Source organism: Kitasatospora sp. NEAU-CNBT7 (genome assembly GCF_057220535.1).
The window spans coordinates 57,672-115,342 of the sequence record NZ_JBXQQB010000007.1; the positions used below are offsets into that span (position 1 = coordinate 57,672).

Annotated in this window: 43 protein-coding genes (2 of these 43 cut by a window edge); 25 read left to right on the forward strand and 18 right to left on the reverse strand. The window is 73.2% G+C overall.

The annotated features are described in order from the left end of the window. The 3 genes in view from glgX to AC2TEW_RS11940 are tightly spaced (at most 43 nt apart) and all read left to right on the forward strand, a layout consistent with a single transcriptional unit that may run on beyond the window. On the forward strand, positions 1–1,524 hold the 3' portion of the coding sequence (gene glgX, locus AC2TEW_RS11930; RefSeq protein ID WP_484623344.1) for a glycogen debranching protein GlgX. Its footprint begins 768 nt before the window's first position; the window shows 1,524 of its 2,292 coding nt (coding positions 769–2,292); the start codon falls outside the window, past its left edge; the stop codon is at positions 1,522–1,524. Positions 1,525–1,567: 43 nt separating this feature from the next. Next, the gene (locus AC2TEW_RS11935; RefSeq protein WP_484623345.1) at positions 1,568–3,415 is read left to right on the forward strand and encodes an ABC transporter ATP-binding protein; all 1,848 of its coding nucleotides are present in this window, start codon (positions 1,568–1,570) and stop codon (positions 3,413–3,415) included. Beyond that, the gene (locus tag AC2TEW_RS11940; protein WP_484623346.1) at positions 3,412–5,241 is read left to right on the forward strand and encodes an ABC transporter ATP-binding protein; all 1,830 of its coding nucleotides are present in this window, start codon (positions 3,412–3,414) and stop codon (positions 5,239–5,241) included. The genes AC2TEW_RS11935 and AC2TEW_RS11940 overlap by 4 nt, the downstream gene beginning before the upstream one ends. 478 nt (positions 5,242–5,719) lie before the next feature. On the opposite strand, the gene AC2TEW_RS11945 is transcribed toward AC2TEW_RS11940, so the two are convergent. The 3 genes from AC2TEW_RS11945 to glgP form a co-directional block, all read right to left on the reverse strand. Next, positions 5,720–6,811 carry an AAA family ATPase gene (locus AC2TEW_RS11945; RefSeq protein WP_484623347.1) on the reverse strand — a complete coding sequence of 364 codons (1,092 nt, stop codon included), beginning with the start codon at positions 6,809–6,811 and terminating at the stop codon, positions 5,720–5,722. Then, positions 6,808–7,479, reverse strand: coding sequence for a nicotinamide riboside transporter PnuC (gene pnuC / locus AC2TEW_RS11950; RefSeq protein ID WP_484623348.1), 672 nt, complete (start codon positions 7,477–7,479; stop codon positions 6,808–6,810). Before pnuC ends, AC2TEW_RS11945 begins: the two co-directional genes overlap by 4 nt. Before the next feature lie 75 nt (positions 7,480–7,554). Continuing rightward, positions 7,555–10,281, reverse strand: coding sequence for an alpha-glucan family phosphorylase (gene glgP, locus AC2TEW_RS11955; RefSeq protein WP_484623349.1), 2,727 nt, complete (start codon positions 10,279–10,281; stop codon positions 7,555–7,557). A gap of 1,011 nt (positions 10,282–11,292) precedes the next feature. Here glgP and AC2TEW_RS11960 point away from each other — a divergent pair. The 7 genes from AC2TEW_RS11960 to pyk all read left to right on the forward strand — a co-directional run bounded on the left by AC2TEW_RS11960 (position 11,293) and on the right by pyk (position 24,172). Beyond that, positions 11,293–13,248, forward strand: coding sequence for an alpha-1,4-glucan--maltose-1-phosphate maltosyltransferase (locus AC2TEW_RS11960; protein ID WP_484623509.1), 1,956 nt, complete (start codon positions 11,293–11,295; stop codon positions 13,246–13,248). Then, on the forward strand, positions 13,245–14,948 hold the full coding sequence (gene treS / locus AC2TEW_RS11965; protein ID WP_033821721.1) for a maltose alpha-D-glucosyltransferase: 1,704 nt from the start codon (positions 13,245–13,247) through the stop codon (positions 14,946–14,948). The genes AC2TEW_RS11960 and treS overlap by 4 nt, the downstream gene beginning before the upstream one ends. Before the next feature lie 253 nt (positions 14,949–15,201). Further along, entirely contained in the window at positions 15,202–16,692 is a 1,491-nt protein-coding gene (locus AC2TEW_RS11970) for a maltokinase N-terminal cap-like domain-containing protein (protein WP_484623350.1), read from the forward strand. A 36-nt stretch (positions 16,693–16,728) separates the two neighbouring features. Then, complete coding sequence (gene glgB / locus AC2TEW_RS11975) at positions 16,729–19,125, forward strand: 1,4-alpha-glucan branching protein GlgB (protein WP_484623351.1); 2,397 nt, start codon at positions 16,729–16,731, stop codon at positions 19,123–19,125. Between the two features lie 158 nt (positions 19,126–19,283). Next, positions 19,284–21,416 carry a phosphate acetyltransferase gene (pta, locus tag AC2TEW_RS11980; protein ID WP_484623510.1) on the forward strand — a complete coding sequence of 711 codons (2,133 nt, stop codon included), beginning with the start codon at positions 19,284–19,286 and terminating at the stop codon, positions 21,414–21,416. Further along, on the forward strand, positions 21,413–22,624 hold the full coding sequence (locus AC2TEW_RS11985; protein WP_484623352.1) for an acetate kinase: 1,212 nt from the start codon (positions 21,413–21,415) through the stop codon (positions 22,622–22,624). The genes pta and AC2TEW_RS11985 overlap by 4 nt, the downstream gene beginning before the upstream one ends. Before the next feature lie 117 nt (positions 22,625–22,741). Further along, positions 22,742–24,172 (forward strand): pyruvate kinase, encoded by a 1,431-nt coding sequence (gene pyk / locus AC2TEW_RS11990; protein WP_033821714.1) that lies wholly within the window; start codon positions 22,742–22,744, stop codon positions 24,170–24,172. Positions 24,173–24,252: 80 nt separating this feature from the next. Here the strand turns inward: pyk and AC2TEW_RS11995 are convergent, their stop codons facing one another. The 4 genes from AC2TEW_RS11995 to trxA form a co-directional block, all read right to left on the reverse strand. Then, a complete protein-coding gene (locus AC2TEW_RS11995) occupies positions 24,253–25,515 on the reverse strand; it encodes a hypothetical protein (protein WP_484623353.1) in 1,263 nt (420 codons plus the stop codon). Beyond that, positions 25,512–26,099 carry a DUF6114 domain-containing protein gene (locus tag AC2TEW_RS12000; protein WP_484623354.1) on the reverse strand — a complete coding sequence of 196 codons (588 nt, stop codon included), beginning with the start codon at positions 26,097–26,099 and terminating at the stop codon, positions 25,512–25,514. The genes AC2TEW_RS11995 and AC2TEW_RS12000 overlap by 4 nt, the downstream gene beginning before the upstream one ends. 125 nt (positions 26,100–26,224) lie before the next feature. Continuing rightward, positions 26,225–26,872 carry a DUF6230 family protein gene (locus AC2TEW_RS12005; RefSeq protein WP_484623355.1) on the reverse strand — a complete coding sequence of 216 codons (648 nt, stop codon included), beginning with the start codon at positions 26,870–26,872 and terminating at the stop codon, positions 26,225–26,227. Between the two features lie 582 nt (positions 26,873–27,454). Then, entirely contained in the window at positions 27,455–28,462 is a 1,008-nt protein-coding gene (trxA, locus tag AC2TEW_RS12010; RefSeq protein ID WP_484623356.1) for a thioredoxin, read from the reverse strand. 526 nt (positions 28,463–28,988) lie between these two features. On the opposite strand from trxA, the gene AC2TEW_RS12015 reads away from it, so the two are divergent. Continuing rightward, positions 28,989–29,564: a TetR/AcrR family transcriptional regulator gene (locus AC2TEW_RS12015; RefSeq protein ID WP_484623511.1), complete on the forward strand. Its 576-nt coding sequence runs from the start codon at positions 28,989–28,991 to the stop codon at positions 29,562–29,564. 382 nt (positions 29,565–29,946) lie between these two features. On the opposite strand, the gene icmA is transcribed toward AC2TEW_RS12015, so the two are convergent. The 3 genes from icmA to AC2TEW_RS12030 form a co-directional block, all read right to left on the reverse strand. Then, a complete protein-coding gene (gene icmA, locus AC2TEW_RS12020) occupies positions 29,947–31,632 on the reverse strand; it encodes a coenzyme B12-dependent isobutyryl-CoA mutase large subunit (RefSeq protein ID WP_484623357.1) in 1,686 nt (561 codons plus the stop codon). A 252-nt stretch (positions 31,633–31,884) separates the two neighbouring features. After that, positions 31,885–32,217 (reverse strand): DUF3817 domain-containing protein, encoded by a 333-nt coding sequence (locus AC2TEW_RS12025; protein WP_484623358.1) that lies wholly within the window; start codon positions 32,215–32,217, stop codon positions 31,885–31,887. 96 nt (positions 32,218–32,313) lie between these two features. After that, positions 32,314–32,835 (reverse strand): MarR family winged helix-turn-helix transcriptional regulator, encoded by a 522-nt coding sequence (locus AC2TEW_RS12030; protein ID WP_484623359.1) that lies wholly within the window; start codon positions 32,833–32,835, stop codon positions 32,314–32,316. Positions 32,836–33,338: 503 nt separating this feature from the next. Here AC2TEW_RS12030 and AC2TEW_RS12035 point away from each other — a divergent pair. Both AC2TEW_RS12035 and AC2TEW_RS12040 read left to right on the forward strand, forming a co-directional pair. Beyond that, positions 33,339–34,979 carry a M4 family metallopeptidase gene (locus AC2TEW_RS12035; RefSeq protein WP_484623360.1) on the forward strand — a complete coding sequence of 547 codons (1,641 nt, stop codon included), beginning with the start codon at positions 33,339–33,341 and terminating at the stop codon, positions 34,977–34,979. Between the two features lie 342 nt (positions 34,980–35,321). Then, complete coding sequence (locus AC2TEW_RS12040) at positions 35,322–36,938, forward strand: M4 family metallopeptidase (protein ID WP_484623361.1); 1,617 nt, start codon at positions 35,322–35,324, stop codon at positions 36,936–36,938. Between the two features lie 82 nt (positions 36,939–37,020). Here the strand turns inward: AC2TEW_RS12040 and AC2TEW_RS12045 are convergent, their stop codons facing one another. Next, on the reverse strand, positions 37,021–37,350 hold the full coding sequence (locus AC2TEW_RS12045) for a DUF3817 domain-containing protein (protein ID WP_484623362.1): 330 nt from the start codon (positions 37,348–37,350) through the stop codon (positions 37,021–37,023). Positions 37,351–37,603: 253 nt separating this feature from the next. Between AC2TEW_RS12045 and AC2TEW_RS12050 the strand changes: the two genes are divergently transcribed. From AC2TEW_RS12050 to AC2TEW_RS12070, 5 genes are all read left to right on the forward strand, one after another. After that, on the forward strand, positions 37,604–38,380 hold the full coding sequence (locus AC2TEW_RS12050; RefSeq protein WP_484623363.1) for a DUF2127 domain-containing protein: 777 nt from the start codon (positions 37,604–37,606) through the stop codon (positions 38,378–38,380). Positions 38,381–38,484: 104 nt separating this feature from the next. After that, positions 38,485–39,123, forward strand: coding sequence for an AIM24 family protein (locus tag AC2TEW_RS12055; RefSeq protein WP_033824096.1), 639 nt, complete (start codon positions 38,485–38,487; stop codon positions 39,121–39,123). Next, complete coding sequence (locus AC2TEW_RS12060) at positions 39,123–39,773, forward strand: AIM24 family protein (RefSeq protein WP_033824095.1); 651 nt, start codon at positions 39,123–39,125, stop codon at positions 39,771–39,773. The genes AC2TEW_RS12055 and AC2TEW_RS12060 overlap by 1 nt, the downstream gene beginning before the upstream one ends. A gap of 155 nt (positions 39,774–39,928) precedes the next feature. Next, on the forward strand, positions 39,929–40,825 hold the full coding sequence (locus AC2TEW_RS12065; protein WP_484623512.1) for an AIM24 family protein: 897 nt from the start codon (positions 39,929–39,931) through the stop codon (positions 40,823–40,825). 63 nt (positions 40,826–40,888) lie between these two features. Then, a complete protein-coding gene (locus AC2TEW_RS12070; RefSeq protein WP_051813932.1) occupies positions 40,889–41,404 on the forward strand; it encodes a MarR family winged helix-turn-helix transcriptional regulator in 516 nt (171 codons plus the stop codon). A 79-nt stretch (positions 41,405–41,483) separates the two neighbouring features. On the opposite strand, the gene AC2TEW_RS12075 is transcribed toward AC2TEW_RS12070, so the two are convergent. From AC2TEW_RS12075 to AC2TEW_RS12085, 3 genes are all read right to left on the reverse strand, one after another. Continuing rightward, positions 41,484–42,242 carry a hypothetical protein gene (locus tag AC2TEW_RS12075; RefSeq protein WP_484623364.1) on the reverse strand — a complete coding sequence of 253 codons (759 nt, stop codon included), beginning with the start codon at positions 42,240–42,242 and terminating at the stop codon, positions 41,484–41,486. Between the two features lie 70 nt (positions 42,243–42,312). Next, entirely contained in the window at positions 42,313–43,272 is a 960-nt protein-coding gene (gene meaB, locus AC2TEW_RS12080; RefSeq protein ID WP_484623365.1) for a methylmalonyl Co-A mutase-associated GTPase MeaB, read from the reverse strand. 87 nt (positions 43,273–43,359) lie between these two features. Further along, positions 43,360–44,547: an acetyl-CoA C-acetyltransferase gene (locus tag AC2TEW_RS12085; RefSeq protein ID WP_484623366.1), complete on the reverse strand. Its 1,188-nt coding sequence runs from the start codon at positions 44,545–44,547 to the stop codon at positions 43,360–43,362. Positions 44,548–44,794: 247 nt separating this feature from the next. Here AC2TEW_RS12085 and mce point away from each other — a divergent pair, with 247 nt between their 5' ends. The 3 genes from mce (at position 44,795) to AC2TEW_RS12100 (ending at position 51,127) form a co-directional block, all read left to right on the forward strand. Further along, positions 44,795–45,229: a methylmalonyl-CoA epimerase gene (gene mce / locus AC2TEW_RS12090; protein WP_484623367.1), complete on the forward strand. Its 435-nt coding sequence runs from the start codon at positions 44,795–44,797 to the stop codon at positions 45,227–45,229. A 429-nt stretch (positions 45,230–45,658) separates the two neighbouring features. Next, a complete protein-coding gene (locus AC2TEW_RS12095) occupies positions 45,659–50,089 on the forward strand; it encodes a polarized growth protein Scy-related protein (protein ID WP_484623368.1) in 4,431 nt (1,476 codons plus the stop codon). 108 nt (positions 50,090–50,197) lie between these two features. Next, positions 50,198–51,127 (forward strand): coiled-coil domain-containing protein, encoded by a 930-nt coding sequence (locus AC2TEW_RS12100; protein ID WP_033824091.1) that lies wholly within the window; start codon positions 50,198–50,200, stop codon positions 51,125–51,127. A gap of 84 nt (positions 51,128–51,211) precedes the next feature. Here AC2TEW_RS12100 and AC2TEW_RS12105 read toward each other — a convergent pair whose 3' ends face one another. Beyond that, positions 51,212–52,006: an alpha/beta fold hydrolase gene (locus AC2TEW_RS12105; RefSeq protein WP_484623369.1), complete on the reverse strand. Its 795-nt coding sequence runs from the start codon at positions 52,004–52,006 to the stop codon at positions 51,212–51,214. A gap of 91 nt (positions 52,007–52,097) precedes the next feature. Here AC2TEW_RS12105 and AC2TEW_RS12110 point away from each other — a divergent pair, with 91 nt between their 5' ends. Both AC2TEW_RS12110 and AC2TEW_RS12115 read left to right on the forward strand, forming a co-directional pair. Further along, the gene (locus AC2TEW_RS12110; RefSeq protein WP_484623370.1) at positions 52,098–53,147 is read left to right on the forward strand and encodes an ABC transporter ATP-binding protein; all 1,050 of its coding nucleotides are present in this window, start codon (positions 52,098–52,100) and stop codon (positions 53,145–53,147) included. Between the two features lies 1 nt (position 53,148). Next, entirely contained in the window at positions 53,149–53,910 is a 762-nt protein-coding gene (locus AC2TEW_RS12115; protein ID WP_484623371.1) for an ABC transporter permease, read from the forward strand. Positions 53,911–53,939: 29 nt separating this feature from the next. Here AC2TEW_RS12115 and AC2TEW_RS12120 read toward each other — a convergent pair whose 3' ends face one another. Further along, the gene (locus AC2TEW_RS12120) at positions 53,940–54,260 is read right to left on the reverse strand and encodes an Rv1322 family protein (protein WP_484623372.1); all 321 of its coding nucleotides are present in this window, start codon (positions 54,258–54,260) and stop codon (positions 53,940–53,942) included. Positions 54,261–54,592: 332 nt separating this feature from the next. Here AC2TEW_RS12120 and AC2TEW_RS12125 point away from each other — a divergent pair, with 332 nt between their 5' ends. Continuing rightward, positions 54,593–55,783, forward strand: a complete 1,191-nt coding sequence (locus AC2TEW_RS12125) for an LLM class flavin-dependent oxidoreductase (RefSeq protein ID WP_484623513.1) — start codon at positions 54,593–54,595, stop codon at positions 55,781–55,783. An 88-nt stretch (positions 55,784–55,871) separates the two neighbouring features. Here AC2TEW_RS12125 and AC2TEW_RS12130 read toward each other — a convergent pair whose 3' ends face one another. Next, on the reverse strand, positions 55,872–56,264 hold the full coding sequence (locus tag AC2TEW_RS12130; protein ID WP_484623373.1) for an SCO5389 family protein: 393 nt from the start codon (positions 56,262–56,264) through the stop codon (positions 55,872–55,874). 578 nt (positions 56,265–56,842) lie between these two features. On the opposite strand from AC2TEW_RS12130, the gene nucS reads away from it, so the two are divergent. Beyond that, entirely contained in the window at positions 56,843–57,502 is a 660-nt protein-coding gene (gene nucS, locus AC2TEW_RS12135; protein ID WP_033824085.1) for an endonuclease NucS, read from the forward strand. 10 nt (positions 57,503–57,512) lie between these two features. On the opposite strand, the gene AC2TEW_RS12140 is transcribed toward nucS, so the two are convergent. Next, positions 57,513–57,671, reverse strand: partial view of an ATP-binding protein gene (locus tag AC2TEW_RS12140; protein ID WP_484623374.1) — the 3' end only. 2,028 nt of this gene lie beyond the right edge of the window; the window shows 159 of its 2,187 coding nt (coding positions 2,029–2,187); the start codon falls outside the window, past its right edge; the stop codon is at positions 57,513–57,515.

A 57,671-nucleotide genomic window follows, 5' to 3' on the forward strand; every position in this document is an offset into this window, starting at 1 on the left:
CAGCACCGCGGGCTGGTCAACTACTGGGGCTACAACACCCTCGGCTACTTCGCCCCGCACGCCGGGTACTCCGCCTCCGGCAGCCGCGGCCAGCAGGTCGGCGAGTTCAAGCGGATGGTGCGCGCCCTGCACGCGGCCGGCATCGAGGTGATCCTCGACGTGGTCTACAACCACACCGCAGAGAGCGGCATCATGGGCCCGGCCCTGTCGCTGCGCGGCATCGACAACGGCGGCTACTACCGCCTCGACCGCAGCCGCCGCGGCTACGCCGACTACACCGGCTGCGGCAACACCCTGGACACCCGCCAGCCGCACACCGTCCGGCTGATCACCGACTCGCTGCGCTACTGGGTGACCGAGATGGGGGTCGACGGCTTCCGCTTCGACCTGGCCTCCGCACTGACCCGCGGCAGCGACGGGGTGGAGATGCACCACCCGTTCCTCGGCGCCGTCTCGCAGGACCCGCTGCTCAGCCGGGTCAAGCTGATCGCCGAGCCGTGGGACGTCGGGGCCGGCGGCTACCAGGTCGGCGGCTTCCCGCCGCTGTGGGCGGAGTGGAACGACAAGTACCGCGACACCGTCCGGGACTTCTGGCGCGGCGCCCGCCCGGACGTCCGCGAGCTCGGCTACCGGCTCTCCGGCTCCTCCGACCTGTACCAGCGCGGCGGCCGCCGCCCGTACGCCTCGGTCAACTTCGTCACCGCGCACGACGGCTTCACCCTGCGCGACCTGGTCTCCTACAACCAGAAGCACAACGAGGCCAACGGCGAGGGCAACCGGGACGGCACCGACGACAACCGGTCCTGGAACTGCGGCGCCGAGGGCGAGAGCACCGACCCCGAGGTGCTGGCGCTGCGCCACCGCCAGCTGCGCAACCTGCTCACCACCCTGCTGCTGTCCACCGGCGTCCCGATGCTCACCGCCGGCGACGAACTCGGCCGCACCCAGGGCGGCAACAACAACGCCTACTGCCAGGACGACGCGACCAGCTGGCTGGACTGGTCCCTGCTGGAACAGCCCGAGTGGCGTTCGCTGGCCGAGCTGACCGGGCGGCTGATCGGCCTGCGCCGGCGGCACCCGGTCCTGCGGCAGCGGGCGTTCTTCTCCGGCCGGGCCGCGGTCGCCGGCGGCCAGCGCGACCTGGCCTGGTTCGCCCACAGCGGCCGGGAGATGACCGAGGCCGACTGGTTCACCCCGACCGCGGTCCTCGGCATGCTGCTCTCCGGCACCGCGATGTCCGAACGCGACGAGCACGGCCGCCCGCTGCGCGACGACAGCTTCCTGCTGCTGCTCAACGCCGGCCCGCAGGCGGTCTCCTTCACCCTGCCGGGCGAACCCTGGGCGTCCGCCTACCGCACCGAGGTCGACACCTCCCGCGACACCGCCGACGAGGGCCCGCACCCCGCCCTGACCGCCGTCACCGTGGCCGGGCGCTCCTGCCGCCTGCTGCGGGCCGTCGACCCGGCGGACCCCGCGGCCGGCGCCGGGTCCGACCATGGCCGGATCCCACCGACAGGGGCGTAAAACCGGATGAGAAATGTCAGGGTCACGGCCTACCCTCTCCGCGATGGCCGAGAACGAGCAGTGCGCGCAGACCACCGGCAACCCTGACGAGGCGTCGGTCCGCAGACCCGACCCCGCCGCCGGGCCGGCGCACCGGTCCACCGTGCGGTCCCTGCTGCGCCTGTGGCCGTACGCCCGCCCGGCCCGCTGGCGGCTGGCCGGGGCGGTCCTGGCCGCGCTGATCGCCTCGGTCAGCGTGCTCGGGGTGCCGATCGTGCTGCGCCGGATCGTCGACGGCCCGATCGCCCACCGCGACCTGGCCGGCCTGTGGCCGCTGGCCGGCGTCCTGCTGCTGCTCGGCCTGGTCGAGGCCGGGCTGTTCGGCGTCCGCCGGGTGATCGTGGCCCGCCCGCTGGCCAAGGTCGAGACCGCCATGCGCGGCGACCTCTACGCCAAGCTGCAGCGGCTGCCGGTCTCCTTCCACGACCGGTGGTCCTCCGGCCAGCTGCTCTCCCGGGCCACCTCCGACATGTTCACCATGCGGCTGTTCCTGGCCTTCCCACTGGTCTTCCTGATCGTCAACACCATGGTCTTCCTGACCGGGACCGCCCTGATGTTCGCGCTCAGCTGGCAGCTGGCCCTGATCACCCTGGTGCCGGCCGTCCCGCTGATGGTGCTGACCCGCTACTTCGAGAGCCGCTACGCCGCCTCCGCCAGGCAGGCCCAGGACCAGAACGGCGACCTCGCCACCGTGGTCGAGGAGTCCATCCTGGGCATCCGCATCCTCAAGGCCTTCGGCCGCCACCGCACCATGGCCGAGGAGTTCGCCGGGCACAGCGAGCGGCTGCGCACCACCGAACTGCGCAAGGCCGACCTGCTCGCCAACCTCTGGGCGGTCATCGTCGGCCTGCCCGAGCTGGCGCTCGGCTGCGCGCTGGCCGTCGGCGCGGTCCAGGTCGCCCACGACGACCTCTCGGCCGGCACCCTGGTCGCCTTCCTGTCCACCGCGCTGGCGCTGCGCTGGCCGGTGGAGTCGCTCGGCTGGCTGCTCGCGTACGCCAACGAGTGCGCCACCGCGACCGACCGCTACTTCGAGGTGATGGACGAACCCGACCCGGTGGAACGCCCCACCGGCCGCCCGGCCGGCGACGGCCTGGGCATCCGCTTCACCGGGGTCCGCTTCCGCTACCCGGACGCCCCGGCCGGCACCCCCGACCTGCTGGCCGGCGTCGACCTGCACGTCCGGCCCGGCGAGACGCTCGCCCTGGTCGGCGCCACCGGCAGCGGCAAGACCACCCTCACCGCCCTGCTCCCCCGGCTGTACGAGGCCACCGGCGGCTCGATCACCCTGGACGGCCGCGACGTCCGGGACATCCCGCGGACGGAGCTGCGCCGGCTGGTGTCGGTCGCCTTCGAGGAGCCGACCCTGTTCTCCGCCTCGGTCCGCGACAACGTCCTGATGGGCGCGGAGCAGGCCGGCCCCGACCGGCTCGCCACCGCACTCGCCACCGCCCAGGCCGACTTCGTCGACCGGCTCCCGGCCGGGCCCGACACCCAGGTCGGCGAGCAGGGGCTGAGCCTGTCCGGCGGCCAGCGCCAGCGGCTGGCGCTGGCCCGGGCGGTGGTCGGCGACCCGGCGTTCCTGGTCCTCGACGACCCGCTGTCCGCCCTCGACGTGCACACCGAGGCCCTGGTCGAACGGGCGCTGCGCGAGGTGCTGTCCGGCACCACCGCCCTGGTGGTGGCGCACCGCCCGAGCACCGTCCTGCTCGCCGACCGGGTCGCCCTCCTCGCCGACGGCCGGATCGCCGCCGTCGGCACCCACCACGACCTGCTGAAGACCTCCCCGGCCTACCGGGAACTGATGTCCGGCGAGAGCGCCCAGGAACTCGAAGGGAGTGCCCTGCGATGACCACCACCCTGGAGCCCGCCGAGGAGCTGGAGGAGCTCCCGCCGCCCGCCGCCGACGAGGAGGACATCCCCGTCCCGCCCGGCGCCGCGCGCGCCCTGCTCGGGCAGCTGCTGGGCCCGCACCGCCGCCGGATCGTGCTCGCCATGCTGGTGATCGTGGTCCAGCAGGCCGCCCTGCAGGCCGGCCCGCTGCTGGTGGCGTTCGCGATGGACCGGGGCATCCCGGCGCTGCGCGACCACGACAGCGGCCCGCTGATCGCGGTGATCTCCGCCTACCTGGGCTGCGCGGTGCTCTCCACCTACCTGCAGCGGCTGTTCATCCGCTACAGCGCCCGGATCAACCAGGACGTCCTGCTCGACCTGCGCGGCCGGATCTTCCGGCACGCCCAGCGGCTCAGCCTGGACTTCCACGAGCGCTACACCTCCGGCCGGATCATCTCCCGCGCCACCAGCGACGTGGACGCGCTGCGCGAGCTGCTCAACGAGGGCCTGCAGGAGCTGCTGTCGGTCGCGCTCTCGGTCAGCCTGATCTCGCTGGTGCTGATGGTGATGGACTGGCGCCTGGGCCTCGCCGCGCTGGCGTCCTTCCTGCCGATGTACCTGATCATCCGCTCGTTCCGGCGGCGGTCGCTGCGGGTCTACCGGCGGTCCAGGACGGCGGTCGCCGCGGTGATCGTCAAGTTCACCGAGACCATGAACGGGATCCGCCCGGTGCAGGCGTTCCGCCGCGAGCAGGCCAACGAGGACGCCTTCGGCACCGTCAACCGGCAGTCCGCCGCCGCCACCGCCGACGGCCTGCTGGAGATGGCCCGCTACGTCGGCTTCTCCCGGGCCGTCGCCAACACCTGGATCACCGGCGTGGTCCTGCTCGGCGCCTACCTGGTCACCGACGGCAGCCTGGAGCTCGGCGTGCTCACCGCCTTCGTGCTCTACCTGCGGCGGCTCTACGACCCGATCGACCAGCTGGCGATGTTCCTGAACAGCTACCAGTCGGCCGCCGCCGCCCTGGAGAAGATGGCCGGCCTGCTCGCCCACGAGCCGTCCGTCCCGGAGCCCGCGGCCCCGGTGGCGCTGCCGGCGCCGACCGCCGCGGGCCGCGAGGTCGCCTTCCGGCAGGTGCGGTTCGCCTACCGGACCGGGAAGCAGGTGCTGCCCGTCCTCGACCTGGTGCTGCCCGCCGGGCAGACCACCGCCGTGGTCGGCGCCACCGGCGCGGGCAAGTCCACCCTGGCCAAACTGCTGGCCCGGTTCTACGACCCCACCGACGGCCTGGTCACCCTGGACGGCGTCGACCTACGCGAGCTGTCCACGGCGGACCTGCGGCGCAACGTGGTGATGGTGACCCAGGAGTCCTTCCTGTTCTCCGGCACGGTGGCCGAGAACATCGCGATCGGCCGGCCGGACGCCACCCGCGCCGACGTCGAGGCCGCGGCCCGGGCGATCGGGGCGCACGAGTTCATCGCCGCGCTGCCGGACGGGTACGACACCGACGTCCGCAAGCGCGGCGGCCGGATCTCGGCCGGGCAGCGGCAGCTGGTCGCGTTCGCGCGGGCGCTGCTCGCCGATCCGGCCGTGCTGATCCTCGACGAGGCGACCAGTTCGCTGGACGTGCCGGGGGAGCAGGCCGTGCAGCGTGCCATGCAGACCGTGCTGGCCGGCCGCACCGCCGTGATCATCGCCCACCGGCTCTCCACCGTGGAGATCGCCGACCGCGTCCTGGTGATGGACCAGGGCCGCGTCGTGGAGGACGGCTCCCCCACCGCCCTCATCTCCGGCGAAGGCCGCTTCGCCGACCTCCACCGCACCTGGAAGGACAGCCTGGTCTAGAGCCCCACGGGCCACCCCGAGGGGCCCGAGGGCGTTTTTTAGCGCCCCTGGGGGTTGTCCCTCGGACCCCGGGTGCAGGTGGGTGCCCTGCCGCCCTCGCTCACCCCGGGCGGCAGGTCTTCAGGGGCGCGAGGAACTGCGCGGGGCGGAAGCCTGCCGAGGGACCGACGGGCTACCTAGGCACATCCGGCCCTCGGACTCCGGGCGCAGGTGAGTGCCCTTCCGGTTTCGCGCAGTTCCCCGCGCCCCTGGGGGTTGTCCCTCGGACCCCGGGTGCAGGTGGGTGCCCTGCCGCCCTCGCTCACCCTGGGCGGCAGGTCTTCAGGGGCGCGAGGAACTGCGCGGGGCGGAAGCCTGCCGAGGGACCGACGGGCTACCTAGGCACATCCGGCCCTCGGACTCCGGGCGCAGGTGGGTGCCCTTCCGGTTTCGCGCAGTTCCCCGCGCCCCTAAAAGGGCGGCCCGTGTCCCTGGTGGGTCAGCCTGGGGTGGCGAGGAGGTGGTCGACTGCGGTCAGGGCGCGGTGGAGGCGTTCCTGGCGGTCGCCGTGCAGTTCCAGCCATGGTGTCCGGCCGGCTGCGAGGACCTCGCGGAAGCGGCCCGTCATCCACGGCCGCAGGTGCTCCCCGTCCCGCAGCCCGTCGTCCTCGAACGGCACCCCCCGGTCCGAGGTCAGCAGGTACAGCGCCCGCGGCGGCATCGCGGCCGCACACCGCCGCACCGCCCCGCTCACCCCGCCCCGGTACCGCTCCTGCCACACGGTGGTGGCGAGCGCGTCGGTGTCGCAGACCAGCACCGGCCCGCCGCCGCGGGCGGCCCGCTCCTCGGCCTCGTTCTGCCGGCGGCCGACCAGTTCGAAGTCGCGGTCGTCCCACTCCACGTCGAAGACGGTCGGCAGCGGCCCGGCCGGGTCGGCGGCGGCCCGGGCGACGGCCACCTTGGCGGCCGTCAGTTCCCGGCCGTACTCGGGCACCCAGCCGGTGAGCGCGTGCGGCCCGCCGCGCCGCCGCAGGGCCCCGGCGAGGTCCCGGGAGAGCGTGGTGGTGCCGGTGGACTCGGCTCCGACCACCACCACCCGCCGGGTGAACCAGGCCCGTACCGGTGGTTCCAGCTCCCACCAGTACGCGGCCGGGTCGGCCCGGACCGCGGTGCCGGAGACCGGGAAGGTGTCCCGCCCCTGGTCGAGCACGACGGCCGCGGCCCCGAACCGCCGGGCCAGTTCGGTCCCGTACGGCTCCGAGCTGAAGACCGCGTCGACCGGTGCGGCGGGCGGCGCGGCGGCGACGCCCTGCCGCATCAGGTCCACCTGGGCGGCCCAGACCTCGGCGCTGTCGTAGTCGACCGGCAGGTTGTCGACCACGCCGGTGACGTGCACCCACGGGTCGCCGGACCAGGCCTCGGTGAGCCAGGCGACCCGGTCGGCCAGAGGTATCGACTCGGTGTCGGCGGCCATCGCCACCACGGTGACCCGTTCGCAGGCGTCGGCGGCGGCGCGGATCAGGAAGTGGTGGCCGGCGTGCGGCGGGTAGAACTTGCCGATCACCAGGCCGTGCCGGAAGCGCCCGCTCATGCCGGCACCGCCGCGGTGTGCGGGCCGGTGGCCAGGCTCCGCCGCCAGGAGCGCAGTCCGGCCCCGCACATGCCGAGGAAGACCAGGTAGACCAGGGCCGTCAGGTCCAGCGACTTGCTGAGGTAGAGCGGGATGTAGACCAGGTCGGCGGCGATCCAGAGGTACCAGGTCTCGATCCGGCGGGTGTTGAGCAGCCACTGCGCGGCCAGTGAGAGAGCGGTGGTCAGGGCGTCCCAGAACGGTGCGCTGTCGCCCGCCCAGGTGAGCAGTCCGGTCAGGCCCCAGGTGGCCGGACCGAGCAGGGTGGCGAGGGCGAGCAGGGTGGGCGCGGTGGCCCGGCGGACCACGACGGGGCCGCCGGCGTCGCCCGGGCCGGGCGCCCGGCCACGCAGCCACTGCCACCAGCCGTGGACGCCGAGGGCGAGGAAGAGCACCTGCAGGGCGGCGTCGGCGTAGAGCCGGGCGCCCGCGAAGAGGACCAGGAAGAAGAGGTTGTTGGCGATGCCGACCGGGAAGTTCCAGATGCTCGCGCGGACGGTGAGCCAGACGCAGGCCGCGCCGGTGGCGAAGCCGAGCAGTTCGGCCCAGGTGACCCCGTCACCGCCGACGTGCCCGAGCACGGTGGTGAGCGGTGCGGTGAGCCCGCTCAGGAAGTCGATGATGGGCACGGCCCCTCCCGGTCATTATGGTCAGAGTGACGATAATGACCGGCGAGGGGCCGCGCAAGGGAATTCAGCCGCGGCTCACCGCAGGATGCCGGCGTCCATCCCGGCCGCCTCCGCGGGGAGGGTGATCAGGCCGAGCTCGGCCGGCGAGGCCAGCAGCGGATGGGCGGGCAGCACCCGGACGGTGTAGCCGAACGGGCCGGTGCGGGAGAGCTCCAGCGAGCCCTCGTAGCGCTGCCGGCCGTCCAGGTCGGGGCCGCCGGCCGGCTTGAGGGCGATGGCGACCGCGTCCGAGATGCCGTCGCTCTCGTCGACCCGGCCGGAGACCACCTGGACCTCGACGTCGGCCGGCTCCAGCGGGCCGAGCGTCACCTGCACCCGCAGCGCCAGCGTGCTGCCGAGCTCCTGCGCCTCGTCGGGGCCGTCGGCCTCGACGTGCTCGACCCGGACCGCGGGCCAGGCCTGCCGGACCCTGGCCTTCCACTCGGCCAGCTCCCGGGCCCCCGCGTACGAGGGACCGCCGCCCTCGGTCGCGGCCAGCTGCCGCCGGGCGGCGGCCGCCGGGGCGTACAGCCGCTCCACGTACTCGCGGACCATCCGGCCCGCCAGCACCTTCGGGCCGAGGGTGACCAGGGTGTGCCGGACCATCGCGATCCAGCGGTGCGGCAGCCCGTCCGCGCCCCGGTCGTAGAACCGGGCCGCGACCTGGTGCTCGATCAGGTCGTACAGCGCGGCGGCCTCGATGTCGTCGCGCTTCTCCGCCTCGGCGCTCTCCGGGTCGAGCCGCCCGAGGCCGGCGCTGTCGGCGGTGGGGATGGCCCAGCCGTTCTGGCCGTCGTACCACTCGTCCCACCAGCCGTCCAGGATGGAGAGGTTGAGGCAGCCGTTGAGGGCGGCCTTCATCCCGGAGGTGCCGCAGGCCTCCAGCGGGCGCAGCGGGTTGTTCAGCCAGACGTCGCAGCCCGGGTAGAGGTTGGTGGCCATCGCCATGTCGTAGTCCGGCAGGAAGACGATCCGGTGGCGGACCGCCGGGTCGTCGGCGAACGCGACCAGCTGCTGGATCAGCCGCTTGCCGCCGTCGTCCGCCGGGTGCGCCTTGCCGGCCACCACGATCTGCACCGGCCTGGTCGGGTGCAGCAGCAGCGAGCGCAGCCGGTCCTGGTCGCGCAGCATCAGGGTGAGCCGCTTGTACGAGGGGACCCGGCGGGCGAAGCCGATGGTGAGCACGTCCGGGTCGAGGGCGCTGGAGACCCAGCCGAGTTCGGCCTCGCCGGCGCCGCGCTGGCGCCAGGAGGTGCGGACCCGGCTGCGGGCCTCCTCGACGAGCTGGGCGCGCAGGGTGCGGCGCAGCTCCCAGATCTCGGCGTTGCCGATCCGCTCCAGGCCGGTCCAGCGGGTCTCCTCGCCGACCGCCATGGCGTCCTCGGCCCGCTCCAGGCCGATCTCGGCGGCGCCGAGCCGGACCACCGCGGGGTCGATCCAGGTGGGCGCGTGGACGCCGTTGGTGACCGAGGTGATCGGCACCTCGGTGGCGTCGAAGCCCGGCCACAGGCCGTTGAACATGGCCCGGCTGACCTCGCCGTGCAGGGTGGAGACGCCGTTGGCTCGCTGGGCCAGCCGCAGGCCCATGGCGGCCATGTTGAACAGCTTCGGGTCGCCGCCGGCCCAGCTCTCGGCGCCGAGCGCGAGCACCTGGTCGACCGGGACGCCGGTCAGCGCGGCGTCGCCGCTGAAGTGGCGGGCGACCTGGTCGCGGTCGAAGCGGTCGATGCCGGCCGGGACCGGGGTGTGGGTGGTGAACAGGGTGCCCGCGCGGACGGCCTCCAGGGCGGCGGCGAAGCCGAGCGGGGCCGGGGCCGGGGCCGGGGCGTCGCCGTCGCCGGGCTTCTCCTCGGCGGTGACCAGTTCGCGGATCCGCTCCAGGCCCAGGAAGCCGGCGTGGCCCTCGTTGGTGTGGAACACCTCGGGGGCGGGGTGGCCGGTGAGCCGGCAGTAGCTGCGCACGGCCCTGACCCCGCCGATGCCCAGCAGTATCTCCTGCATCAGCCGGTGCTCGCTGCCGCCGCCGTAGAGCCGGTCGGTGACGTTGCGTTCGGCCGGGCCGTTGGGCTCGATGTCGGAGTCGAGCAGCAGCAGCGGGACGCGCCCCACCTGGGCCTTCCAGATGTGCGCGGCCAGGCTGCGGCCGGCCGGCAGGGCCAGGTCGACCCGGCTGGGCGTGCCGTCGGGCTCCCGGAGCAGGCTGACGGCCAGCTCGTCGGGGTCGAGCAGCGGGTAGCGCTCCTGCTGCCAGCCGTCCCGGGACAGCGACTGGCGGAAGTAGCCGTGCCGGTAGAACAGGCCGACGCCGATGATCGGCACGCCCAGGTCACTGGCGGCCTTGAGGTGGTCGCCGGCCAGGATGCCGAGCCCGCCGGAGTACTGCGGCAGCGCGGCCGCGATGCCGTACTCGGGCGAGAAGTAGGCGATGGCGGCGGGCAGCGGGCCGGAGCCGTCGCCGGGCGGGAGGGCGGACTGGTACCAGCGCGGGCCGGTGAGGTAGTCGCGGAGGTCGTCCGCGAGATCGCCGAGCCGGCGCAGGAACCGCCGGTCGGCGGCGAGCGCGGACAGCCGGGCCGCCGGCACCTCGCCCAGCAGCCGGACCGGGTCCTCGCCGACGGCGGCCCAGACCTCTGGGTCGACCGAGCGGAAGAGCTCCCTGGTCTCGGGGTGCCAGGACCAGCGCAGGTTGAGCGCCAGTTCGTGCAGCGGCTGGAGTTGCTCGGGCAGGACGGTGCGGACGGTGAATCTGCGGATTGCCTTCACGGCCTGAAGCGTAGACCCCGGAGTGCGCCTGAAGATGCGTCAACTACCGTATTGCGCACCCGTTCGGACCATTGGTGAGATCGCGTCGGGCGCACTCCGGCAGACGGGGGGCGCAGGGGGCGCACGGCCGGCGGAGGGCGCGCCCTGGGCGCGTAAACACTGGGGAACAGCTGCATGTCGACTGTCTGATTTGCCCCCGTTCATCGTCCGAAACCGCGCGCATACCGGCCCCGAGGACTTGCCGGTGGTGCGAGGATGCACAAAGGTCGTTGGTGCCGCGGGGAGTGCGAGCCGGTTGGCGCACCCCGCTGCTCCAGTGCCGGGAGCACCTCGTTGACGAACCTTCATCCTTCCTGTCGTCCTTAGCCCATTCGGCCCTCTCCTGCGGCCTGAGTGCGTGTCCTCGCCCCTGCTCCGCTCGTTTCCGGTTGGGTTGGGTCACCTCGGGGCGTGCCCCGAGTGGCGCGCGCCGGGACGCGCGCGGCCGCTCGGGGCGTGGGCCGCGGTCGCGGGCCGGCCGGCAGGTTGCCGGGCGCGTCGGTGCGGGCAGCCTTCCGGTCGCACGTCCTTCCTCAGCCAGCAGTTCCTCCGGCACTCCCCGGCCTCGGGCCCGCGGGAGCCGCCGCCGATCTCGGGCAGGAGTTTGGCATGCACGGCGACACGCGGGACCAGTCCACCTCGCCGTCGGGCTCACCCGACACACCGTCGACCACGGAGCCGCCGTTGCCGGCCCCGCGGGCCGGCGGCCCCGGCGGCGGCCCCGGCGGCGGCCCGGACGCCGCCGACGGCGTCCCCGCCCGCAAGGCGGCCCCGCGGCGCACCTCGGCCGCCACCGCCGCCGCCCCGCGCACCGCCACCGCGCGGACCACCACCGCGCGGACCACCACCACGACGCGGGCCGGCTCCGCGGGCGCGGCCGGCGGCGGCGCCGCGGGCGCCGCGCGCCGGCCGGCCCCCGCGAAGAGCGCCGCCCGCAAGTCCCCCGCCCGCAAGACGACAGAGAGCGACACCGTGATCGGCCGCATCCCCGTCCTGGACGTCAGCCCCCTAGTGGACGCCGGGCGCCGCCCGGCCAAGGCCGTGGTCGGGGAGGCCTTCACGGTCACCGCCACCGTCTTCCGGGAAGGGCACGACGCGGTCAGCGCCAACGTGGTGCTGCGCGACCCGCGCGGCCGCAGCGGCCCCTGGACCCCGATGCGCGAACTCGCCGAGGGCACCGACCGCTGGGGCGCCCGGATCACCCCGACCGCCCCCGGCCGCTGGTCGTACCTGGTGGAGGCGTGGAGCGACCCGGTCGCCACCTGGCGCCGGCACGCCGCGGTGAAGCTGCCCGCCGGGATCGACACCGCGCTGGTCCTGGAGGAGGGCGCGCTGCTGCTGGAGCGGGCCGCCGCCGGGGTGCCGAAGAAGGACGGCCGGGCCCATGTGCTGGCCGCCGTGGACGCGCTGCGCGACACCGGACTGCCCACCCTCAGCCGCTACGCCGCCGCGCTCGCCCCCGAGGTGACGGCGCTGCTCGCCCGGTACCCGCTGCGCGAGCTGGTCAGCGCCTCCCGGCCGCTGCCGCTGCAGGTGGACCGGCAGCGCGCGCTGTTCGGCGGCTGGTACGAGTTCTTCCCGCGCTCCGAGGGAGCCGTGGTGGACGCCTCGGGTGCCACCCCGCCGGTGTCGGGGACGCTGCGGACCGCCGCCGAGCGGCTGCCCGCGGTGGCCGCGATGGGATTCGACGTGGTCTACCTGCCGCCGATTCACCCGATCGGCCGAGCCTTCCGCAAGGGCCCGGACAACACCCTGACGGCCGGCCGGTGGGACGTCGGCTCGCCGTGGGCGATCGGCTCCCCGGAGGGCGGCCACGACGCGGTCCACCCGGACCTCGGCACCATCGAGGACTTCGACCACTTCGTCGCCGAGGCCACCGCGCTGGACCTGGAGGTGGCGCTCGACTTCGCGCTGCAGTGCTCCCCGGACCACCCGTGGGTGAACAAGCACCCGGAGTGGTTCACCCACCGCGCCGACGGCACCATCGCGTACGCCGAGAACCCGCCCAAGAAGTACCAGGACATCTATCCGGTCAACTTCGACCAGGACTTCGACGGGATCGTCAAGGAGACCCTGCGGGTCCTGAGGTTCTGGATGGCACACGGGGTGCGGATCTTCCGGGTCGACAACCCGCACACCAAGCCGGTCAGCTTCTGGGAGAAGGTGCTCGCCGACATCGCCCGCACCGACCCCGACGTGGTCTTCCTCGCCGAGGCCTTCACCCGGCCGGCGATGATGCACACCCTCGGCAAGGTCGGCTTCCACCAGTCCTACACCTACTTCACCTGGCGCAACACCAAGCAGGAGCTCACCGAGTACCTCACCGAGCTCAGCGGTGACGCGGCCGCCTACATGCGGCCGAACTTCTTCGCCAACACCCCCGACATCCTGCCCGAGTACCTCCAGCACGGCGGCCGCGCCGCCTTCGCCGTCCGGGCCGTGCTGGCCGCCACCCTGGCCCCGAGCTACGGCGTCTACGCCGGGTACGAGCACTTCGAGAACGAGCCGGCCCATCCGGGCTCGGAGGAGTACCTGCACTCCGAGAAGTACGAGCTGCGCCCGCGCGACTGGACCCGCCAGGACACCCTCGCCCCGCTGCTGACCGCGCTGAACCGGCTGCGCCGCCGGCACCCCGCCCTCCAGCAGCTGCGCAACCTGCGCTTCCACCCGACCGACAACGACCAGGTCATCGCCTACTCCAAGTCGGCGACCACCGAGGACGGCATCGAGGACCACGTGATCACGGTGGTCAACCTGGACCCGAGGCAGGCCCAGGAGGCGACCGTCACCCTCGACGGCGACCACCCGATCACCGTGCACGACGAGCTCACCGGTGCCACCTACACCTGGGCCCGGCACAACTACGTCCGGCTCGACCCGTCCGACGGGCCGGCCCACCTCCTCACCGTTCGGAGGCATCCTCAGTGACAGTCAACGAGCCCGTCCCCGACACCTTCGCCGAGACGCCGAGCAAGGACCGGGACCCCGACTGGTTCAAACGCGCGGTCTTCTACGAGGTCCTGGTGCGTTCCTTCCAGGACAGCAACGGCGACGGGGTCGGTGACCTCAAGGGGCTCACCGAGAAGCTGGACTACCTGCAGTGGCTGGGCGTGGACTGCCTCTGGCTGCCGCCGTTCTTCGCCTCCCCGCTGCGCGACGGCGGCTACGACGTGGCGGACTACAAGTCGGTGCTGCCCGAGTTCGGGGACCTGGCCGACTTCGTCGAGTTCGTGGACGCCGCCCACCTGCGCGGGATGCGGGTGATCATCGACTTCGTGGTCAACCACACCAGCGACCAGCACCCCTGGTTCCAGGCCTCGCGCAACGACCCCGACGGCCCGTACGGCGACTTCTACATGTGGGCCGACGACGACAAGCAGTTCCCGGACGCCCGGATCATCTTCGTCGACACCGAGACCTCCAACTGGACCTACGACCCGGTCCGCAAGCAGTACTTCTGGCACCGGTTCTTCTCCCACCAGCCGGACCTGAACTACGACAACCCGCGGGTCGAGGAGGAGGTGATCGCGGCCCTGCGGTTCTGGCTGGACCTGGGGATCGACGGCTTCCGGCTGGACGCGGTGCCGTACCTGTACGCCCGGGAGGGCACCAACTGCGAGAACCTCCCGGAGACCCACGAGTTCCTGCGCCGGCTGCGCAAGGAGATCGACGCGGACTACCCGGACACGGTGCTGCTGGCCGAGGCCAACCAGTGGCCGGAGGACGTGGTCGACTACTTCGGCGACTTCGCCTCCGGCGGCGACGAGTGCCACATGGCCTTCCACTTCCCGGTGATGCCGCGGATCTTCATGGCCGTGCGCCGGGAGTCCCGCTACCCGGTCTCCGAGATCCTCGCCAAGACCCCGGACATCCCGTCCGGCTGCCAGTGGGGCATCTTCCTGCGCAACCACGACGAGCTGACCCTGGAGATGGTCACCGACGAGGAGCGCGACTACATGTACGCGGAGTACGCGAAGGACCCGCGGATGCGGGCCAACGTGGGCATCCGCCGGCGGCTCGCGCCGCTGCTGGAGAACGACCGCAACCAGATCGAGCTCTTCACCGCCCTGCTGCTCTCGCTGCCCGGCTCCCCGGTGCTCTACTACGGCGACGAGATCGGCATGGGCGACAACATCTGGCTCGGCGACCGGGACGGTGTCCGGACCCCGATGCAGTGGACGCCGGACCGCAACGCGGGTTTCTCCTCGGCCGACCCGGGCAGGCTCAGTCTGCCGCCCATCATGGACCCGGTGTACGGCTATCAGGTGACCAACGTCGAAGCGCAGCAAAGCAGTTCGAGCTCACTGCTGCACTGGACGCGTCGCATGATCGAGATCCGCAAGCTCAATCCTGCGTTCGGCCTCGGCAGCTACACCGAGCTGCCCTCCAGCAACCCCGCAGTGCTGGCCTTCGTGCGCGAGTACGAGGGAGACCTGGTCATGTGCGTGAACAACTTCTCGCGTTTCGCACAGCCGACCGAACTGGACCTGCGGCGGTACGGCGGGCGGTACCCGGTCGAGCTGATCGGCGGCGTGCGCTTCCCGTCCATCGGCGAGTGGCCGTACCTGCTCACCCTGGCCGGGCACGGCTTCTACTGGTTCCAGCTGCGCAAGCCCGGCGCCAAGTAGTTCCCGGCGCCGAAGTAACGATCCACCAGGCCCCACAGCACCGAACCCTCCGGGGGCGCGAGAGCAGCACCCCGCGCCCCCGGAGGCCTCTGCACCACCGCGTACGGAGAACAGCCCAACGGCCACCCACACTATGGCGTGACACCCGAGCCCCGCTCGCGTGCCGTCGCCGCCGCGCCGCCGAAATCCGGAAGACTGACGGACCCGGCCAGGACCCGTCGGGCAGTCCGCCCGCTTCCGGGGAAAGGGAGTCATGTCCGAAACCTCCCGTTCTCAAGCCCAAGTGCACCGCGACACGCCCGACGGCGCCCCCGGGGCCGTCAGCACGCGCGGATCCGGGGCCCGGAGAACTGCTGCGGGGGTCAGCGAGCTGGTCCACGCTGCGCTGCCGCTGATCGCCGCCTGGCTCCCCACCCAGCGCTGGTACGCCGGCAAGGGCCGGGCCATCACCGGGCTCACCCCGGTGGTCGGCACGCCCCTGCAGGTCGGCGACCCCGCCCTGCTGCACCTGCTGCTGCGGGTCGAGCAGGGCACCGGGCCGGCCGCCCAGGGCGACATCTACCAGCTCCTGCTCGGAATCCGCTCGAACGAGCCGGGCGGCATCCCGCCCGGCGCCGTCCTCGGCCGGCTGGAGGGCACCACCTACGACGGCGCCATGCTGTACGACGCGGTGCACGACCCGGAGCTGACGGGGCGGCTGCTGGAGCACCTGGCCACCGGCGACCGGTTCGGCCCGCTGTCCTTCCGCCGCACCCCGGGGCCCGGGCTGCCCGGCAACCTGCCCGGCCGGGCCTCCACCGCCGAGCAGTCCAACAGCTCGGTGATCTACGGCACCGCGTTCATCCTCAAGCTGTTCCGCCGGATCAGCCCGGGCACCAACCCGGACCTCGAACTCTCACTGGCCCTCTCGCGGGCCGGCTCCACCCGGATCCCCCGGGTCGCCGCGTGGTTCGAGAGCCGGCTGGAGCGATCGGAACCGGCCACTCTCGGCCTGCTCCAGCGCTACCTGCCGGACGCCGAGGACGGCTGGGAGCTCGCCCTCGACCAGGTCGCCCGGCTCAAGGGCGACCCCTCCCCCGGCAACTTCGCCATCGAGGCGCACCGGCTCGGCCGGGCCACCGCCGAGGTGCACCGGGTGCTGGCCAGGTCGATGCCGGTCGACCGGCTCGACCGGGAGCGGATCGCCCGGCTGGCCGGCGCGATGGCCGACCGGCTGGACAGCGCGGTCGCCGCCGTCCCCGGGCTGCTGCGCTACCGCTCGGCGCTGCGCGGCGCCTTCCAGCAGCTCACCGCCGACCACCTGGACGGCCTGCAGGTCCAGCGGATCCACGGCGACCTGCACCTCGGCCAGGCGATGCGCACCCCGCACGGCTGGGTGCTGCTGGACTTCGAGGGCGAGCCCGCCAAGCCGCTGGCCGAACGGAGGCTGCCGCAGCCCGCGCTGCGCGACGTCGCGGCGATGCTCCGCTCCTTCGACTACGCCGCCGCCCACCTGCTGGCCGGCTCCCCCGGCACCGACCCGCAGCTCGCCCACCTGGCCGCCGCCTGGGCGGCCCGCAACCGGGCCGCGTACTGCGCCGGCTACACCGCGGGCGGCGGCGCCGACCCCGCGGCCGCGCCGGAGCTGATGCGCGCCCTGGAGATCGACAAGGCGGTCTACGAGGTGGTGTACGAGGCCCGCCACCGGCCCAGCTGGCTGCCGATCCCGCTGGCCGCCATCAACCGCCTGGCCCTCACCGTCTGACCCCCCGCACAACCACCGCCGCAGGAGGACCCCGTCGTGACACCGCTCGGCCCGAAGCCGGACCGCACCAACCCCGCCGTGCCCGCCACCTTCCTGCCCGAGCGGGGCACCCCAGCCCGGGCGGGCCGGTCGCGGGCGGCCGGGGCGCCCCGGCGGGCCGAGCCGTCCGACGGCCCGGACACCCCTGACCGGCCCGGGGCCGGCACGCCGCACGTGCCGCAGCCGCGGCCGGACGCGGTGCTGCGGCTGCCGGAGGCGCCGCTGCCGCCGGCCGAGGTCGACCGGCTGGTCTCCGGCGGCCACCACGACCCGCACGCCCTGCTCGGCGCCCACCCCACCCAGGGCGGCACCGCGATCCGGGTGCTGCGGCCGTTCGCGGAGCGGGTGCTGATCGACACCGAGCACGGCCCGGCCGAGCTGACGCACCAGCGGTCCGGCCTGTTCACCGGCCTGCTGGCGGGCGAGGAGTTCCCCCAGTACCGGCTGCGGGTCGGCTACCCGGGCGGCGAACTGCTGGAACAGGAGGACGGCTACCGGACCGCGCCGACCCTGGGCGAACTGGACCTGCACCTGATCGCCGAGGGCCGGCACGAGCAGCTGTGGCGGGCGCTCGGCTCGCACGTGCGCGAGGTGGACGGGGTGCGCGGCACGGCGTTCGCGGTGTGGGCGCCGAACGCGGTCGGGGTCCGGCTGATCGGCGACTTCAACCACTGGGACGGCACCGGCCACCCGATGCGCTCGCTCGGCTCCTCCGGGATCTGGGAGCTGTTCGTGCCCGGCCTCGGCGACGGCGCCACCTACAAGTACCAGATCCGCACCCGGCAGGGGTGGGTGCTGGAGAAGGCCGACCCGCTGGCCCGTGCCACCCAGTGCCCGCCCGCCACCGCCTCGGTGGTGCACACCTCCGCGTACGAGTGGGGCGACGGCGAGTGGATGGCCCGGCGGGCGCACACCGTGCACCACCGGGCGCCGATGTCGGTGTACGAGCTGCACCTGGCCTCCTGGCGGCCGGACCTGGCCGGCTACCGCGAGATCGCCGCCGAACTGCCCGGCTACCTGAAGGAACTGGGCTTCACCCACGTCGAGTTCATGCCGGTGATGGAACACCCGTTCGGCGGCTCCTGGGGCTACCAGGTGTCCGGCTTCTACGCGCCGACCGCCCGGCTCGGCACCCCGGACGACTTCCGGTACCTGGTCGACACCCTGCACCGGCACGGCATCGGCGTGATCGTCGACTGGGTGCCCGCGCACTTCCCCAAGGACGACTTCGCGCTGGCGCGCTTCGACGGCGAGCCGCTGTACGAGCCCGCCGACCCGCTGCGCGCCGAGCACCCGGACTGGGGCACGCTGGAGTTCGACTACGGCCGCACCGAGGTCCGCAACTTCCTGGTCGCCAACGCCACGTACTGGTGCGAGGAGTTCCACATCGACGGCCTGCGGGTGGACGCCGTCGCCTCGATGCTCTACCTCGACTACTCGCGCGAGGGCGGCGAGTGGACCCCGAACCGGTACGGCGGGCGGGAGAACCTCGACGCGGCCGCGTTCCTTCAGGAGATGAACGCCACCGTCTACCGGCGCTGCCCCGGCGTGATCACCATCGCCGAGGAGTCCACCGCCTGGGACGGCGTCACCCGCCCGACCGACAGCGGGGGACTCGGCTTCGGGCTGAAGTGGAACATGGGCTGGATGCACGACTCGCTGGTCTACATGTCCAAGGAGCCGGTGCACCGCAAGTACCACCACAACGAGATCACCTTCTCGATGGTGTACGCCTACTCGGAGAACTACATCCTGCCGATCTCGCACGACGAGGTGGTGCACGGCAAGCAGTCCCTGGTCACCAAGATGCCCGGCGACTGGTGGCAGCAGCGGGCCAACCAGCGCGCCTACCTCGGCTTCATGTGGGCCCACCCGGGCAAGCAACTGCTGTTCATGGGGCAGGAGTTCTCGCAGGGGGCGGAGTGGGACCACGAGCACGGACCGCAGTGGTGGGTGCTCGCCGACGACTGGCCGGCCGCCGCCGAGCACCGCGGCACCCAGCAGCTGGTCGGCGAGCTCAACCGGGTCTACCTGGCCAGCCCGGCACTGTGGGAGCAGGACACCACCCCCGACGGCTTCCGCTGGCTGGACGGCGGCGCGGCCGAGGACAACCTGCTCTCCTTCGTGCGGTACGCCGCCGACGGCACCCCGCTGGTGGCGATCTGCAACTTCTCCCCGGTGGTCCGGCACGGCCACCGGATCGGCCTGCCGAAGCTGGCCGGCAAGGACCAGCTGTGGGAGGAGGCGCTGAACACCGACGCGGTCCGGTTCGGCGGCAGCGGCGTCTCCAACTCCCGCCCGGTGAAGGCCGAACCGACCCCGTGGAACGGCCAGCCCGGCAGCGCCGAGCTGATCGTCCCGCCACTGGCCACCCTCTGGCTGCGCCCGGCCTGAGCCGCCGCTGACGCACCGCCGCGCCGTACCCCGAGGGCCGGGCCCGCCACGGCCCGGCCCTCGGCGCCCCGTCCACCGGATGCGATCAGGTGTGCGGACGGCGAATGTAGGGTCGGACCGGACGGTGGCCGAGCACGGCGAGGATGGGAGACACCCGCGTGGCGCGCAGCGTGTACGTGACCGGGATCGACCGGGGGGACGGCCGGCAGGCGGTCGAGCTCGGGGTCATGGAGCTGCTGACCCGGCAGGTCGACCGGGTCGGGGTGTTCCGGCCGCTGGTGCACGCGCACGGTCCGGGCGGGGCCGGCGGGGACCACATGGTGGAGCTGCTGCGGGCCAGGTACCGGCTGCAGCTGCCGCCCGCGGGGCTGTACGGCCTGACCTACGAGGAGGCCGCCGCCCTGCAGGCCGCGCAGGGCCAGGACGAGCTGGTCTCGGCGCTGGTGGAGCGCTTCCACGCGGTGGAGCGCGAGTGCCAGGCGATGCTGGTGCTCGGCACCGACTTCGCGGGCACCAACATCCCGGACGAGCTGGCCTTCAACGCCCGGCTGGCGAACGAGTTCGGTGCCTGGGTGCTGCCGGTGGTGGGCGGCCAGGGCGAGGACCCGCAGGCCGTGGTCGCGGAGGTGCGCAACGCCCACCGGGCCTACACCGACCTCGGCTGCTCGACCGTGGCGATGATCGCCAACCGGGTCGCGCCGGGCGCCCGGGAGCAGGTCCGCGAGGTCCTGGCGCAGAAGCTGCCGGTCCCCGCGTACGTCATCCCGGAGGAGCCCGCGCTGTCGGCGCCGACCGTGGCCCAGCTGGTCGGCGCGACCGGCGCGGAGCTGCTGCTGGGGGACGCCGCGGGCCTGGCCCGGGACGTGCGCTCGTTCGTGTTCGGCGGTGCGATGCTGCCCGCCTTCCTGACCGCGCTGACCGAGGGGGCGCTGGTGGTCACCCCGGGTGACCGCGCCGACCTGCTGATCGGCTCGCTGGCCGCGCACGCCGCCGGGGCGCCGCCGATCGCGGGGGTGCTGCTGACCCTCGGCCTGCAGCCCGGCCCCGAGGTGATGGCGCTGGCGGCCCGGCTGGCGCCGGGGACCCCGGTGGCGGCGGTCCCCGAGGGCAGCTGGCTGACCGCCGCGGCGCTGACCCACCTGGAGGGCCGGATCGGGCCGGACAGCCCGCGGAAGGCCGAGATCGCCCTCGGGCTGTTCGAACTCCACGTCGACGTCGCCGAGTTGACCCGGCGGATCGAGCTGGTCAGGTCCGAGCGGGTGACCCCGATGATGTTCGAGCACGAGCTGCTGGAGCGGGCCCGCGGCTCCCGCAGGCACATCGTGCTGCCGGAGGGCACCGACGACCGGGTGCTGCGCGCGGCCGAGGTGCTGCTGCGCCGCAACATCTGCGACCTCACCCTGCTCGGCGAGCCGGACGCCGTGCACCGCCGGGCCGCCGCGCTCGGCATCGAGCTGCCCGCCCCGGTCGAAGGGGCCGACCGCGCCCAGGTGCGAGTGGTCGACCCGGCCACCAGCCCGCTGCGCCGCCGCTTCGCCGAGCTGTACGCGCAGCTGCGGGCGCACAAGGGCATGACGGTCGAGGCCGCGCTGGACGTGGTCGCCGACGTCTCGTACTTCGGGACGCTGATGGTGCAGGAGGGGATCGCCGACGGGATGGTCTCCGGCGCGGCGCACTCCACCGCGGCGACCATCCGCCCGGCCTTCGAGGTGATCAAGACCTCGCCGGGGGTGGCGACGGTCTCCTCGGTGTTCTTCATGTGCCTGGCCGACCGGGTGCTGGTGTACGGCGACTGCGCGGTCAACCCGGACCCGGACGCCGCGCAGCTGGCCGACATCGCGATCCGCTCCGCCGAGACCGCGGCCCGGTTCGGCGTCGAGCCGCGGGTGGCGCTGCTGTCGTACTCGACCGGCACCTCGGGGTCGGGCGCGGACGTGGACAAGGTCCGCCGGGCCACCGAGCTGGTCCGCGAGCTGCGGCCGGAGCTGCTGGTGGAGGGCCCGATCCAGTACGACGCGGCGGTGGACGCCCGGGTGGCGGCCGCCAAGCTGCCGGGCTCGGCGGTGGCGGGCCGGGCCACCGTGCTGGTCTTCCCGGACCTGAACACCGGCAACAACACGTACAAGGCGGTCCAGCGGTCGGCCGGCGCGGTCGCGGTCGGGCCGGTGCTGCAGGGCCTGCGCAAGCCCGTCAACGACCTGTCCAGGGGAGCTCTGGTGGAGGACATCGTCAACACCGTCGCGATCACGGCCATCCAGGCCCAGGGCGCGGACCTGGATGCGGCGCGATGAGCGCGGGCACCCGGGTCCTGGTGCTGAACGCCGGGTCCTCCTCGGTCAAGTACCAGCTGATCGACATGCTGGACGGCAGCCGCCCCGCCGCCGGGCTGGCCGAGCGGATCGGCGAGCCGGACGGCCGGCTGGTGCACACCCCGGACGGCAAGGAGCGGCGCGAGCGGCGGCAGGTCTTCCCGGACCACGCGGCGGCGCTGCGGGCGGTCGCCGAGGAGCTGGACGCGGACGGGCTCGGGCTGGACTCGCCGGAGCTGGTGGCGGTCGGGCACCGGGTGGTGCACGGCGGGCGCCGGTTCACCGAGCCGACGCTGATCACCGACGAGGTGCTGGCGGAGATCCGGCGGCTGGTGCCGCTCGCCCCGCTGCACAACCCGGCCAACATCAGCGGCATCGAGGTGGCCCGCGCGCTGCGTCCGGACCTCCCGCAGGTGGCGGTGTTCGACACCGCCTTCCACGCGACCGTGCCGGAGTACGCGGCCCGCTACGCGATCGACCGGGCGGTCGCCGACGAGTACCGGGTCCGCCGCTACGGCTTCCACGGGACCTCGCACCGGTACGTCTCGCAGGCGACCGCGCGGCTGCTCGGCCGGGACCCGGCCGAGCTGAACGTGATCGTGCTGCACCTGGGCAACGGCGCGTCGGCCTCGGCGGTGGCCGGCGGGGTGTGCGTGGAGACCTCGATGGGGCTCACCCCGCTGGAGGGCCTGGTGATGGGCACCCGTTCGGGCGACATCGACGCGGGCGTGGTGTTCCACCTGCACCGGGTCGGCGGGCTGACGGTCGATGAGATCGACGCCCTGCTGAACCGCCGCAGCGGCCTGCTCGGCCTGTGCGGGGACAATGACATGCGCGAGGTGCTGCGCCGCTCGCAGGAGGGCGACGCGGCGGCGGCGCTGGCCTTCGACGCCTACGTCCACCGGCTGCGCAAGTACCTGGGGGCCTACTGCGCCGTGCTCGGCCGGGTCGACGCGGTCGCCTTCACCGCGGGGGTGGGCGAGAACGCCGCGCCCGTGCGGGCCGCGGCCTGCGCCGGGCTGGACGTGCTGGGGATCGCGGTCGACCCGGAGCTGAACGCGGTCCGCTCCGGGGAGCCCCGGATCATCTCCGCCGCGCACTCCCGGGTGGCGGTGGCGGTGGTCCCGACCGACGAGGAGCTGGAGATCGCACAGCAGGCCTTCACGCTGGTGCAGACTGCTGTCCGGTGAGCCGACCGGCGAGTTTCTGACTACCGGTCAGTATCCCATCCCTCGGGATGGTTCGTTGGCGATCCCTCAGGTTTCGAGCGGAATGCACCGATAACACGAACGGATAGACTGACCGATATGCGCCGAGCGAAAATTGTCTGCACCCTGGGTCCTGCCACGGACTCCTACGAACAGCTGAAGGCCATCGTCGAGGCGGGCATGAACGTCGCCCGACTGAACATGAGCCACGGCACCCACCCCGAGCACGAGGAGCGGTACCGCAAGGTCCGCCAGGTGGCCGAGGACACCGGCCGCACCATCGGGGTGCTGGCCGACCTGCAGGGCCCGAAGATCCGCCTGGCGACCTTCGCCAACGGTCCGGTGACCGTCGACAACGGCGACACCTTCACCATCACCACCGAGGATGTGCCCGGGGACCAGCACATCTGCGGCACCACCTACAAGGGCCTGCCCGGCGACGTGAAGCCCGGCGACCCGATCCTGATCAACGACGGCGTCATCGCCCTGGAGGTCGTCAGCGTCGACGGCCCGCGGGTGAAGACGGTGGTGGTCGAGGGCGGCGTGCTCTCGAACAACAAGGGCATCAACCTGCCCGGCGCGGCCGTGAACGTGCCCGCGCTCTCCGAGAAGGACAAGGACGACCTGCGGTTCGCGCTGCGGCTCGGCGTCGACATGGTCGCGCTCTCCTTCGTCCGCAACGCCGGCGACATCGACGACGTGCACAAGGTGATGGACGAGGTCGGCATCCGCGTCCCGGTCATCGCCAAGATCGAGAAGCCGCAGGCCGTCGAGGCGATGGAGGAGATCGTCCTCGCCTTCGACGCGGTCATGGTGGCCCGTGGCGACCTGGCCGTGGAGTACCCGCTGGAGCGGGTCCCGCTGGTGCAGAAGGAGCTCATCACGCTCTGCCGCCGCAACGCCAAGCCCGTCATCGTCGCCACCCAGATGATGGAGTCGATGATCCACGCCTCGCGGCCGACCCGCGCCGAGGTCTCGGACGTCGCCAACGCCATCCTGGACGGCGCGGACGCGGTCATGCTGTCCGCCGAGTCGAGCGTCGGCAAGTTCCCGGTCGAGACGGTCAAGACCATGAGCCGGATCGCCGAGACCGCCGAGCAGCAACTGGTCTCCCAGGGCCTGCAGCCGCTCAACCCGGGCCGCAAGCCGCGCACCCAGTCCGGCTCGGTCGCCCGCGCCGCCTGCGAGCTGGGCGACTTCCTGAACGGCAAGGCGCTGATCGCCTTCACCAAGTCCGGCGACACCGCCCGCCGGCTGTCCCGCTACCGCTCGCCGATCCCGGTGATCGCCTTCACCCCGGACTCCGCCACCCGCAACCAGCTGTCGCTCAGCTGGGGCGTCGAGGCGTACGTCACGGAGCAGGTGGCCACCACCGACGAGATGGTCGAGCAGGTCGACCGCGAGCTGCTGCGCCTGGACCGGCTCGCCGAGGGCGACACCGTGATCGTCACGGCCGGCTCGCCCCCCGGCATCCCCGGCACCACCAACATGGTCCAGGTCCACCACCTGGGCACCCGCGTCAAGAACTGACGCTCCCCGCACACGCCGAAGGGCGGCCCTCCCGGTCGGGGGCCGCCCTTCGGCGTACGGGCGGGGAGTGCGGGCGGCGGCTACTTGCCGACGTACGGCTCCTCGTCGTTGTAGAGCTTCATGCCGGGGATCTTGAGGGTGCCGCCGAACTGGCCGGCCTGGATCGCGGTGGCGCCGGTCAGCGTGATGTCCAGCGGGATCGGCACGCCGCTGAGCAGGTCCCACAGCCACTTCGGCAGGGTGTCCGGGGTCAGCGTGATCTCGCCGAGGTCGATCGGGATCGGCAGGCCGTAGATCTCCGAGAGGTGGCCGGACAGCCGCTCCACGTACATGGTGATCGGGCCGTTGCGCATGGTGGACGTGGAGTTGGGCGCGCTCTTCACGTGGAAGGTCAGCCCGGGTATCTGAATGGTCGACATGTCGAGATTGCCGATGTCGACGCTGCTGGTGGTGAACTTCAGCACCCGCTTGGTGCCGGTCGGCGTCTTCACGTCGTAGACGCCGTTGAAGACCGAGCCGTGCAGCGCCAGCCGGCTGGACTTGAGGGTCCAGTTCTGTTCGGGCACCACATGGCCGCTCGGTGCCGCCTTGGCCACCGCGCTGCGGGTGTCCAGCACGCAGTTCGGGCCGGCGGAGGCCGAGGCGGACGCAGACGGCGACGCCGTCTTCGCCTTGGCGGGGGCCTTCCCGGTCGCCGGGGCGGACGGCGACGGCGAGGCCGCCGGGGCGGCGGGCGGCGCCGGGTCGCTCTTGGGCGCCGGGGCCGACGGCGAGGCCGGGGCGGACGGCGAGGCGGACGCGGAGGTGTCGCCCTTGGGCGCGGGCGGCACCGGGGTCGGCGTCGCGGTCGCGCTCTTGGCCGTCCCCGGGTGGAAGACGCCGTTCACGATGTCGTCGATCAGGCCGGCCTGCTGCACGGCGCCGTGCACCGCCTGGCTGGTGTCCGAGGTGGTGTAGACGGCCGGGTCGGCCCGGTTGCCGGTGCTCTGCGGCGCCGCGGCGGTGGTGGACGCGGCCTTGGTGGCGGTGGAGCCGGACGCGGGGGCCGTGCCCTTCTTCGCCGCCGGGTCCTGGTTGGTGGAGGCGGTGTCCGGGACGACGTTGATCTCGCTCTGCGGGACCGGCGTCTCCTCGATCACCGTGTCCGGGGCGCTCGCACACGCCTTGTCGGACTTGGGCTCCGCCACCGCGAGCGTCGGCGTGTAGGCGGCGCCGACCAGCAGCGCGGTCGGCACGGCGGCGATGGCCAGCGCCCGTCCGCGCAGCCGGCCGCGGACCCCCGTGCGGGGCGCGGCGTGCCGCGGGCCCGGCAGCTGGGCCGAGGGCTCCTGGGGCTCGGTCACCGCGGCTCCTCGGGGTCGGCGGCCGCCGCGGCGGCGTCGGGGGCGGACGGCTGCGGCTGCCCGGCCGGGGCCGCGCCGTAGGCGAGCGGCCGGTCGGCCTCCTCGTGCTGCTGCTGGGGCAGGGCCGCGGTCTCCGGCTCGGCGGCGGCGGCCTCGGCCTCCGCCTCGGCCGGCAGCGTGCGCAGCGGCATCCAGGCGACCAGCAGACCGCCGGCGATCAGACCCGGCGTCACCCCGAGGCCGAAGCCGCCCAGGTTGGAGACCGGGATCGAGATCAGGGCGAGCAGCGTGGTGGCCACACCGCAGAACACCCGCACCACCGGCTGGAACCAGGCCGTCAGGCCGAGCGCGATCAGCAGGATGCCGATGATCAGCGAACCGGCACCCGCCGTGGTCGCCATCGCCATCGTCAGGCCGCCGATGGACAGCTTGGCGTAGGGGAAGTAGAGGATCGGGACGCCGGCCAGCATTGCCAGCAGGCCGCCCCAGAAAGGCCGGGTACGGCGCCAGGTACGGAATCCCGTCCGTACCCTCCGGTGGCCCGGCGTGGACTCGGGCCAGGCTTCGGCGGTTGCGCTGGACATGGTGCAGCTCCTCGACGTCTACGAGGTTGGGACTTGACGACACGGTCGGGGTGGCGGTGAACGCCCACCCCGACCGCAGGGCCCGTCAGGACGGTGCGCCGGACCGGCGCACCGTCAGGAGGGGCTTAGTAGCACTCGACGCCGGCGCCGGAGCCCTTGTTGATGTTGAGCTTCAGGCCGTTCAGCGTGAACGTGCCCGCCGAGGTCGCCCAGGCGGTCTGCTGCACGCCGGTCAGGTGCGCCCGGTCCGCGGCCTGGGCGAAGCCCTGGGCGCCGGTCGGCAGCTTGCCGCCCGAGGCCTTCAGCTTGCCGAGCGCGGTGCCGTCACCGGACGGGAGGGTGGAGGCGTCCTGGCCGATGTTGATGTTGGTGAACTCGGCGTCCGCGTTGAGCTGATTGAGGTCGATCAGCAGCTGCTTGGCGTCGACCGCCTTGTCGCCGTTGCCGGCGTTCAGCACCAGGGTCCACTTGCCGAGCGGGCCGAGGTCGGTGACGACCGACTGGCACAGGCCCTTGATGGAAGCGTGGTCGAACGACGAGATGGCGACCGGGTGCGGCGTGCCGTTGGCCTCGAAGTCGACACCGCCGAACTGCGAGAAGCCGGTGCCGTCCAGGTCGGCAGCGGTGACCTTGAAGCTCTGGCCCGACACGCTGAACGAGGCAGCCAGGGCGCTGTTGGCCAGGCTGACACCGATGGCGGCGGTCGCGGCGATGCTGGGGACCATCACGACGGCGAAGCGACGCCAGCGCGTCTTGCCGAAAGTCTGGGACATGCAGTCCTCCTTCTAGGACGTACATCTCCGGCCTGGATCCGGTGCGTCCCGCACTGGCCCGGCCCGGGATGGGAGAGAGCTACGTCCTCGGTAACGGAGAGCGCCCGACCGCCCTGGGGGACGGTCTCGGCGATCACCCCCGAGCGACAACCGACGGCCGCACGGGCTGCGCGACCGACATGAGGCCAGGAGCCGCGGTGTGGGATCTGCGGCTACCCCCCTGTCCTCCAGACACCGGCCGGGGCCGGCGGCTGCCCGGTGGGGATCCCTCGGATGAGGGACCGGGCGTCGCCGATGCTGCTTGAATCCCGGGCGAAGCACAAGAGGTGCGTTACTGACGGGTAATCCAACAACAGGTGCCGATGATCATGGAATCGAAGGCGCGACTACCCAGAGTGACATTCTGGAGAATTTGTGGCGCAGAAATCCGCACGAAACAGGAACGAAACACCCCTCCCCGGTCACCTGTGGTCACCGGGGAGGGGTTCTGTCAAGATTTGATAAAGCTCTGCGGGTGCGGCGGGAATGTCGCCAAATCACCGGCGACACCGCAGGTCATCTGCCGTGCCACCGGAGGTGCCGTCAGAACAGCACGCGGGCCAGCGCGGTACGCGCCGCGGCCACCCTCGGGTCCTCCGCGCCGATCACCTCGAACAGCTCCAGCAGCCGCAGCCGGACGGTGTCCCGGTCCTCGCCGAAGGTCCGCGCCACGGTCGACACCAGCCGCCCGAACGCGTCCTCGACATGACCGCCCACCAGATCCAGGTCGGCCGCCTCCAACTGCGCGGCGACGTCCTTCGGATCGGCCGCGGCCGCCGCCCGGACCGCCTGCGGGTCCATGCTCTCCACCCGGCGCAGCAGCTGCGCCTGGGCCAGGCCCAGCTTGGCCTCGACATGGCCGGGCCGGTCGGCGAGCACGTTCTGGTACGCCTGGATGGCGCCGCCCAGGTCACCGCGGTCCAGCGCGTCGTGCGCCGCCTCCAGCGCCGGATCGGCCGGCACCCGCGGTGCGGCCGGGCCCTCGCCCGCCTCGGCCCCGCCGTCCGGGACCGGCCCGCCGGCCTGGCCGCCGACGATGCCGAAGCGCTGCTCGGCGACGGCGATCAGCTGGTCGATGATCTTCCGGACGTTGGCCTCGTTCTCGGCGCCCTGGAAGAGCGGGACGAGCTGGCCGGCCACCACCGCCATCACGGCGGGGATGCCCTGGATGCCGAACTGCTGGGCGATCAGCTGGTTGGCATCCACATCGATCTTGGCGAGCACGATCCGGCCGGCGTACTCCTCGGCCAGCCGCTCCAGGATCGGACTCAGCTGCTTGCACGGGCCGCACCACTCGGCCCAGAAGTCGATCACCACCGGAACGTCGGCCGACCGCTGGACGACCTCCGTCTCGAAGGTCTCCTCGGTGACATCGATGACCAGCGGGAACGCCGGCGCGACGGGGTCGACCCCGGAGGCGGCGGCCTGACGGGCCCGCTCGGCCCTGGCCTGCTCGGCCTTCTGAGCTGCCTCGCCGGCGGCCTTGACGGCGGCGAGGTCGACCGCGCCGCGCAGGGCGGAGCTGTTGAGACGCGAATTCCGTGACTGCATGGCACCATCCTCCCCCGTCGACGCGGATGACGGGCGCCAACCGCCCGGAAAGAACGTGCCGAACCGTCCCCGCCCCTGCCGCCCGCCGCGCTGCGGGCACCTGCTCAACGCGTAGCCCTGCGTCCCGGTGCGGATCCCCACCCGCACCCGCGCCCGCCCGATCCCGTGGGCCGGGGCGCGTGGTTGTCGCTCTTTCGCTACGAGTCGTAGCGTATCTGCAACCCGGGCCGGTCCCGCAAGCCCCCCTCGGCCCGTACCGACGTGAGCTGCCCCACTTTCCCGGCCCACCCCGCTGCGGGGCCCCGCGGACGGTCGCTACGGTGGCAGTCCCGAAAAGTTACTTATCGGTAGAACGCGCTCGGTAGAACGCACGACGCAAGGAGGCTCGGTGGCCCCCACCACCCCGCAGCCCACCACCCCGCAGCAGGCCGCCCCGGCACCCGCCGCCCCCACGGACGAGGCGGCGGCCGGCGAAGCGCCCAGCCGCGGCAAGGGACGGCCGCGCAGCGCCACCGCCGACCGGGCCATCCTCGACGCCACCCGGGCCGCCCTCGCCGAGATCGGCTGGGGCGGGCTCACCATGGGGCACGTCGCGACCCGCGCGGGCGTCGCCAAGACCACCCTCTACCGGCGCTGGCCCTCCAAGAACGAGCTCGTGGTGGACGCCGTCGCCAGCCTCTTCGACGAACTGGAGATCGCCGACCTCGGCAGCCTGCAGGCCGACATCGAAGCCGTGGTCGCCCAGTTCGCGGACCTGCTGGCCCGGCCGGAGACGCAGGCCGCGCTGCTCGCGCTGTTCGCCGAGGGCAGCCGGGACCCGCAGCTGCGGCGGCGGATCCGGGAACGGATCGTCGACCCGCAGAAGCACCTGGTGCAGCTCGGGCGGGCCAATGCGCAGGCCCGCGGCGAACTCGACCCCGACCGGGACGAGGACACCGCCTGCGAGGAGATCGACATCATCTTCGACACCATCGCGGGGACGGTGGAGCACCGGATGCTGGTCAGCGGCGAGCCGATCAGCCCCGCCTGGATCCGCCGCTTCACCACCCTCCTCCTCAGCCCCCTCCCCGGCCTCACCGCCGCCCTCGCCGAGACCCCCTGAGGGGCGCGGCCAACCGCAGGGGGCGCGGGGCACCACAAGGGGCGGCGTACGGCGAGGGGCACGAGGGACTGCGCGCGGCGGCAGGGCACGGGCCTCACAGCCCGGAACGGCCGTGCACGGGTGCGTCCGACGCCGTCCGAAGCATCGCGCCCTACCGCCCTCGCGCAGTTCCCCGCGCCCCTGAAAAGGCGCGGCGTACGGCGAGGGGTGCGAGGAACCGCGCGGGGCGGCAGGGCACGGGCCTCACAGCCCGGAACGGCCCTGCATGCGGCCGTCCGACGCCGTCCTCAGCCCAGTGTGCTCCCGCCCTCGCGCAGTTCCCCGCGCCCCTGAAAAGACGCGCGCCCTGGAAGGCGCGGCCCTGGTGGGGTGTGCTCCGTGGTCAGAAGGAGGCGTTCTCGCGGTAGATGCCCCACTCGTCGCGGAGGGCGTGGCAGATCTCGCCCAGGGTCGCCTCGGCCCGTACCGCGCGCAGCATCGGGGGGATCATGTTCTCGCCCGAGCGGGCCGCGGCGAGCATGTCGGCCAGGCCGGCCTTGACCGCGGCGTCGTCGCGGGTGGCCTTGCGGGCGCCGAGCACCCGGACCTGCTCGCGTTCGACCTCGTGGCTGACCCGGAGGATCTCCAGTTCCTTGGTGACGCTGCCCGGGTGGCAGTTGACGCCGACGACCCGCTTGTCGCCCTTCTCGAGCGAGCGCTGGTACTGGAAGGCGGCCTCGGCGATCTCGCCGGTGAAGTAACCCTCCTCGATGCCGCGCAGGATGCCGGAGGTGATCGGCCCGATCGGGTGGTCGGCGCGGCCCTTGTCGAGGATCCGCTGGAAGATCTCCTCGGCCTGCGCCTCGATCCGGTCGGTGAGCGCCTCGACGTACCAGGAGCCGCCGAGCGGGTCCGCGACGTTGGTGACGCCGGTCTCCTCCATGAGCACCTGCTGGGTCCGCAGGGCGATCTCCGCGGCCTGCTCGGAGGGCAGCGCCAGGGTCTCGTCGAGGGCGTTGGTGTGCAGCGAGTTGGTGCCGCCGAGCACCGCGGACAGCGCCTCGACGGCGGTGCGCACCACGTTGTTGTACGGCTGCTGCGCGGTGAGCGACACCCCCGCGGTCTGGGTGTGGAAGCGCAGCCACTGCGCCTTGTCGGTCTTGGCGCCGAAGTGGTCGCGCATCCAGCGGGCCCAGATCCGGCGGGCGGCCCGGAACTTGGCGATCTCCTCGAAGAAGTCCAGGTGGGCGTCGAAGAAGAAGGACAGCCCGGACGCGAAGTCGTCCACGTCCATGCCGCGGGAGAGCCCGAGCTCGACGTAGCCGAAGCCGTCCGCGAGGGTGTAGGCCAGCTCCTGCGCGGCCGTCGCCCCGGCCTCGCGGATGTGGTAGCCGGAGACCGAGAGCGGCTTGTACGCCGGGATGTTGGCCTGGCAGTACTCCATCAGGTCGCCGATCAGCCGCAGGTGCGGCTCGGGGGCGAACAGCCACTCCTTCTGGGCGATGTACTCCTTGAAGATGTCGGTCTGCAGGGTGCCGTTGAGCACGCCGGGGTCGGTGCCCTGGCGTTCGGCCGCGACCAGGTACATGCAGAACACCGGCACCGCCGGCCCGCTGATCGTCATCGAGGTGGTGACCTCGCCGAGCGGGATGCCGCGGAACAGGATGTCCATGTCGGCGGCCGAGTCGATGGCGACGCCGCAGTGGCCGACCTCGCCGAGCGAGCGGCCGTCGTCGGAGTCGTAGCCCATCAGGGTGGGCATGTCGAAGGCGACCGAGAGGCCGCCGCCGCCGGCCTCCAGGATCATCCGGTAGCGCTCGTTGGTCTGCTCGGCGTTGCCGAAGCCGGCGAACTGCCGGATGGTCCAGGTGCGGCCGCGGTAGCCGGTGGGGTGCAGGCCGCGGGTGAACGGGTACTCGCCGGGCCAGCCGATCCGCTCGAACCCCTCGTACGGCAGGCCGGCGGCCGGACCGTAGACCGGCTCGACCTCGTCGCCGCTCAGGGTGGTGAAGTCCGCGTCGCGCTTGCGGGCCTTGTCGTACCGCTGCTGCCAGCGCTGGCGGCCGGCCTCGATCTCGTCGGCGTCCATGACTGCGAGCTCCACTCCGTGCGGCCGCCCGGGTCTCGGGGCGGATCGGCCAGTAGGACGTCCGGTGGGACGCCACTCCAAAGTACTCGGACGTCCTAGTATCTGTCGATGGCCCGCCGCGTACGCCGACGCCCCGCCGACGGGGCCGGGAACCTCGGGAGGCGGGCGGGCACCCGCGGGGGCGGGCCAGAACGGAAAGGCGCCCCCTCCCGGCCGGAAGGGGGCGCCTGGCAGAAGCCGAGCGAGTGCGGGTCAGGCGCCGACCGGCTGCGCGTCCTGCAGCAGCGGGGCCACCTCGCGGGAGACCTTGCGCTCCACGAAGAAGACGGCGGTCGGGATGGTGCCGGCCAGCAGCACCCAGGCGAGCTTGCCGATCGGCCACTTGGCCTTGGTGCCCAGGTCGAAGCCGAGCACCAGGTAGACCACGTACAGCCAGCCGTGCGCGATGCCGACGGCGGTAGTGAAACCGGCCGCGCCGGAGATGTCCAGCAGGTACTTGGCGATCACCCCGAGGGTGAGCAGGATCAGAAGGACGCCGGTGACGTACGCCAGCGCCCGGTAGCGGGTCAGCACACTCTGCTTCATGGCATCGAGGGTAACCGGCCCTACGGCCCGCCCCCGCCGCACCCCGGACCGCACGGCCGGGGGCCCGAGCCGGTCGGGTGCCGCGGGCCGGTCGGGTCAGGACCCGGTCTCGGGGTCGGCGAAGTCGCCGGCCCGGACCCGCAGCGGCCGCAGCAGGTCGAACACCTGGTGGCACTGGTCCTCGTCGTAGCCCTCCAGGCCGAAGTCGACGGCCATCAGCTCCCGGGTGGCCTCCTCCACCACCTCGCGGCCGCGCGCGGTGATCGAGGCGAGCACGCCGCGGCCGTCCAGCGGATTGGGCCGGCGGGCGACCAGGCCGGCCCGCTCCAGGCGGTCGACGGTGTTGGTGACGCTGGTCGGATGGACCATCAGCCGCTCGCCGATCTTGGAGAGCGAGAGCTCGCCGGTGCGGCTGAAGGTGAGCAGGACCAGCGCCTCGTAGCGGGCGAAGGTCAGCCCGTACGGTTTCACCACCGCGTCCACCCGGGACAGCAGGATCTGGTGCGCGCGCATCACCGAGGTGATCGCCGACATGGCGGGGACGCTTCCCCACCGGCGCTTCCAGAGCTCGTCGGCGCGGGCGATCGGGTCGAAGTCGAGTGCGAGGGGCTTGGCCACCGTCCCACCGTACCGGCGGCCGGGCGGGCGGGTAGCAGGTGTCCACGATGGTGGACAAGACCGACCCCTGGCGGGATCACGCCAGCAATTTCCTGGTCCGGACCAGCCCATTCAAAGCTGTTTATATTCGGGCAATATTCAGTTCTGTCAACGGAGTTGCCGGAATTCGACTGCCGTTCAGCCACTGTTCGGGCCGAAACCCCTGCCCAGGACAGCTCTTTGCCCGCATTTGACCGGTTCGGCGGGCGGTCGCCGCGCGGTCGCGCCGGCGGTCCGAGCTGGCGGGACATGGCCAACTCTTGCTGCAGACCTGTCATTTGATCAGCTTGATTGTCATGCTTCTGGCCAGCCCCGTTGGAGCACCGCCACCCCCACCCCGGCGGATGCCCCTGACCGCACGGAGCAGCACGTCAGCGTCCGTTCCGCCCCAGCAGGCACCAGGTCCGGTGCCCCGGAGCGAGGCGCGACCGCGCACTCGCGGTTGATCCGGAAGGAATCCGTACGTGAAGCGAAAGCTGACAGTCGGAGCCGTTCTCTCTGCCTCTGCGCTGCTCGCCGGCGTGATCCAGATCAGCGCGGGCGTCGCCCAGGCCGCGCCGGTGACCGCCTTCGGGCTCCCGGCCGCCGGCCAGCGCGCCGACCTGATCGCCCTTGCCGACGCCCAGGCGCCCGCCGCGGCCAAGGCCCTCGGCCTCGGCGCCCAGGAGAAGCTGGTCGCCAAGGACGCCGTCGTCGACGCCGACGGCGCCCGCCACCTGCGCTACGAGCGGACCCTGGGCGGCCTGCCGGTGCTCGGCGGCGACGTGGTCGTGCACCAGGACGCCAAGGGCGCGGTGACGTCGGTCGACCGCGCCGTCCAGGGCTCGGTCGCCCCCGCGACCGCCACCCCGAAGCTCTCCGCGGAGCAGGCGGCCGGGAAGGCCGCCGGCGCGGTGCAGGCCACCGTCGGGATCGCCAAGGACGCGGACGAGCCCGCGCTGGTCTCGGTCGAGGCCCCGAGCGGCGCCAAGCTGGTGGTCTGGGCCACCTCCGGCACCCCGCGCCTGGCGTACCAGACCACCGTCAAGGGCCTGCGCGCCGACGGCACCCCGAGCAGCCAGCTGCTGGTGACCGACGCCGCCACCGGCGAGGTGCTGTCCAGCCACGAGCAGGTGCAGACCGCCGCCGGCACCGGCAAGGGCGTGTTCGTCGGCAGCGTGCCGCTGACCACCACCCAGTCGGGTTCGACGTACCAGCTGAAGGACGCCGGCCGCGGCGGGATGTACACCACCAACCTGGCCAACAAGACCTCCGGCAAGGGCACCCTCTACACCGACGCCGACAACGCCTGGGGCACCGGCGCCGCCTCCAACACCCAGTCCGCCGCCGTGGACGCCCAGTTCGGCGCGGCCGCGACCTGGGACTACTACAAGAACTCGTTCGGCCGGCTCGGCATCCGCGGCGACGGCGTCGGCGCGTACAGCCGGGTGCACTACGGCAAGAACTACGTCAACGCGTTCTGGGACGACTCCTGCTTCTGCATGACGTACGGCGACGGTGACGGCAACAGCCACCCGCTGACCGAGCTGGACGTGTCGGGCCACGAGATGACGCACGGCGTCACCGCCAACACCGCGGGCCTGAACTACTCCGGTGAGTCCGGCGGCCTCAACGAGGCCACCAGCGACATCTTCGGCACCATGGTCGAGTTCTCCGCCAACCTGCCCAGCGACAAGCCGGACTACCTGATCGGCGAGCTGATCAACATCAACGGCGACGGCACCCCGCTGCGCTACATGGACAAGCCGTCCAAGGACGGCGGCTCGGCGGACTACTGGTCCTCGACCGTGGGCAACAAGGACGTCCACTACTCCTCGGGCGTCGGCAACCACTTCTTCTACCTGCTCGCGGAGGGCAGCGGCGCCAAGACCATCAACGGCGTCAGCTACAACAGCCCGACCTCCAACGGCTCCACGGTCACCGGCATCGGCCGGGACAAGGCGGCGGCGATCTACTACCGCGCGCTGACCGTCTACATGACCTCCACCACCAACTACAAGGCCGCTCGGACCGCGACCCTGAACGCGGCCAAGGACCTGTACGGCGCGACCTCCACCGAGTACAAGGCGGTCGCGGCTGCCTGGTCCGGCGTCAACGTCAACTGACGCGACGTCAGGACCGGCCCAAGGACGCGCGGCTGCCGGACCCTCCGGAGGGGAGGTCCGGCCGCCGCGCCGCCCGCGGTGCGTCCGGTATCGCCGGGTGCCGGCCACCGCGGGGCCGATCGGAATCTGCCAATTCTTGCCGCAGACCTGTCATTTGACGGAATGAATTGTCATGCTAATGCCCAGCCCCGTCGGGGCAGTCCGCCACCCCCACCCCCGGTGGACGCCCCTGACCGCACGGAGCAGCACGTCAGCGTCCGTTCCGCCCCGCTGGCACTAACCCCGGTGCCCCGGAACGAGGCGCGACCGCGCACACGCGGTTGATCCGGAAGGAATCCGCACGTGAAGCGAAAGCTGACAGTCGGCGCCGTCCTCTCCGCCTCGGCGATCCTGGCCAGCGCGATCCAGGTGAGTGCCGGCCTGGCCGAGGCCTCCCCCGCACCGGTGGCCGCCCAGCAGCGGGCCGCGCTGATCGCGCAGGCCGACGCCCAGGCGCCCGCCGCCGCCAAGGCCCTCGGCCTCGGCGCCCAGGAGAAGCTGGTCGTCAAGGACGCCGTCGTCGACGCCGACGGCACCCGCCACCTGCGCTACGAGCGCACCTTCGGCGGCCTGCCGGTGCTCGGCGGCGACCTGGTGGTCCACCAGGACGCCAAGGGCACCGTGAAGTCCGTCGACCGCGCCGTCCAGGGCTCGGTCGCCCCCGCCACGCTCAGCCCGAAGCTCACCGCCGCCCAGGCGTCCGCGGCCGCGGCCGGCGCGGTGCAGGCCACCGTCGGGACCGCCAGGGACGCCGACGAGCCCGCGCTCGCCTCGGCCGGCCAGGCCGGCGCCGCCCAGCTGGTGGTCTGGGCCGCCTCCGGCACCCCGCGGCTCGCCTACCGGACCACCGTCGGGGGCGTCCGCGCCGACGGCACCCCGAGCAGCCAGCTGCTGGTCACCGACGCCGCCACCGGCGAGCTGCTCTCCAGCGACGAGCAGATCCACACCTCCAACGCCACCGGCACCGGCTACGGCGTGTTCGACGGCACGGTGACGCTGACCACCAACTACACCGGCAGCACCTACCAGCTGAAGGACAACACCCGCGGCGGGATGTACACCGTCGACAAGAACGGCACCCTCTACACGGACGCCGACAACATCTGGGGCAACGGCCAGGCCTCCAACGGCCAGTCGGCCGCCGTGGACGCCCAGTTCGGCGCGGCCACCACCTGGGACTACTACAAGAACGTGCACGGGCGCAACGGCATCAAGAACAACGGCGTCGGCGCGTACAGCAAGGTGCACTACGGCACCAACTACGTGAACGCGTTCTGGGACGACGGCTGCTTCTGCATGACGTACGGCGACGGCTCCGGGAACACCCACCCGCTGACCGCCATCGACGTGGCCGGCCACGAGATGACCCACGGCGTGACCTCCGCCACCGCGGGCCTGAACTACTCGGGCGAGTCCGGCGGCCTCAACGAGGCCACCAGCGACATCTTCGGCACCATGGTCGAGTTCTACGCCAACCTGCCCACCGACACCCCGGACTACCTGATCGGCGAGCGGCTCAACCTGAACGGCAACGGCACCCCGCTGCGGTACATGGACAAGCCCTCCAAGGACGGCGCCTCCGCCGACTACTGGTCCTCCACCGTCGGCAACAAGGACGTCCACTACTCGTCCGGCGTCGCCAACCACTTCTTCTACCTGCTGGCCGAGGGCAGCGGCGCGAAGGTGATCAACGGCGTCAGCTACAACAGCCCGACCTACACCGGCACCGCCGTCACCGGCATCGGCCGGGACAAGGCCGCCAAGATCTGGTACCGGGCGCTGACCGTCTACATGACGTCGACCACCAACTACAAGGCCGCCCGCACCGCGACCCTGAACGCGGCCAAGGACCTGTACGGCGCCACCTCCACCGAGTACAACGCGGTGGCGGCGGCCTGGAAGGCCGTCAACGTCAACTGACGCCGACGGCGCCCCGCAGACCCGCGGCGGCCGGGATCTCCATCAGGGAGGACCCGGCCGCTGCGCCAATTCCCGGGGCGGCTCAGGCCGCGGCGGGCGCCTGCCGCCGGGCGGCCGGGTGCTCGCCGCGCTCCTCCTTGGCCAGCATCCGCTCGGCGAAGAACCCGCCGGTGGGCAGCACCGAGAGCACGAACAGCACGATGCCGCGCTTGGCGTCCCAGCGCTGCTTCTGCCAGGCCAGCGCCAGGAACACCAGGTAGAGGATGAACAGCACGCCGTGCACCATGCCCATCACCGGCACGGCGTTGAAGCTGGTGGTGCGCTTGAGCACCGAGCAGACCAGCAGCAGGATGAAGGACAGGCCCTCGGGGCCGGAGACAAGGCGCAGGCGGTGGACGGCGCTGCTCTTCACGGTGGGTCCTCACGGGGCGGTCGACGTGCCGACGGGGCGGGGCGCTTGTGAACCGACGCACAAGCCGCCACCCATTATCACCGACCGCACGCCCGGCGCCCGGGCGGGTCCCGCCGCCGGCCGGCGGCGCGGCCTTCGTCACAGCCGGGCCACGGATCGCGCGGCCGGCTCGGGTCCGGGCCCCCGTCCCCCCTATCCTGCTGGCGCGCGGTCTGACGGACAGGCCCGCCACGGATACGGGGGCCACTGCCAGATGTTCACGCTCGACTGGGACCGCCGGACCTGCTCCCGGCGCGGCCACACCACGTACGCGCCGACCGAGCCGGAGCTGCGCGAGCGGCTGCGCGCGCACACCGCGCTCGGCGACGCCTGGCGCTGCCTGCGCTGCGGCGACTTCGCGCTGGGCGAGCCGCACGGCGCGGGCCCGGCCGAGGACGCGCCGCTGGTGCCGCGCGGCCGGGCCCTGCGGGACCTGTTCATCCTGCGCTTCCTGGCGGTCGAGCGGGGGCTGCGCGGACTGCTGGTGCTGGTCGCGGCATGGGCGGTGTGGAAGTTCTCCAACAGCCAGGACGCGGTCCAGCGGATCTTCGACGAGAACCTGACCGTCTTCCGGCCGGTGGCCGACCACTTCCACTGGGACCTGGAGCACTCGCCGGTGGTGGACACCGTCCGCAAGGCCTTCGGCCACGAGCACCGGACGCTGCTGCTGCTGGCGGCCGGCCTGGTGGCGTACGCCGTGATCGAGGTCGTCGAGGCGGTCGGCCTGTGGATGAACCGGCGCTGGGCGGAGTACCTGGCCGTGGTCGCGACCGCCGCCTTCCTGCCGATCGAGGTCTACGAGCTGACCGAGCACATCAGCGTGCTGAAGATCTGCACCCTGCTGCTCAACGTCGTCGCGGTGCTGTGGATCCTGCTCTCCAAGCGGCTGTTCGGGCTGCGCGGCGGGCACGCCGCGTTCGAGGCCGAACGGCACTCGGCCTCGCTGCTGGAGGTCGAGCAGTCGGCCGGTGCGGTGCCTGTCAAGGCCTGACTACCAGGACAAATCCGGGCATAGCGCCGCCTTCTGTCGCAGCTGGGTACCGAATGGCCCGAGCCCTCTCCCCGCAGGGGGCCCGCTGCCGTTACATTCGCCCGGTGGCACAGTTTCGACTCCAAGGGTCCAAGGTGCTCGCCGTCGACATGACGGGCGACACCGTCAAAGCACGCAACGGGACGATGGTCGCCTACACCGGGCAGATGGGCTTCAAGAAGCTCTCCGGTGGCGGCGACGGGCTGCGGGGCATGGTCACCCGCAGGCTGACCGGTGAACAGATGGTGGTGATGGAGGTGAAGGGGCAGGGCACCTGCTTCTTCGCCGACAAGGCCAGCGAGGTCAACCTGGTGCGGTTGAACGGCGAGACGCTCTACGTCGAGGCCGAGAACCTGCTCTGCACCGAGGCGACCCTGCACACCGGCACCAGCTTCACCGGCCTCAACGGGATGGCGTCCGGCAACGGCCTGTTCACCACCAAGGTGGAGGGACACGGCTGGGCGGCGCTCACCTCCCGCGGTCCGGCGATCATCCTGCGGGTGACCCAGGGCACCCCGCTGCGGGTCGACCCGGGCGCGTACATCGCGCACACCGGGAACCTCAACCGCAGCCTGAAGTCGGGTGCGGGCTGGACCACGCTGATCGGCGAGGGCGGCGGCGAGGCGATGCAGGTGGAGTTCGCCGGCGAGGGCCTGGTCTACGTGCAGCCCTCCGAGAAGATGACCTTCGGGGGTGACGTCTGATGCCGTTCAACAAGATCAACAACAAGATGGTCGAGGCTCAGCTGCTGCCCGGCCAGAAGGTCTTCAGCCAGCGCGGCGCCATGCTCGCGTACACCGGCGAGGTCTCCTTCACGCCGAACGTGATGGGCGGCCAGGGCGGTGTGATGTCGATGATCGGCCGCCGGGTGGCCAACGAGGACACCCCGCTGATGACCGTCGAGGGCCACGGCAAGGTGATGTTCGGCCACGGCGGCCACAACGTCCAGGTGATCGACCTGACCGGCGACACCCTCTACGTGGAGGCCGACCGGCTGCTCGCCTTCGACGGCTCGCTGCAGCAGTCGACCATGTTCATGGGCCAGCAGGGCGGCGTGATGGGCATCGTCCGCGGCCAGGTGACCGGCCAGGGCCTGTTCACCACCAAGCTGGACGGCCACGGCTCGGTCGCCGTGATGGCGCACGGCGGCGTGTTCGAGCTGCCGATCGGCCCCGGCCAGCCGGTGCACGTCGACCCGCAGGCGTACGTCGCGCACCGCGGCCAGGTGACCAACAAGCTGTCCAGTGCGCTGGGGTGGCGCGACATGGTGGGCCGCGGCTCGGGCGAGGCGTTCCAGCTGGAGCTGTCCGGCCACGGTGTGGTGTACGTGCAGGCGAGCGAGGAGAAGCTCTGATGTCCTACCCGCCGCAGCCCCCGTACGGCCAGCAGCCGTACCCGCCCCAGCAGCCCTACGGCCAGCCGCCGCAGCCGTACGGCCAGCCGCAGCCGGGGCAGCCGCCGTACCCGCAGCAGGGCTACGACCAGTCGTACCAGCAGACCCAGGCCGCCATGCCCGGCCAGCCGTACGGCGCCCCGCCGCCGCAGCAGCCCTACGGCCAGCCGCCGCAGGGCGCGTACGGCGCCCCGCTGCCGTACGCCGCGCCGGGCACCGAGGGTCCGACCGTGCACGACGCGCACACCCTGCCGGTGAACGACAACGTCAACCCGTACGCCTTCTCGGTGGACCTCAACGGCGCGTACTACCTGCAGAAGGGCAAGATGATCGCCTACTACGGCGACATGCGCTTCTCGGGCATCGGCCGCGGGGTGATCGACCAGATGCTGGAGCGGAACTTCAACTCCCCGCTGCACGCCTCGGACTGGGTGGTCGCCGAGGGCCGCGGCAAGCTGCTGCTGGCCGACCGGGCGTTCGACCTGAACTCCTACGACCTGGAGAACGGCAACCTGACGGTCCGCTCGGGGAACCTGCTGGCCTTCGAGCCGACCCTGCAGCTGAAGCAGTCGATCATCCCGGGCTTCCTCACGCTGATCGGCACCGGCAAGTTCGTGGCGGCCTCCAACGGGCCGGTGCACTTCGTCGAGCCGCCGATCCGGGTCGACCCGCAGGCGCTGGTCGGCTGGGCGGACTGCCCCGCGCCGTGCCACCACTACGACCACGGCTACATGCACGGTCTGATCGGCGGCCTGCGGCACCTGACCGGGCTCGGCGGCGCCTCCGGCGAGGAGCACCAGTTCGAGTTCATCGGGGCCGGGCAGGTGCTGCTGCAGTCCAGCGAGAAGCTGATGGCCGAGCGCTCGGTGGGCGTGGTGCACGCGGAGGCCGGCGTGCCCGGCAGCGGCGTGCCGCACCAGCAGCCGGGCGGACACGGGCAGCAGCAGCTGCCGAACGTGAACATCCCGGGCCTGGGCAACCTCGGTGACCTGGGCCGCCGGTTCGGGCTCTGAGCCGCGCCCGACCGGCCCGCCGTACATTGTACAACTTTTAACAATCCGGGTTATGCTGGCGCCATGGAAACGAACCTGACCGAAGCGCCGGCGGTCTCCGCCTCCGAGTCCGAGGCGGAGACCCCCTGGCTCACCGCCGCGGAGCAGCGGTTCTGGCGTGCCCATCTGGAGGTCAGCAAGCTCCTCGACTACCAGCTCGGCCGGGAACTGCAGCCGCACAACCTCGCCATCAACGACTACGAGATCCTGGTGGTGCTCTCCGAGGCCCCGGACCGGCGGATGCGGATGACCGACCTGGCCACCGCGACCCTCCAGTCCAAGAGCCGGCTCTCGCACCAGATCACCAGGATGGAGGCGGCCGGCCTGGTCCTGCGCCAGGAGTGTCCGGGCGACCGCCGCGGCCTCTACGCCAACCTCACCGAGCTCGGCTGGGACACCATGCAGAAGGTCGCCCCGGACCACGTCCGCAGCGTCCGGCAGCACTTCGTCGACCGCTTCACGCCGGAGCAGATCGACGCGATGTACCAGGCGCTGGCCCCGGTCGCCGAGCACCTGCGCAACCTCCGCGGCCGGGGCTGACCGGCCGGAGACCGACCGGCCGGCCTCCCGGCGCAGGCCGGTGGCCGCAGCCGGTGCGGCGGCCGGTGGTCCCGCGGGCTCAGAAGCGGCCGCTGCCCAGCACCTGGCCGTTGGCGGCGAGCACGGTGACCACGCCGTTGGCCGCGTGCTTCCACTCGGTGAAGGCGGTGACCAGCAGCTCCCCCTTGGCCGCGGCGGCCAGGAAGTCCTCGTCCAGGTCGGTGAGCACGTTGACCATGGCCGAGGAACCGTCCAGCCGGGCCGGCAGCGTCACCTTCTGGACGTGCTTGACCGCCGCCTTCTGGGCCGCGGTGCCGTTGGCCGCGACGAAGGCCTTGAACTCCTCGGCCGAGGCAGCCGGGCTCGGCGGGCTCGGCAGGACGGGCGCCACCGTCGCGGTGACGGTGGCGGTGACGGTGACCGCCGGCGCCGGCCGGGTCGGCGGGCAGTCGGCCGCCGGGCGCGCGTGGAACGCGACGGCGGAAGCGGGCCGCTCCCCGCAGGTCCCGGCTGCCGCCGCGGCCGGAGAATCGTTCCTGCCGTGCCCTGCCCAGCCGGCCGCCACTCCCACCAGGAACACCAGCGCGGCCGCGGCCACCCCGGTCGCCGCGATGACGGCCTTGCGGGCCGCGCCGGACGGCGCCGGACGGAACCCGGGCGGCGGCGCGGCGTACGGCGAGGGGTAGCCGTACGGATCGGGCGCGGCGGGTGCCGCGAAGGGCGGGACGGCAGGTGGGACCGGGGCGGCGGCCGCCTCGGGCACAGCGGGCGAAGGCGCGGCAGGGGAAGGCGCGGCTGGGGTGGGCGCGGGCGACGACTGGGGCTCGGGCGTGGTCACAGCCCAAGATCGTAGAGAGCCCGCCCCCGGTGGCGGCGCCCGGGGCGGGCACCGCCGCGGGCGGGTGGGCTCAGCCGGCGCCGGTCAGGTCGGCGACCAGCTGGTCGGCCGCGCCGTACGGGTCGAGTTCGCCCGCGGCGACCCGCTCGGCCAGCGCCGACAGCCGCCGGTCGCCGCGCAGGTCGCCGATCCTGGCCCGCAGTGCGGCCAGCGCGATGGCCTGCACCTCGTCGGCGGCGCGGCGGCGGCGCCGGGCCGCGAGTTCGCCGCTGGCCTCCAGCCAGGCGCGGTGCTTCTCCAGCGCCTCGACCACCTCGTCCATGCCCTCGCCGCGGGCGGCGACCGTCTTGACGATCGGCGGGCGCCAGTCCCCCGGCTCGCGGGACTCGCCGAGGCCGAGCATGTGGTTGAGCTCGCGGGCGGTGGCGTCGGCGCCGTCGCGGTCGGCCTTGTTGACCACGAACACGTCGCCGATCTCCAGGATCCCGGCCTTGGCGGCCTGGATCCCGTCCCCCATGCCGGGGGCCAGCAGGACCACCGTGGTGTCGGCCTGGGCGGCGATCTCCACCTCGGACTGGCCGACGCCGACCGTCTCCACCAGGATCACCTCGCAGCCGGCCCCGTCCAGCACCCGCAGCGCCTGCGGGGCCGCCCAGGACAGCCCGCCGAGGTGGCCGCGGGTGGCCATGGAGCGGATGAACACCTCCGGGTCGGTGGCGTGGTCCTGCATCCGGACCCGGTCACCGAGCAGCGCCCCGCCGGAGAACGGCGAGGACGGGTCGACCGCCAGCACCCCGACCCGCTTGCCGAGCCGCCGGTACGCGGAGACCAGCGCGGAGGTCGAGGTGGACTTGCCGACCCCCGGCGAGCCGGTCAGCCCGACCGTGTAGGCCTGCCCGGTGTACGGGGTCAGCGCGGCCATCACCTCGCGCAACTGCGGGGCGGCGTTCTCCACCAGCGTGATCAGCCGGGCGACGGCCCGCGGCCGGCCCTCCCTGGCCTGCTCGACCAGCGTGGCGACATCGACCATCAGCGTGCTCCTCGATCGGGAACGGGACTGCTCGCCGGGACGGTGTCGTCCCGGCGAGCAGCCCCGGTGTCAGTGTCGGCCGGCCGGTCAGGCCTTGGGCACCCGGACGATCAGGGCGTCGCCCTGGCCGCCGCCGCCGCACAGCGCGGCCGCGCCGACGCCGCCGCCGCGGCGCTGCAGCTCCAGCGCCAGGTGCAGCACCACGCGGGCGCCGGACATCCCGATCGGGTGGCCGAGCGCGATCGCGCCGCCGTTGACGTTGACCTTCTCCTCGGTGATGCCGAGGTCCTTCATCGACTGGTGGGCGACGGCCGCGAAGGCCTCGTTGATCTCGACCAGGTCGAGGTCGGCGACCTCCAGGCCCTCCTTGGCGAGCGCGTGCTTGATCGCGTTGGACGGCTGCGACTGCAGCGAGTTGTCCGGGCCGGCCACGTTGCCGTGGGCGCCGATCTCGGCGATCCAGCTCAGGCCCAGCTCCTCGGCCTTGGCCTTGCTCATCACGACCACGGCGGCGGCGCCGTCGGAGATCTGCGAGGAGGTGCCGGCGGTGATGGTGCCGTCCTTGGTGAAGGCCGGGCGCAGCTTGGCCAGGGTCTCGACCGTGGTGTCGCCGCGGATGCCCTCGTCCTGGGCGAACAGCACCGGGTCGCCCTTGCGCTGCGGGATCTCTACCGGGACGATCTCGGCCTCGAAGACGCCGTTCTTCTGGGCGGCGGCGGCGCGCTGGTGGGAGAGCGCGGCGAGGTGGTCCTGCACCTCGCGGCCGATGCCCAGGCGGGTGTTGTGCTTCTCGGTGGACTCGCCCATCGGGATGTTCTCGTAGGCGTCGGTCAGGCCGTCGTAGGCCATCGCGTCCAGCAGCTCGACGGCGCCGTACTTGTAGCCCTCGCGGGACTTGGGCAGCAGGTGCGGGGCGTTGGTCATGGACTCCTGGCCGCCGGCCACCACGATGTCGAACTCGCCGGCCCGGATCAGCTGGTCGGCCAGCGCGATGGCGTCGAGACCGGAGAGGCAGACCTTGTTGATGGTCAGCGCCGGGACGTTCATCGGGATGCCGGCCTTGATGGCGGCCTGGCGGGCCGGGATCTGGCCGGCCCCGGCCTGCAGCACCTGGCCCATGATCACGTACTGCACCTGCTCGCCGGTCACGCCCGCCCGCTCCAGCGCGGCCTTGATGGCGAAGCCGCCGAGTTCGGCGCCGGAGAAGCCCTTGAGCGAGCCGAGCAGCCGGCCCATCGGGGTGCGGGCACCCGCGACGATCACTGAGGTAGTCATGGGACGAGCTCCTTCGCGCGTCATGGCCAGGAGAGGGTGTGGGGATGCGGCTCAATGTACTGACGTGTAACCCCGCCGTCACCGGCGCGAGGGTGTGATCAGTGGCACTGGCACTGCCCAGTCAACACCGTGTCAGGGCGCGGCGAGTGAATTGTGAGCAGGCTCGCACGCCGCGTGGTGGCGCCGGCCTGCCGCGATGCGCTGCACTGGTGGCCCCGTCCGACCGACCGCGCCCCCGGAGGCCGTCATGCTGACCCGTATCGACCACATCGGCATCGCCTGCTTCGACCTCGACAGGACGGTGGAGTTCTACCGTGCCACCTACGGCTTCGAGGTGTTCCACTCCGAGGTGAACGAGGAGCAGGGCGTCCGCGAGGCGATGCTGAAGATCAACGACACCGGTGACGGCGGCGCCTCGTACCTGCAGCTGCTGGAGCCCACCCGCGAGGACTCCACGGTCGCCAAGTGGCTCGCCAAGAACGGCGAGGGCGTGCACCACATCGCGTTCGGCACCGCCGACGTCGACGGCGAGGCCGCGGACATCCGCGCCAAGGGCGTGCGGGTGCTGTACGACGAGCCGCGGATCGGCTCGATGGGCTCGCGGATCACCTTCCTGCACCCGAAGGACTGCGGCGGGGTGCTGACCGAGCTGGTGACCTCGGCGGCGCCGCAGGAGCACTGACCGCATATACCCGGTTCGGGCCCGACCCGTCGGTAACTTCGGAAAAGAGAGGTGCCCCCATTCCCCCCGGGGCCGCGCCCACTACAATGCCCAAGTGCGCCAATGCTCCGGGGAGGACCGGTCCGGCGGGCACGGCCGAGCGCGAGTGGGGCTGATCATCCGACGGCTCGTCTCGTTGCAGGGGAGTCCACTACGCGGGCACGGCTGAACGGTCGCAGTTCGGATCTGTCACCATTCTCCCAAGGCAAGAGTTCGCTCAGGAGTCCACCCGGACGGCGGAGCGCGACACCGTCGCGCACCACCGCACGGCGGCTCCGACCCGTGGCACCAGCCGCGGCTGCAAGGACCAGCCGGTCCGGCCCCGGAATTCCGGGGGCCACTGGACCGGCCGGGTCGAGGACGCGACCAGGAGATGGATGGGACCGCGGAGTGCGGGGCTACGACCGCTACGAGGTTGAGGATCACCTCTCCCAGTTCGAGGCCGAGTTGGAGCGGGCTCGCAAGGAGCGGGACAAGACCATCGAGCATGCCGAGGACCTCGCCTACCAGGTGGAGGTGCTCCGGGCCAAGCTGCACGAGGCCCGGCGGCAGCTCGCTCAGCCGCGCGCCTTCGACTCCGTCAACGGCCAGGCCGAGCAGCTCCTGCGCAACGCCGAGCTGCAGGCCGAGGCGCTGCGCGCGGACGCCGAGCGCCAGTTCCGCGAGTCGCAGGCCGCCACCCAGCGGCTGATGGCCGAGGCCGCCGAGCGCACCGCGCAGCTGGAGGCCGAGCTCGGCGCCCGGCGCCGCCAGCTGGAGGACGAGCTCACCGAGCTGCGCCGCTCCGCCGAGCGCCACGTCAACGAGAACGTCAACTGGGCCGAGCAGGCCAGGGCCGGCACCGAGCAGGAGGCCCAGCGCCTGCTCCAGGAGGCCCGCGCCGAGTCCGAGCGGATGGTCGCCGCCGCCCGCGCGGAGGCCGCTGCCCTCGCCGACCAGGCCCGGGCCCAGACCGCCGCCGACGTCGACGCCGCCCGCGGCGAGGCCCGCGCCGCCGCCGAGGCCGCCCTCCAGCGCGCCCAGACCGACGCCGAACGCCTGCTGCGGGCCGCCTCCGAGCAGGCCCAGCAGGCCAGCGCCGCCGCCGAGGAACTGCGCGGCAGCGCCGCCAACCAGGCCCAGCAGCAGCTGGCCGGCGCGCAGGCCGCCGCGGAGCGGCAGCTCGCCGCCGCGCAGGCCGAGATCACCGCCCTCAAGCAGCGGGTCCAGGCCGACCAGGAGCGCGCCGCCGCCGCCCTGTCCCAGGCCCAGGCCGAGATAGAGCGGCTGCGCGCCGAGGTCGAGGCGGAGGCCGAACGGGCCCGCCGCGAGGCCACCGAGCTGCGCATCCAGGCCGAGGCCGCCGCCCAGCGCCTGCAGGCCGAGGCCGAGGCCGCCGCCGAGCAGAAGGTCGCCGACGGCGAGGCCGCCAGCGAGCAGCGCTCGCTCACCGCCCGGGCCGAGATCGCCCGGATGGTCGCCGCCGCCACCCGCGAGGCCGACCTGATCAAGTCCGCCGCCGCCACCGCCCAGGCCGAGGCCGAGGCCGCCAAGGCCGCCGCCGCCGAGGAGAGCGAACGGCTGCGCGGCGCCGCCGAGAGCGTCGCCACCCAGCTGCGCACCGAGGCCGAGACCGCCATCGCCGAGCTGCGGGCCGAGGCCGAACGGGAGATCGCCGCCCTGCGCGCCGAGGCCGAGGCCGCCGCCGGGCAGCTGCGCGCCGAGGCCGAGGAGAGCGGCCGCGCCGAGGGCGCGAAGGACGCCGCCGTCCGGCTCGCCAAGGCCGCCAAGCAGGCCGAGGACATCCTCGGCCGCGCCGCCCGGGACACCGAGGCCTCCCGCGCGGAGGCCGCCGCCGAGGCCGAGCGGGTCCGCGCGGAGGCCGCCGCGGAGGCCCAGCGGCTGCGCGAGCAGGCCGAGGCCGTCGTCGAGCAGGCCCAGAACGCCGCGCTGGACGACGCCGCCGCCGTCCGCGAGCAGATGGAGCGGATGCACGAGGAGGCCGCCCGGCTGCGCGCCGAGGCCGAGGAGCTGCGCGCCGAGGCCGAGGCCCAGGCCGAGCGGATCCGCGCCGAGGCCCGCCGCCAGGCCGTGGTGCAGGTCGAGGAGTCGGCCAAGACCGCCGAGGAACTGCTGACCCGGGCGAAGGCCGACGCCGACGAGCTGCGCGCCGGCGCGACCGCCGAGGTCGAGCGCCAGCGCGCGCAGGCCGCCGAGCAGGCCGCCGAGACCCAGGCCCGCGCGGAGCAGACGCTCGGCCGGGCCCGCTCCGAGGCCGAGAAGCTCGCCGCCACCGCCGCCCAGCAGCACCAGGAGGCGCTGGCCGCCGCGAAGGCCGCCGCCGCCGAGAACCGGGCCGCCGCCGAGCGGGAGACCGCCGAACTGCGGCGCGAGGCAGCCGAGTTCGACCAGCGGGTACGGGCCGAGGCGCTGGCCGCCGCCGAGTCGCTGCAGGCCCAGGCCCAGGCGTACGACACCGAGCTGCGCGCGGAGGCCCAGACCGCCGCCGAGGACACCCGCGAAGAGGCCCGCACCTGGGCCGAGAGCCACCGCACCGAGACCGCGAACCGGGCCCGCGAGGAGCTCGCCGAGGCCGAGGCCGCCGCCCAGGCGCTGCGCGAGGAGAGCCGCCGCGAGCGCGAGGAGGCCGCCGCCGGCCTGCTCCGCGAGCAGACCGAGACGAGCGAGCTGCTCGCCGCCGCCAAGGCCGACCGGGAGAGCGCCGAGACCGAGGCCGCCGAGCTGCGCGAGCGGACCGTCGCCGAGACGGACGAGCTGCGCGAACGGACCGCCGCCGAGGCCGCCGCCCTCACCGAGCGCACCGCCGCCGAGACCGCGGAACTGCGCGAACGGACCGTCGCCGAGACCGACGAGCTGCGCGAGCGGACCGCCGCCGAGGCCGCCGCCCTCACCGAACGGACCGCCGCCGAGACCGCCGAGGCGCGGGCCGCCGCCGAGCGGGACGCCGCCGAGCTGCGCGAGCGCGCCGAGCGCGAGCTGGCCGCCGCCGAGGCCGCCGCCACCGAGCAGCTGGCCGAGGCCGAGAGCGCCGCACAGGCGGCCCGCGCGGAGGCCGAAGCCGCCGCCGAGCAGCTGCGCGCCGAGGGCGCCAGGGACCTGGAACAGGCCCGGGAGAGCGCGGCCGAGCTGCGCCGGGACGCCGAGGAGCAGCGTGAACTCGCCGCCGCCGAGGCCGAGGAGCTGACCGCGGCCGCCACCCGGCAGGCCGCCGAGCTGCTCGCGGCGGCCGAGGACGAGGCCTCCGAGGTCCGTCAGTCGGTGGCCGGGCTGCACGAGTCCGCGTCCCAGCAGATCGCCGAACTGAAGTCCGCCGCCGAGCGCGAGGCCGCCGAGCTGCGCGAGTCCACCGCCGCCGAACTGGCCGAGGACCGGGAGCGCGCGGCCGTCGCCATCGCCCGCGAGCGGGCCGAGGCGCAGGCGTACGACACCAAGCTGCGCACCGGCGCGCAGGCGTACGACACCGAACTGCGCGCCGGGGCCGAGGCCGAGCGGCAGTCGGCGCTCGACTTCGCCGGGCAGTGCCGGGCGGACGCCGAGGAGCAGGCCCGCCGGGCCGTCGCCGAGGCCGAGGAGCGGGCCGCGGCCGCGCTGGCCGAGGCCGAGGAGTTCGCGGCGGCGCTGCGCGCCGAGGCGGAGGAGTACGCGCTGGCCACCCGCACGCTGGCGGAGGACTTCGACAGCGCCACCCGGGCCCGCGCCGAGGAGTACGACCGGGACACCCGGGAGGCGGCCGAGCAGTTCGACAAGTCCACCCGGGACCAGGCCAAGTCGGTGCTGGAGCGCGCCTTCGCCGACGCCGAGCAGCTCGGCGAGGACGCCCAGACCACCGCGCTGGCGACCACCGCCGCGGCCGAGGAGCAGGCCGACGCGATGGTGGCGGCGGCCCGCAAGGAGGCCGAGCGGCTGGTCGCGGCCGGGGAGGCGGCCGGGCAGGCCGAGGTCGAGAAGGCCAGGGCGGACGCCGACGCGCTGCTCTCCGAGGCCCGCCGGGACTCCACCGCGATCCGCGAGCGCGCCGAGGAGCTGCGCGAGCGCACCGACGCCGAGATCGAGGCGCTGCACGCGCGGGCCCGCAAGGAGAACGCGCAGGCCATGAAGTCGGCCGGCGAGCGGGTGGACGCGCTGGTGACGGCCGCCCAGGAGCAGCTGACCGAGGCCGAGGAGCAGGCGGTCGCGGCCGTCGCCGAGGCCGAGGAGCGGGCCGCCGAGCTGGTCGAGGCCGCCGAGAAGCGGGCCGCCGAGCTGACCTCGGAGGCCTCCGCGGAGGCCGGCAAGGTCCGGATCGCGGCCGTCCGCAAGGCAGAGGGCCTGCTGAAGGAGGCCGAGCTGAAGCTGGCGGACTCCACCTCGCGGGCCGAGGCGCTGATCGTGAAGGCCGAGGCGAAGCTGAAGTCCGCCGAGGAGGACGCGGAGCAGCGGATCGAGGCCGCCGCCGACGAGGCCGAGAAGCGGCTGCGCCGGGTCGACGAGAGCGCCGACGCGCAGCTGCGGCAGGCCGAGGAGGAGGCCGGGCGGGTGCTCGCCGAGGCGAAGGCCGAGGCGGAGCGCGTGACCGACGAGGGTCAGCGGGAGTTGGACGAGCTGGTCCGGCGGCGCAAGGACATCAACACCGAGATCTCCCGGGTCCAGGACGTGCTGTCGGCACTGGAGGCGTTCGAGGCTCCGTCACCGGTGGCCCAGGCAAGCGGGGGAAGCGGTAAGGGCGGTGGTCGCGGAGCAGGTACCGGGCCCGTCGCCCGCGAGGGGGCGTCGAAGGCCGGCGCCGGAGTCGGTGCCCCCCGATCGGGTGGCAATCGCTCCGGAGGGGCGCCACCCGATTGAGCGGACATTGTCCGCGAAGCATCGGCATTTCGCCGATGACACTCCGGTAACGTGTCAGGATTCCCTCAACCACCTCAGCGGTTCGACGACAGGAAGCCCAGAAATCCCATGAGCGACAGTCACTCCCCGCACGGCTTCGACCTGGTACGCCGTGGGTACGAGCGCGCCCAGGTCGACGAGCGGATCGCCAAGCTGGTAGCCGATCGCGACAGCGCGCTGGCCCGGATCGGCGCGCTGGAGAAGCGCATCGAGGAGCTCCACCTGGAGACCCAGAGCGCCCAGGCGCAGGTCGCCGACGCGGAGCCGTCCTACGCCGGTCTCGGCGCCCGGGTGGAGAAGATCCTCCGGCTCGCCGAGGAGGAGGCCAAGGACCTGCGCGAGGAGGCGCACCGCGCCGCCGAGCAGCACCGCGAGCTGGCCGAGGCGGCCGCCCAGCAGGTCCGTTCCGAGGCGGAGAACTACGCCAAGGACCGCAAGGCCAAGGCCGAGGACGAGGGTCTGCGGATCGTCGACAAGGCCAAGAGCGACAGCGCCCAGCTGCGCGCCGAGGCCAACAAGGACGCCCAGAACAAGCGCGAGGAGGCGGACGCCCTCTTCGAGGAGACCCGCACCAAGGCCGCCCAGGCAGCGCTGGAGTTCGAGACCAACCTGGCCAAGCGCCGCGAGCAGTCCGAGCGCGACCTGGCGGCCCGTCAGGCGAAGGCCGAGAAGCGGCTGGCCGAGATCGAGCACCGGGCCGAGCAGCTCCGCCTGGAGGCGGAGAAGCTGCGCACCGACGCCGAGCGCCGCGCCCGCCAGACGGTGGAGACCGCGCAGCGCCAGGCCGAGGACATCGTCGCCGACGCCAACGCCAAGGCCGACCGGGTCCGCAGCGAGTCCGAGCGCGAGCTGGCGGCGCTCACCAACCGCCGCGACTCGATCAACGCCCAGCTCACCAACGTGCGCGAGATGCTCGCCACGCTGACCGGCGCGGCCGTGGCCGCCGCCACCCTGCCGGCCGACGACGCCCTCGGCGTGCCGGCCCAGCAGTCCCGCTGATCCCTGGCGCGGTCCGACGCTGACGCGGTGCCCGGCGGGCCCGTACCGATCCCGGTACGGGCCCGCCGTGCTGTCCGGCGCCGGTCAGGCGTGCACCCGTCGCAGCAGGGCGCGCACCGCGGCGTCGAAGGTCTCGGGGGCCTCCAGCGAGCTGAGGTGGCCGACCGCGGGGATGACGGTCAGTTCGGCGTCGGCCATCGCCTCGGCCATCATCCGGGCCTCGGCCAGCGGGGTCACGGCGTCGGCCTCGCCGACGATGACGGCGGCCGGTACGTCGACGGCCGCCAGTACCTCCAGCGAGTCGCCGCGGGCGGCCATCGCGCGCTGGGCCCAGGCGACGGCCCGCGGGGAGGCCTCGGCGATCATCGCGCGGACCTCGGCGAGCAGGTCGGGACCGGCCGCGGGACCGAGCAGGCTCTCGGCCACCTTCTCCTCGGCCAGCAGCTGTACGCTGTCCCGGGCCAGCACGGCCGCGGCGATCCGCTCGCGGTTGGTACGGGCCTGTTCGGTGTCGGGGGCGGCCTTGGTGTCGGCGAGCAGCAGACCGCACAGCCGGTCGGGGTGGCGCCGGGCGAAGGCCATCGCGACGTACCCGCCCATCGACAGTCCGCCCACCACCGCACGGTCCACCTCGGCCTCGTCCAGCAGCCGGGCGACGTCGTCGGCGACCAGGTCGAGCGAGGGGGCGTCGTCACCGAGCGGAGCCGCCCCGAAGCCGCGCTGGTCGGGGGCGAACACCCGGGCCAGCTCCCCCGCCGCACCGGCGAGCCGCTCCAGCTGGGCGGCCCACATCCGGGCGGAGAACGGGAAGGCGTGCAGCAGGACGAGCGGGGTGCCGGTGGCGCGCGCGTGGCCGGCGGGTGCAGTGGGGAGGGTCATGGTGCCACCGTATTGCGGGCCACCGACCTCCCGCAGCCAGCGCGCCTCAATACCCGCTTTGCCATAATCTGACGGAGAGTGAGGGAGCGACATGATCGAACTGCATCAACTGACGAAACGATACGGCACTAAGCTGGCCGTGGACGGGCTCAGCTTCCAGGTGCCCCAGGGCGTCGTGACGGGCTTCCTCGGACCCAACGGTGCCGGCAAGTCCACCACCATGCGCATGATCCTCGACCTGGACCGCCCGACCAGCGGCCGGGTCACCATCGACGGCAAGGGCTACGGGCAGCTGTCCGAGCCGCTGAAGAAGATCGGCGCACTGCTGGAGGCCAAGGCCGTCCACCCCGGCCGCTCCGCCTACGACCACCTGCTGTGGCTGGCGCAGAGCAACCGGATCCCGCGCTCCCGGGTGGACGAGGTGCTGGCCCTGGTCGGTCTCACCCCGGTGGCCAAGAAGCGCGCCAAGGGCTTCTCGCTCGGCATGGGCCAGCGTCTGGGCATCGCCTCCGCGCTGCTCGGCGACCCCGAGATCCTGATGTTCGACGAGCCGGTCAACGGGCTCGACCCCGAGGGCATCCTGTGGATCCGCAACCTGATGAAGGGCCTGGCCTCCGAGGGCCGGACGGTCTTCGTCTCCTCGCACCTGATGAGCGAGATGGCGCTGACCGCCGACCACCTGGTAGTGATCGGCAAGGGCCGGCTGCTGGCCGACCTGTCGATGGCCGAGTTCATCAAGCAGAACGCCCGCTCCGCCGCCCGGATCCGCACCCCGCACCCCGAGCAGCTGCTGGACGCGCTGCACGGCGCCGGGCTGCAGGCCGAGCAGGTGGCCGGCGGCGCGTACGAGGTCGAGAACGGCGATCTGACCTTCCTCGGCGACCTGGCCGCGCAGCACGGCATCACCCTGCACGAACTCAGCCAGCAGCAGGCCTCGCTGGAGGAGGCGTTCATGCAGATGACCGCGGACTCGGTGGAGTACCACGCGGGCCCGGGCGCACCGGGCGCACCCGGCGCGCCGCCGGTCTGGGGCGCCGGCTGGCAGCAGGGCCAGGGCGCCGCCGTACCGGCCGGGCAGCAGCCGGCCCCGGCCGCACCGGCCGTCCCGCAGCCCGCCCCGCAGGGTGGAGAGGAGAACTGAGATGGCGTCCTTCCCCGCGATCCTGCAGTCCGAGTGGACCAAGATCCGCAGTGTCCGCTCGACCATCTGGACCCTGGCGCTGACCTTCCTGGTGGTGCTCGGCCTCGGCGTGCTGATCTCCCTGCTCGCCAAGAGCAACTTCAGCGACTTCGACCGCAACGGGCCGTTCGACGCCGCCAGCACCTCGCTGTCCGGCATCGGGCTCGGCGAGCTCGCCATCATCGTCTTCGGCGTCCTCGCGGTCGGCAACGAGTACAGCAGCGGCCTGATCCGGGTCTCGCTGGCCGCCGTGCCGCAGCGCGGCACCCTGCTCACCGCCAAGGCCGTCGTGCTGGGTGCGCTGGCGCTGGCCGTCTCGCTGGTGACGGTCTTCGTCACCTTCTTCGTCGGCCAGGCGCTGCTCGGCGAGCACTCCACCGACCTGGGCCAGCCGAACGTGCTGCGCGCGGTGCTCGGCGCCGCCGCCTACCTGACCATGCTCTGCCTGTTCTCGGCCGGCGTCACCGCGATGCTGCACAACCAGACCCTGGCGCTCGGCATCCTGGTGCCGTTCTTCTTCCTGCTGTCGCCGATCCTGTCGGCGGTGCCGAAGGTGAAGAGCGTGGCGCACTACTTCCCCGACTACGCGGGCCGGCGGATGCTGCTGGTCTACGGCGAGAGCGGGCAGCCGTACGGCGCCGGGGCGGGCTTCCTGATCTGCCTGGCCTGGACGCTGGCGGCCCTGGTCGGCGGCGCGCTGGTGCTGAAGAACCGGGACGCCTGACGGGACGCCCGCACGAGGGCCCGCGAGGGTCAGTACCGGGGAGCGCCGCGGCCACGCTGGATGTCGGCGCCGCGGCGCTCCCGCGCTCCCCAGCACGCCCGGTGCCAGTGCCGGCGGTCGTCCACCCCGGCGCCGTGCTCGGGCCAGGCCACCACGTGGCCGACGCCCGGCGGGATCTCCTGGTCGCAGCCCGGGCAGCGGTAGAACCGGCCCGCGGTCCCCGCGACGGTCTGCACCACCCACTCCTCGCCGCGGTAGCTCTCGGTGCGGCGCAGCGAGCCGCCCGGCGGGGCGGCCGGCGCGGCCTCGCGGCCGGCGGAGCTGGGGATCCGGTTTCGGCGGGGCGACACGTCGACTACCTCTCGGCCGGGCACGATTTACCCTCAAGGGTAAGGCTCGGCGGCCCGGCTCAGGGGCCACTATCACGAGGTGGCCCGAGGGCCGGGTGTTTCCCCCGAGATCCATCCTTTCTTTCGGGAAATTGGTCGATCGGCGTGCCATTGGCACATGACATGGGTTACTCACAAGGGGACAAGGCGGGGCACGCAGACCCTGCGCGCTCCCGAGGAGGCCTCCGATGACCAAGACCACCCCCCGGCCCACCGTCCAGCTGCCGGCCCCCGCGCCGGTGCCGGCGGCCGGGCCCGCTCCGGCGCTCGGGCACCGGGCCGGCACCGACTCGATCCGGGTCGGTGCCTTCCTGCTCTCCGCGCAGTTCCCCGGCCAGGGCCAGAGCGAGGCGCTGGAACGCACCCTGGCCGCCACCACCGCCGCCGAGCGGTCCGGGCTGGACAGCGTCTGGCTGGCCGAGCACCACTTCGTGCCGTACGGGGTCTGCCCCGACGCCGCGACGCTGGCCGCCCTGCTGCTCGGGCGCACCCGGCGGATCGGCGTCGGCACCGCGGTCAGCGTGCTGTCCACCGGCCACCCGGTGAAGCTCGGCGAGCAGGCCGCGCTGCTTCACCTCACCTCCGGCGGCCGGTTCACCCTCGGGGTGGGGCGCGGCGGCCCGTGGATCGACCTGTCGGTGTTCGGCACCGGGCTGGCGGCGTACGAGGAGGGCTTCCCCGAGCGGCTGGACCTGCTGCTGCGCTGGCTGCGGGAGGGCCGGGTCGGCGCGGAAGGGCCGCAGTTCACCTTCCCCGAGGTGGCGGTGGTGCCGCGGGCCGGCGAGCCGGTGATCCCCGCGGAGCCGGCCGGGTACCCCGAGCCGCTGCCGCGGGAGTCGCTGGGGGGCTGGCTGGGATTGGGCGCCGAGCCCGAGGCCGCGCTGCGCGGCTTCCCCCGGCAGCGGCACGAGCGGGGCGCGCTGCGGCGCCGGCCGGCCGCCGGGCCGCCCGTACCGGCCGGACCGCCGGTGGTGGTGGCCTGCACCTCGCCCGGCGGGGTGCGCACGGCCGCGGAGCGCGGGCTGCCGATGCTGCTGGGCATGCACACGGGCGACGAGGACAAGAAGGAGATGCTGGCCGCGTACCGGGCCGCCTGGCGGGCCGCCGGCCGCGGCGAGGAGCAGCTGGCCAGGGTCGAGCGCGAACACGTCGCGGCGGGGGTGGCGCAGGTCGCCGACCGGACCGCGGGCGCCCGCGCCGAACTGCTCCGGGCGATGCCGGGGTTCTTCGCCGACGGACTCGGCGCGCACCGCACCGTGGACGGCCAGGAGCGGCGGATGCGCGACCCGTACGCGTACACCGAACTGCTCTGCGAGCTGCACCCGGTGGGCACGCCGCGGGACTGCGCGGACCGGCTGCTGGCGACCGCCGAGCGGACCGGGATCCGCCGGTTCGCCCTGCTCACCGAAGGCTCCGGCGACCGGGCGGCCACCCTGGAGAACATCGCCCGGCTCGGCGCCGAGGTGCTGCCGCAGCTGGGCTGAACGGCACCGCGGCAGCAGTGGTGCCGCGCCGGTGTGCCAACGCCGGTGGGCCGCCCCGAAGGACGGCCCACCGGCGGGACGGGGCGGTTCAGCAGTCCCGCAGTTCTTCCGACTGGTTGAGGATCTGGGCCCGGACGGAGGTGAAGCGGCGGTGACGCTCGGCGGAGGCCTCGGACGGCGTGAACACGGCCACCCGGTGGCAGTTCTGGAACGCCAACTGCACGCCGAAGTGCCGCTGCAGGGCGCCCCGGATCGCGTCGCTGGCCATGGCGCGCAGCAGCTGGCCGCGGGCCTGCTCGCTGGGCGGCGGGACCTGGTTGTCGGCGAAGTCGGTGCCGTCGACCTTGAGCTGGGCGACCAACGAGCTGATCAGCTCCCAGGCGTACGGCAGGGAGACGCGGACGCAGTCGACGAACTCCCTCTCGTCGACCTCGCCTCTCTCGGCCTTCTCAAGCAGGGCCGGTGAGACGTCGAGCGACATGGGTTCTCCTCTCGCGGTCCACCCTGGCGCGGCTGCCGGGGTGGTCGTGCGTGGTGCGGATGGTGCCGTGCCGTGCTCACACAGGTGGTGCACAGGTGCTGCGGTGGCTGGTGCCGCCCGGTCCGGCTTCCGCCGGTCCGGGCTGACGAGGGCTCAGTGGGCGGCACCGGGGCCGCAGGGGCCCGCGGGGACCGCGCACCGAGAACAGGGGGCAGAACCCGGGTCCGGCCGGATCCCGGGCGCACGCCGACGCCGTGGCGACACCGCCAGGTGGGGCGGCGGCCACTTACTCAAGGTTGTCACTCGTCGCTCAGCGCGGCTGGAGAATCCATCGATTCACGGCTCGAGCGCCGCCCGGTGGAGCAGATTGGCCGGATCCCGTCGGAGCGGTTCATCTCGCTTCTCCATCCCCGTTGGACGCACCCCGGCGGCCGGACATCCGGGTGCCGTACCGTGGGCCGGTTCGGCGTCGGCGGCGGCGAGGTGTCGTCACTCCATGGTTGGCCGCCTGCGCGCTTTCTTCACCCGGCTGTCGCGGAATCGCATCAACTGGCCCCGGTGGGCTAGCGTGGTCGACCGTGCGTCTCGTAATTGCCCGCTGCTCCGTCGACTATGCCGGACGGCTCTCCGCCCATCTCCCGTCCGCTACCCGCCTCATCCTGGTGAAGGCCGACGGGAGCGTCAGCATCCATGCCGACGACCGCGCCTACAAGCCGCTCAACTGGATGTCGCCGCCGTGCAGCCTGAAGGAGGTGGACGGCGTCTGGACGGTCACCAACAAGGCCGGCGAGAAGCTGATCATCACCCTGGAACAGGTGCTGCACGACTCCTCGCACGAGCTCGGGGTCGACCCCGGGCTGGTGAAGGACGGCGTGGAGGCCCACCTCCAGGAGCTGCTCGCCGACCGGATGGAGGTGCTCGGGGCCGGCTGGCAGCTGATCCGGCGCGAGTACCCGACCGCGATCGGCCCGGTCGACATCCTGTGCCGCGACTCCGACGGCGCCACCGTCGCCATCGAGATCAAGCGGCGCGGCGAGATCGACGGGGTGGAGCAGCTCACCCGCTACCTGGAGCTGCTCAACCGCGACCCGCTGCTGGCCCCCGTGAAGGGCGTCTTCGCCGCGCAGGAGATCAAGCCGCAGGCCCGGGTGCTGGCCACCGACCGCGGCATCGGCTGCGTGGTGCTGGACTACGACGAGCTGCGCGGCATCGACGACGACAAGCTCAAGCTGTTCTGACCCCGTCGGCCTACGTGCCGCTGGGCGAGGGCGAGGCCGAGGGGCTCGTCGGCTCCGAGGTCGGGGGCGTGCTCGTGGGCGGCGGGGTCGTGGGCGGCGTCGTGACCGGCCCTCCGCCGCCGCCCGGGGGCGGGGCCGTCGTCGTGGCCGTCGCGGACCTGCTCGGGGT

What these genes read in the sequence shown, in the direction of transcription:
- AC2TEW_RS12110 (WP_484623370.1), top strand. Translation starts at nt 52,098, where the DNA reads ATGATCGAACTGCATCAACTGACGAAACGATACGGCACTAAGCTGGCC.
- AC2TEW_RS12000 (WP_484623354.1), bottom strand. Translation starts at nt 26,099, where the DNA reads ATGTCCAGCGCAACCGCCGAAGCCTGGCCCGAGTCCACGCCGGGCCAC.
- AC2TEW_RS12085 (WP_484623366.1), bottom strand. Translation starts at nt 44,547, where the DNA reads ATGACTACCTCAGTGATCGTCGCGGGTGCCCGCACCCCGATGGGCCGG.
- AC2TEW_RS12025 (WP_484623358.1), bottom strand. Translation starts at nt 32,217, where the DNA reads ATGAAGCAGAGTGTGCTGACCCGCTACCGGGCGCTGGCGTACGTCACC.
- AC2TEW_RS12130 (WP_484623373.1), bottom strand. Translation starts at nt 56,264, where the DNA reads ATGTCGCTCGACGTCTCACCGGCCCTGCTTGAGAAGGCCGAGAGAGGC.
- AC2TEW_RS11940 (WP_484623346.1), top strand. Translation starts at nt 3,412, where the DNA reads ATGACCACCACCCTGGAGCCCGCCGAGGAGCTGGAGGAGCTCCCGCCG.
- AC2TEW_RS11945 (WP_484623347.1), bottom strand. Translation starts at nt 6,811, where the DNA reads ATGAGCGGGCGCTTCCGGCACGGCCTGGTGATCGGCAAGTTCTACCCG.
- AC2TEW_RS12005 (WP_484623355.1), bottom strand. Translation starts at nt 26,872, where the DNA reads ATGTCCCAGACTTTCGGCAAGACGCGCTGGCGTCGCTTCGCCGTCGTG.
- AC2TEW_RS12060 (WP_033824095.1), top strand. Translation starts at nt 39,123, where the DNA reads ATGCCGTTCAACAAGATCAACAACAAGATGGTCGAGGCTCAGCTGCTG.
- AC2TEW_RS11985 (WP_484623352.1), top strand. Translation starts at nt 21,413, where the DNA reads ATGAGCGCGGGCACCCGGGTCCTGGTGCTGAACGCCGGGTCCTCCTCG.
- mce (WP_484623367.1), top strand. Translation starts at nt 44,795, where the DNA reads ATGCTGACCCGTATCGACCACATCGGCATCGCCTGCTTCGACCTCGAC.
- AC2TEW_RS12065 (WP_484623512.1), top strand. Translation starts at nt 39,929, where the DNA reads ATGCCCGGCCAGCCGTACGGCGCCCCGCCGCCGCAGCAGCCCTACGGC.
- AC2TEW_RS12105 (WP_484623369.1), bottom strand. Translation starts at nt 52,006, where the DNA reads ATGACCCTCCCCACTGCACCCGCCGGCCACGCGCGCGCCACCGGCACC.
- icmA (WP_484623357.1), bottom strand. Translation starts at nt 31,632, where the DNA reads ATGGACGCCGACGAGATCGAGGCCGGCCGCCAGCGCTGGCAGCAGCGG.
- AC2TEW_RS11935 (WP_484623345.1), top strand. Translation starts at nt 1,568, where the DNA reads ATGGCCGAGAACGAGCAGTGCGCGCAGACCACCGGCAACCCTGACGAG.
- trxA (WP_484623356.1), bottom strand. Translation starts at nt 28,462, where the DNA reads ATGCAGTCACGGAATTCGCGTCTCAACAGCTCCGCCCTGCGCGGCGCG.
- pyk (WP_033821714.1), top strand. Translation starts at nt 22,742, where the DNA reads ATGCGCCGAGCGAAAATTGTCTGCACCCTGGGTCCTGCCACGGACTCC.
- AC2TEW_RS12050 (WP_484623363.1), top strand. Translation starts at nt 37,604, where the DNA reads ATGTTCACGCTCGACTGGGACCGCCGGACCTGCTCCCGGCGCGGCCAC.
- AC2TEW_RS12070 (WP_051813932.1), top strand. Translation starts at nt 40,889, where the DNA reads ATGGAAACGAACCTGACCGAAGCGCCGGCGGTCTCCGCCTCCGAGTCC.
- AC2TEW_RS11970 (WP_484623350.1), top strand. Translation starts at nt 15,202, where the DNA reads ATGTCCGAAACCTCCCGTTCTCAAGCCCAAGTGCACCGCGACACGCCC.
- meaB (WP_484623365.1), bottom strand. Translation starts at nt 43,272, where the DNA reads ATGGTCGATGTCGCCACGCTGGTCGAGCAGGCCAGGGAGGGCCGGCCG.
- AC2TEW_RS12100 (WP_033824091.1), top strand. Translation starts at nt 50,198, where the DNA reads ATGAGCGACAGTCACTCCCCGCACGGCTTCGACCTGGTACGCCGTGGG.
- AC2TEW_RS12115 (WP_484623371.1), top strand. Translation starts at nt 53,149, where the DNA reads ATGGCGTCCTTCCCCGCGATCCTGCAGTCCGAGTGGACCAAGATCCGC.